We start from the raw sequence: 57,671 nt of genomic DNA on the forward strand, positions 1-57,671 counted from the left end.
TGTGTGTCGAGGGGCAATGTTAATTATGTCAAGTTGCAAAGAAAACTAAGCTAAGTCGCGAGGGGAGTTGTTTTTGTCGGCAACCCGCGCACCTGCATGACGTTGCGATGCGCGATCACCGGACCATCAAAACAATACGGCAATGAAGCTTCCTCTCACCTTCAATATTTCGCATAGAGGATGCCGAGGATCGTCGCTTCGTCGTTGAAAACCTCCAACGAATCGGTGAGCGCGGTGAGGGGGCCGGCGTTGTTGACGAACAGTGCGTACGCCAGCTGCCGGCCGCTCTTCGAGTCGATATAACCCGCCATGTTGATCGCGACCATTTCCCCGCCTTCTACAGTCGCGCAGCTCTTCACGAAGATGTGTTCCTTGCCGACCACGTCCTTACCAATCGCTGCAAGGGACCCGTCAACACCAAGCATCGCGAGTGCATCGTGATACACCGGATAGACGGGCAGGCGGCTCATGTTGGTCAGAAGCGTTGCGGTCGTATGGGCGGTCGCCTCGCTGTCAGGCGTGCCGCTGCCATTGGTCGGGAAGTTGAAGCCGGCGCCGTCGAGCCCGAGCGTGCCGGTCAGGAACTTGCGCTCGGTACCGAGCGCATCGCCAACAGTACGCACGTTTTGCGCAAGCCCCTGATACATCAGGCTCAGGTTCGCGCCCGTGTTCAGGCTTACCTTCAGCACAAGCTTGGCGAATCCGGAATACGGCAACGACGTAAAGCTCGCGACTTGTGCCGTGCTCGGATAGTCCTGCGTCGGTGGTAACGCGGCTGATGGGTTCGGCTCGACCGCGGGCGCCAATACCGATACACCCGCCCGCGTCAACGCATCGATGAAAGCCGTGCGCGCGAACGACGGCGGATCTTCCACGCGCAGGATGCTCACATAAAGGCCGTTTCCCACGAGCGGCGCCACGTAGCCAAGCGGAATCGTGGCGGGGGCGGCGAGACTTTCCCTGCTCGACAGCGTGCCCTTGCAACCCGGCGTGGCGACGCAGGAAAGCGGCGCCTCGTTCAAATCGTCCCCGGAGACAAGTATGTCGGCATCGGTGTTCGCCGCAGCCGTCTGCGATGTGCCCTGCATCGTCATCGCGCTAGTGCGGGGCCGCCAGTCGAGCAATCCAGCCTGGCCCGCAGATCCACTCAGCGAGAGCGTTACGTCGACCACATTCTCGTTGATCTGGATCGGTGAAATCAGCACAAGACCGTTAGGAACACGAAATGCATCGAACAGACGATCATCGATGATCACCTCGCCACTCACCGACGTAATGCCCGACGCCCTCACCTGCTGCGCCAGATCGTTCATGGCGGTCAGCGGATCTTCGGGGATGAGGATCGCACCGCTGAAACCACGCGCATCGTTGTGATCGAAGTCGGTGTAGTCGATGGTGCCATCGGCCTTCTGCCGTCCGCCAAACGTGAGATCTCCCGACGCCTTGAGGATCAGGTCGCCCATGAGCTTGCCGGACGAATCGACCGTTCCGTTGCGATACACCGGCGTGACAAACCGGTGATCCGCGCCGATGACGTTGAGCGCAGTGGCCACCGAATACAGCTTGCGTACCGATGCAGTCAGCACAAGCTTGTCAGGTTGCAGCGACTGGAGCACTTCGCCCGTGCTCGCGTCCATCACGACCAGCGACCACTGCGATTTCGCGCTCGTATAGCGCGGCTTGTCCATGACCTGTGCGATCGGGTCAGTCGTGCTGTCGCCGCCGCTCCCGCAACTCGCGACAAGCACGCAGGAAGCGATCACCGCAAAGACAACCGGAAACGATGTGCGAAGCCGCAGCGTCATTGCAGCTTCCAGAGTAGCGCCGCTATCTCGCCTTCGTCCTGGAAGGCGTTCAGGACGGTTGGAAAGCCTTCGAACACGGCATTGTTCATCGTCAGGAAGAAGGCGATCCGGCGGCCACTCTTCGCGTCGATGTAACCGGCGAGCGCTTGTGCCTTGAGAAACGGCGTTTGCGGTGCGGTCGTGCTAAGGCCGACATAGGTGCCCGTCTTCGCGTACACGCGGCCTTTCGCGCCGGCCAGGGTAGGGTCGGACTCAAAATCCGTGACCGTGGTTAGCGATCCATCGACGCCGAGCGAAGGCATCGTGTCGACGTAGGTTGCATAGTCGGGCATCAGGCGCATGCCGCGCAGCATCGCTATCACAGCCGTAGCGGTCGCCGTGGTATCGCCGCCGCCGCTGCCGTCCTCGAAGTGATATTGGTCCGGCGTTATCTTGAACGTAGACGAAAGCTCGCTCTGTTCAGTTGCGAGCGCAGTGGCCATCGTCCGCGAGCCGTTCTTGGCGAGTCCGTAGAGCAACAGCGTCACGTCGGCGCCAATGTTATAGCTGACCTTGTTCACGAACCGCAGGTCTTGCGCGTATGGCGCGGACGTGAGCGCAGCCACCTGCTGCGCGCTCGAATATGAGCCTTGCGCGGGCAGCAACGCCACCGGGTTGGCCTCGAGCGGGGCGGCAGTCACCGTCACGCCCGCACGTGCCAGCGCTTCGATAAAGACCGTGCGCGCATACGTGGACGGCCGGCTGACACGGAACGTGCGCACGAGCGGATATGCGCCGGTCAGCGGAGGCGGGACACCCGCGGGCACCGTCCCGCTGACTTCGCCCATGCAATTCGCCGCGCCTAAGCACTGGGGTACATCATCCGGCGGTTCGGGATTGAGATCGACGGCGAAATCCGATGTCGCTGCGCCCGTTGTCAGCGTGGACTGCACGGAGAATGCCGCGGACATGGGCCGATAGGTGAACGGAAGAAGCGCACCTTGCGCGCTCGGGCTGAACGAGATATCGACGACATCGTCATTGACCATCATTGGCGTGACGTTGAAGCCGGTCTCATCGCGATACTGGAACGCATCGAAAAGTCGATCGTCGATCACGACGTCGCCATTGACCGTCTTGATGCCCGCAGCAGCCACTTGAGCCGCGATGGCGTTGAATCCCGCCAGCGGGTCGGGCGCGCTCAGGAGCGCATTGCCGAGACCATCGGCTTCGTTGTGATCGAATGCGGTGAGCGCAATCGTGCCATCCGGGTTGGCGCGACCGCCCATTGTCAGGTCGCCTCTCGCCACCATGATCAGGTTGCCGTTGAGCGCGCCGTTTGCGTCAACGGTGCCCTGCTTGTACACGGGAGTGACATGCGTGTGCTGCGCGCCGAGGATGTTGAGCGCATTGCCCGTGGTAAACACCTTGCGAACCGAAGCGATGAACAGCTGCGAGCCGGAATTGAGATCGTAGATGACGTGGCCAGTATCGACGTCGACAACCTGCATCGCCCACGTCGCGCCCTTGTACGCGGGCTTCTGCATCACCTGCATGATCGCATCAGGGACCGACGTGCTGTTGTGATCCGAGCCGCCGCAGGACGCGAGCAGAAGCGCTGCCGCAACCGCTATTGGCCACCGTTTGCAGCTCGCTTCGATCAATGGTTTCATCGCCGTCTCCCGGGTTGAATGATTTTATTCGCTATGGCGCATTTGAGGAGCGGCTTCAAGTTACGGCTTGGCAAGTTCCGTGATTATCATTTGCGCGATCGTGTCAGCGGGCGCGCGGCCATCGGGCGATTCCGCGGTCGTGGTCCAGACGACCACGGTCGTCGTGGTCGCCGGGTCGTACACCATGAACGTGTTGAAGCCGCTGATCTGGCCGTTGTGTCCGTAGTACGTCCCGTACTTGACGATGCCGAGGCAATACGCCGGCGCGTTCGGGTTGCTCGCATTGACCGACGTGCAGGTGCAAAGGCGCTTTGACTGCAGGTCCGCGTTCAGGTAGCCGCCGCCGACCATCCGTTGCACGACGGCCGCGAGCTCCTTGATCGTCGAGATGCCCGATCCCGCGGTCCAGCCCCACGACGCCGATGCATTCGTGACGTCCGTCGGCTGCAACGTGCCGTTCTTCGCGGCTGCCTGACGTTCCGGCGACAAGGCCGAGGTGGTCGCCGTCTCCACATTCGTGCCCCACAGATAACCGTGCGCGAACGGCGCGGGCATCGCCGTATTGTCTTCCGGCGGCATATAGGTCGCAGCCAGCCCAAGCGGCGCGAAGAGTCGCGCCTTGATTGCATCAGCGGCGCTCATGCCGGTGAGCTGCTCGATGATCAGTCCCAGCAAAATGTAGTTCGTGTTCGAATAATCCAGGGACGTGTCGGGCGGGAATACCTCGGGGTGGCTGTATGCAATGGCCAAGAGCTCGTCTGTCGTCCACAGCAACGCCGGCTGCGAATCGAGCGTCTGGTTGAAACCGAGGTCGCGGCTGTAGTTGTAGAGGCCGCTTCGCATCGCGAGCAATTGCTGAATCGTGATGGTTGTACCGTTCGGCACGTTGGAGATGTACTTGCTGACGGGATCCGCGAGGCCCAGCTTGCCTTCCTGAACCAGTTGCAGGATGACCGTGGCAGTCCATGTCTTGGTCACGCTGCCGACCCGAAAATTCGCGTTTGTCGGAATCGTGGCGCTGGTGCCCCGCTCTGCAACGCCGAAGGATTCAAGCCAGTCGCCCTTGGGCGACTGCACATAGACAACGGCGCCCGGCGCCTGCATGTCGCTCATCAACTGGATGACTTGCGGCCTGGCGGCGCTGACGAACGCCGGCTCGGGTGAATCATCGCCGCCGCAACCCGGCAACAGCATAGACAGGATCAGGGTAAACGCATAGACATAGCCCTTGGACGCGAAGTGCGTCCGAGGAACCGGGCGGACGATCATCATTGCTTCGTTTTCCTTATTGGTTGTGACGCAATGCTTTTGAAGATCGCCGCTCGATGCCGATAATAGACCGGAGCCGATCCTGGTTTAATTAGACGATTCTGTTGTTCTAATTGATTACTTTTCAGAAATAATAAGTCATACTTTGTAAGAATGCAGACATGTTTTTTCCCTCAAGGGGCGGTTCGTCAAAAGATGGACAAGTTGCGTTGCCGCATTTACGTATGACAACGCGCCGTCGAGAGGCCTTTGTATGAGCACTGCCCCGTTGTACGTAATTCTTTATCTTGCAAGGACCGCGCAACTCTGGGAATCGTTCGCTCATGCTGCTAGCAAGATCTGATTGGTTTGCAAGGACACCTTCGGTCGCACTGGCGTGCGGCTTGCTGGCCAGTTGCGGCGGCAGTTCCACGCAAGCGTGTGGCGCGGATCAGGTTCACTTGGAAAGCGGCTGCACAAACACCTCGCAAGTCGCCGATTCTGTCCGTCGAGTTGTACAAGACACAATGCAACAACTGGATCTACGCGCGGCGGTCGTTGGCGTCAGCCTGGGCGATCATGTCGTGCTCACGCAGGCCTGGGGCGAATCGACTCCCGACGTGCCAGCCACCATCGACATGCACTGGCGTATCGGCGCTATCGCGATTTCATACATGTCGACGGTTGCGCTGCAACTCGAGGACGAAGGGAAGTTAAGCCTAGACGATCCCTTGTCGAAATATCTGCCTGATATTCGTGACGCGAGCAAGGTTACGCTACGAATGTTGATTGGATCGACTTCGGGGTTTCCGGAATACGTCGATACCATTCCGCTCGAACAGAACGTCTATCGTCAGTGGCAAGAAAGCGAATTGCTCGCTGACGCGTTCGCCAAACCGTCGGTTTGCGATCCAGGAACCTGTTTCGCGTATTCGCACGTCAATTTCGTGCTCTTTGGCCAGGTGCTCGAGAAAGTCACGGGAATGCCGCTCGGCACCCTTATTAGCCAACGAATTTTGCGTCCGTTGCAACTAACCCAAACCTTCAGCAACGACGATGCGTTTATGCCTTTGCCGATATTGAATGCGTATTCAGACGAATTGGGCAGTTACCAGAATTCGACCGCCTGGAATCCCTCTTGGACGCTCGCACATGGCGCAATCATGTCTTCGACGATCCCCGACATTCTCAAAAGCACACAGGCAATCGGCAGTGGTGAGCTGATTTCAGGGCGCGCGCGAGCAGAAATGATCGCGCAGAATCCCGTGACGTCACGCGGCAAAGCGTATGGGGGGCTGGGTATTGTCGTCGTCAATGGCTGGCTATTGCAAAATCCGTCGTTCTTCGGCTATTCAGGTGTATCGGCGTATCTTGAGAAAAACGGTATTTCGATCGCGGTAACGGCAACTAAAAACGCCGACTCGCCGGACGTGTCTGCGGCATCGCGATTTTTCGAGAATATTGCTCTGGAGATTGCGCCTTCGGATCCCGTGACTATCACGGCACGCTGACAGGAAGGGCGGGCGAACGTTGACTCCAGGTAAACTAATACGGCATCCTACAGATGTGACGTGCAGATGCAGGTGACGCCGTATCGTTCGCATCAACCGGAACGCAAAACATGATCGTCGTGTTCGCGACCGCGGCGACTGCGCCCGATGGCACGCCGCCCGCTGATCAGATAGCCAAAATTTTGGCAGACAGTTTGATCGCTGAAAACTAACCAACAAAACGGAGCCTACCGTGGTCCAGTTCGATCGCAAGAACGTTGAGGCAGTGAGCCCTGCGCGCAGGCAATTTCTCGGCTACGGCAGCGCTGGATTATTGGCGGCATTTCTGCCTGGTTGTGGTGGGCACGACGACCATTCGCAGTCGTATCAGCAGACCATAGCAATGGGCCAGCAGATGATGCAGGCGGCCGTCAGCAACCCCAGCCGCCCGGTCGCTGCGATCTCGGTCGCAATGGTAAAAGGCAGCACGATTGTCTGGCAGCAGGCATTTGGAATGGCATCGGTCCCCGGACAAGTCAGCGCAACACCTCAGACGCGCTTCAACATTGGCTCGGTAAGCAAACTTTTCCCTGCGCTCGCTGCGTCAATACTTGTAGATCGAGGATTGATCGCGCTTGATACACCGATCGTTGAATATCTGCCAACGTTCACCATGCTCTCGCCCGAGTACGCGCAAATTACCACACGCCATTTGCTCTCGCATGCATCGGGCTTACCCGGCACAAACGGTCGCAACTTATTCACTTTTCAGCCTATTGCAGGCTACGCTGCTGACACGCAAGCCGAACTGGCCAACTCGCATCTAAAGCATCTGCCTGGCGAGCTAGCCGTTTATTGCAACGATGGTTTCACTATGGTTGAGCAGCTTGTGCTCGCAGTGACTGGACAGAGCTTCGTGGACTTCGTGACATCGGCGATTCTCGTTCCGCTAAAGATGGCAAATTCAAGTTACCTGACCAGCGTTCCTACCGGCGGATCGTTCTCGCTGCCGGTGGCCAACGGTACGCAATACCAAGAGTTTGTCAACGCCTATGCGACTGGTGGGCTAAGTTCGACACCCGTTGACATGATGAATCTGGCGCAGATGATATACAACGGTGGAGTGTTTCAGGGGCAACGCATTGTCTCCGCCGCCAGCGTCGCGGAGATGGGTTCCGATCAGACAAAAAACTTGACGATCAATCCATCGCCCGAATGGCGATGGGGTCTCGGCTGGGATTCGGTTGTACAACCAGCGCTGAACGCAGCTGGTGTGCTTGGCTGGGAGAAGGACGGTGGCACAGCTTTTTACACGACCGAATTCTTCGTGGTGCCCCAATCGCAATTCGCGTTGATGGTAACCGGCAATTCTGGCTACGACGCGCGTACGATCGCCGAAACTTTGGTAATGTCGGCGTTAAAAGAGGACGGCACAATTGCCTCCTTGCCACCAAAGATCAGTAGTCAGGCACCACCAGTTGTTGCCGCGGCTAACCTATCGACCAGTGCCGGCGTTTATGGAAATTCTGATTCGCCCTATCAAGTGATTGCTGGTTCGAACGGTAGCTTTGAGCTCAGCCAATGGGACGCAGATACACGCGGTTGGCAAACCATAGGTACTTATCAATCTCGGAGTGACGGTTGGTGGTGGAGCGACGCCGACACAGCGTCTTATCGTTTTACGGTTGTGGCAGGCAAAGACAGCGAAGCCAATCCATACAACTATCGATACCTTATGAAGCGGGTGGTGCCGGGCGCAGGCTATGCCTACTTGACACTCCCAGTCGGTCAACAATTCGCGCCCGCCGCGTCTCTTTCGAACAGCTGGCAGCAGCGCGTCGGAAGCCAGTGGACGTTAACGAACGATTCGCCATCGGCTGTGCCGATTGCCATTCTCGGCAATCCTCCTGCGTTCTTCACCACGCTGTCGGAATTACCCGGCTACATCTTGTATGGTAATGAAGACCTCCGCTACCAGCTATTTACGCTGGTCAGCGACACATTGGGCGGAATGTCAGTGAAGATACCGGGCAACTTTGGACGCGATCTCTATGAAATCCGATTCTCTACAACCACGGCTACGACGCTAACGGTGGGGAGCTCCATATACGCGCGCATCTAAGTGCGCGGACCGGGCAAGAACGCACGTAAGTGGCAACGGTTGTTATCTGCCCGAGCGGGTCAAGTATCGGGACCCCAGACGCCCGCACGCGCCTGAACTTGCGCTGCGACTTGCGGGAACAGAAGCAAGTCGCGGTGATTCGGGCTCTCCCCGTGCTGAACGGAACTTGACGCACCATCGCTTTCATACCCCTTTATTGCAGCTTTGATAGTCGAAGCTGTCACGCGCGTGGTCGTCATTATCGTAGAGGGTTTGAGGAGCCCTCCAAGCCCGCGTCTCCCCCTTCACGCTCGATGCGTCCAGAGTAAACACCTACGCCGTTCTATTGACCCGGTACATACTCATCAGTATTATTTGTCGATACATACCGATGAGTATGATGACGTCGAAAAAACGCTGCATCGCTGTTATGTTCTGACTGTTGCCAAGCGCTCAAGGAGAGCACGTCCTGCCATGGATCGCATCCCGTTGACTTCTCTTGCTGCGAAAAAGCATCTCCCGCTCGCCGCGCTCATACAGATCGAAAGCTTGCAGAAGCAATATCGAACGCGTCACGGCGAGCCGGTCCAGGCGCTCGGGCCGATCGATCTGACTATCGATACCGGGGAGTTCATTACTGTCGTGGGCCCTTCGGGTTGCGGAAAATCGACTTTACTCAAGCTATTGGCGGGATTGATCACCCGCTCATCAGGCACGATCCGCGTCAACGGTACGGCCATTGACGGCCCGCAGCGAGACATTGGTGTCGTATTCCAGAGCCCCGTGCTGCTGCCGTGGAAGACCACGTTCGAGAACGTCATGCTGCCCGCGACGGTCCTCAAACTGGATCGCACTCAGCTCAGTGCGCGTGCGCATGAACTCCTCAATACGGTCGGACTAGCCGATTTCGCGCAGCGATACCCGAACGAGCTATCGGGAGGAATGCAGCAGCGCGTGGCTATCGCCCGCGCGCTCGTCCACGATCCCGCCGTATTGCTGATGGACGAGCCATTCGGCGCGCTCGACGCCATGACCCGTGAAACCATGAACGTCGAAATCCGCCGCATCTGGCGGGCGTCGGGAAAAACCATCCTGTTCGTGACGCACTCGATTCCCGAAGCGGTGTTTCTCGGCAGCCGCGTGCTCGTAATGTCGAGCCGGCCCGGCCGCATTGCCGACATGATCGACGTCGATCTGGGCGTCGAACGAGATCTCGATGTCATGACCACGGAGCGCTTTGGTATCTACACGCGCCGTATCCGTCAACATTTCCAGGCCAAGGGGTTTATCGAATGAGTTCCGAACTTGCCATGACGCAGCCGGCGCCAGCGCCTCGCCATCCGGTCCTGACCGCCTTCAGGGAACATCCGGAATGGCTCTGCGTGCCGGGACTTTTTGTACTGGTGGTGGCGGTGTGGGAAATCGGCTTTGCGATGGCGGCGGTGCCGTTGTACATCGCGCCCGCGCCGTCCGATATCTACCATGCGCTGCTGAATGGTTTTCGCAGCGGTCTTTTTATCAGCAACGGCCTGACGACGCTCGCCGAGGCGTTGCTCGGATTCCTGATCGCCACGGTTGCGGGCATTGCTCTCGGCGCGCTCATCGCACAGTCGCGATTCATCGAAAAAACGATCTATCCCTATCTGATCGCCATCCAGACAACACCGAAGGTCGCCGTCGCGCCGCTCTTTATCATCTGGTTCGGATTCGGCATGACGTCGAAGGTCATCATGGCCGCTGTCGTGGCGTTCTTTCCCATTCTCGTGAATGTGATCGTGGGCCTTCGTTCGACCGATTCGTCGCGCGTCGAACTCATGCGTTCCCTGCGCGCCAGCCGCTGGCAGATCTTCACGATGGTACGTTTGCCGAGCGCGGCGCCAATGATCTTCGCGGGCTTGCATATCGCAGTGATCTTCAGCGTGCTCGGAGCGATCGTCGGTGAATTCGTGGGCTCGCGAAAGGGTCTCGGCAATCTCATCATGCAGTTGAACAACAACCTTGATACAGCGGGCGTCTTCGCCGCGCTCGTGGTGCTGTCCGCCATGGGTATCGTGCTGCACATGCTCATGCACGCGCTGCAAAAACGCCTGCTTTTCTGGGCGGAAGAACAGCAGATCACACAAGTTTGAGCGTTGCGCCCAGAACCGGTCACCTCTCCAGATATCGTCATGACCTTTACTCTCCAACCGCTCGCGTCGGCAATCGGCGTGCAAGTCATCGGGCTCGATCTGCGCGAGCCTTTGTCCGACGAATGCATTGAAGCACTGCGCCACGCGTGGCACGAGCACACCATCCTCCTGTTTCGCGGGCAAACGCTCGATCATCATCAGCACATCGCATTCAGCCGCCGTTTCGGTGCGCTGGACGACCACGCCTCCATCCCGAAGTTCCGGCACCCGGAGCACCCGGAAGTGCTGCTCGTGACCAACTACGAATCAGGCGGCAAACGGCTCGCGGTGGGCCGCCAGTGGCACTCGGATCTATCGACGACCACCCGGCCAGCGAAAGGCTCGCTGCTCTACTGCTCGGTGTTGCCTCCTGTCGGCGGGGACACGATGTTCTGCAACATGTACCGTGCCTGGGAAACACTGTCGCCAGGCATGCAATCGATGCTGGATGGACGGCTGGCGCTCCACGACATGGCGGTCGCACGGGAGACGCAGGCCAACCGCAGCGCCGATGAGCTTGCTGATATCCGGCGCCGCAATCCGCCCGTTTTTCAGCCGGTCGCACGCGTGCATGACGAATCCGGGCGCAAGGCCCTCTACGTCAGCGAAATGACAACGGTCGGCTTCGAGGACATGACGCGCGCCGAAAGCCGCCAGTTGCTGGAATACCTCCACGAGCACAGCACGCAGCCGGAAAACGTCTACCGGCATCGATGGCAAGTGGGGGACCTGATGATGTGGGATAACCGCAGCGCCATGCATATCGCGCTCGCGGATTACGACCAGACGCAACCGCGCATGATGTTTCGCACCACCCTGCTTGGCAACGCGAGCGGCCGCATTGCGGACGATGCGGCAATCGCACTTGCGCGCTGAGCCGTATCGGCCGGCCGAATGTCGCTAGATCCCGCGCAGTTGCTGAACTGGCGTATCGAGGACGTGGTCCAGCACTACGACGAACGAGACGCAATGTTCTACGCGCTGTCGCTGGGCATCGGCGAGCAAGCCGCTGATCGCTCGCACCTGCGTTTCGTGTACGAATCCGGCCTTGAGGTACTCCCCTCGTTCGCATGCGTTCTCGCCGATCCCGGGCCCTGGCTCGCGGACCCGCGCCTCGGCCTTAATTGGGCCAACATGCTGCACGCGGAACAACGGCTCACGCTGCATCGTTCGCTGGCGGGGGCTGCACTCGTTCGTAGCCGCAGCCGGTTGATGTTGGTGGAGGATCGGGGGCAACAACGTGGCGCGCGTGTCCTGACCCGGCGCGAGTTGAGCGAAGCGGATAGCGGCGCGCCGGTGGCCACGCTCGAGATGACGTCCATCCTTCGGGGATGGCGGGTTCATGGCCGGCCCCTTTCCCGGTTCCCGCGCTACCGTATCCACCCCCACGCAAGCATCGGTGACGGTGGAACATCGCGTCCCGTCGCAAGCCGCCCTTTTGTTCAGGCTCAACGGCGACATGAATCCACTCCATGCCGACCCAGGTGCAGCCATGTCGGCGGGTTATCCTCAGCCGATCCTGCATGGCATGGCGACATTCGGTATAGCGTGTTTTGCCGTGCTGCTGGCTGCCGGGTTACCGTCTGCGGCACTGCGCACGGTCGAAGCGCGCTTCACTGCACCGGTCTATCCGGGCGAGACATTACGTGTCGAGCTGGACGAGCGCGCCGAAACCTTCGACATGCGCGGCGGAGCGCGGCGTCAAGGTGTTGTCGCGAGGACGTGCGTCCTTCAACTGCGAAATCGCGCCGACATTCAATAGCGGCCGCCACAAACGTGCAGGACATCGCCGCTGATGTAGGACGCGCGCTCGGAGCAGAGAAACGCGACGGCGTCGGCGACATCGGTGGGCTGCCCGATACGCGGCACCGGCGTGGTCTTCTCGGCAGCTTCGCGCACCTTGTCATAGTGCGGCAGCGCCCGCACGGCCTGCGTATCGATAATGCCCGGCGCCACCGCGTTCACCGTCACGCCGAAGCGGGCGTTTTCGAGCGACATCGCGCGCGTGAATCCGATCAGTCCGGCTTTTGCCGCCGAGTAGTTCGCCTGCCCCGCATTGCCAAGATGCGCGCGCGACGACATATTGACGATCCGCCCCCAGCGTTGCGGGTCCGCGGTCATGTGCGGCAGCACCGCGCGCGTGCACAGGAAAGCGCCCTTCAGGATGACATCGACTACGCTGTCCCAGTCGCTCATGGCCATCTTCGTGATGCGGATGTCGCGCGTGAAGCCCGCATTGTTCACGAGCAGATGCACGCTGCCCCATGCCTTCGTGACCACCTCCGTCATGGCGCTGACAGACGCTTCATCGCTGACATCGACGCGATGCGACATGGCTTCGCCACCGCTTTCCATGATCCGGTTTGCCTGCATGCGGGCGGCATCGCCATCCAGGTCCACCACGGCCACGCGAACGCCTTCCGCCGCGAGCCGGTCGCAAATCGCCGCGCCAATGCCGCGCGCGCCACCCGTGACGATCGCCACCTTGCCTGCTATCCCCAGATCCATGTTGTATCCCTTGTTTTAGCCACGCGCGCGCCGCGTCAATTCGCGGCCAATGATCAATTGCTGGATCTGGGTCGTGCCTTCGTAGATGCGGAACAGTCGTACATCGCGATAAAAACGCTCGACGGCGCTGTCGCGCATGTAACCCGCACCGCCATGAATCTGCACCGCACGGTCCGCAATGCGCCCGACCATTTCCGAGCTGAATAGCTTGCAACAGGAGGCTTCAAGCGAGACACGCTCGCCGGCGTCGTGCCGGCTCGCGACATCGCGCAACATGCATTCGGCGGCATAGAGATCCGCCTGGCTGTCGGCGAGCATGGCCTGAACGAGCTGGAAGTCACCGATCGGCTGGCCGAACTGCTTGCGCTCGACTGCGTAGCGTGTCGCTTCGTGCAGGATGCGCCGGGCCTGCCCTACGCACACGGCAGACACGTTGATACGCCCACGGTCGAGTGATTTCATCGCGGTGACGAAACCGCGTCCAGGCTCGCCTCCGATGATCGCGCTCGCCGGCACGCGCGCGTCGTCGAAGTAGACATCGGCGGACCATGCGCCTGCCTGCCCCATTTTCTTGTCGTGCTCACCGACCGTGACACCAGGCGTATCCGCGGGCACGAGAAACGCGCTGATGTGCGCGTTCTTCGGCAAGCGCTCGGCATGCGTACGCGCCATCACGAGAAACAATCCGGCAATGGGCGCATTCGTGATGTAGCGCTTGCTGCCGCTGATCACATAGTGGTCACCGTCAAGCGTTGCGCGAGTTCGAAGAGCGGCGCTGTCGGAACCGGAATCGGGCTCGGTCAGGCAGAAGCTCGTGATCACCTCGCCGCTCGCGATCTTCGGCAACCAGTGGTCCTTCTGCGCCTCGGTGCCATGCATCAGGATGCCTTGCGAACCGAGTCCCAGGTTGATCCCGACGATCGACCGGAAGGCCGCCGACGCCCACGTCAATTCGACGATGATCTGGGTTTCTTCCGCTGCGCCCAGTCCCAGGCCGCCGTAATGTTCCGGCGTGCTGAGTCCGAACAACCCCATGCGGCGAAAATCGTCGATGATCGCGTCCGGCACGCGGTCGTCATCGGCGACTTGCGACTCGAGCGGCACGAGTTTGTCGTGCACGTAGCGGCGCACGGAATCTTTTAGCTGACCGAGCAATTCGGCATCGATCGTCATCTACGCGCCCTCCAGTCCGACGATTGCGACCGCACTCACGTTCTGGTTCGGCATGCCGCCCAGGTTGTGCGAGAGGCCGAAGACCGGCCGCTTGCCGACTTGCCGCTTGCCCGCGCGTCCCAGCAGTTGCAAATAGTTTTCGTAAATCATCCGCAGCCCCGACGCACCGATAGGATGACCAAAGCACTTCAAGCCGCCATCGATCTGACACGGGATGTCGCCATCTGCGTCGAAGCGGCCGTCGAGAACATCGCGCCAGCCTTGTCCCGGCTCGCTCACGTGCAAGTCCTCCATCGTTACAAGCTCGGTGATGGAGAAACAATCGTGGACTTCCATCAGGCTCAATTGCTCGGCAGGATGAGTGATGCCCGCTTCGTCGTAAGCGCGCTTGGCGGCGATTCGCGTGGTATGGAAATAACTGCCGTCCCAGCCCGAACCCTGCAACTCCCATCCATTCGATACCGCCAGTTGCAGCGCCTTCACTGTCACGAGTTCACCGCCTTTGCCGAGCGCGCGAGCAATGTCAGGCGTGGTGACGATCGCGCAGGCGGCACCATCGGACACGCCACAGCAATCGTAGAGACCCAGCGGTTCGGCGATCATCGGCGCGTTGATCACGGTGTCCATGTCCACGGCCTTACGCAGGTGCGCCTTCGGATTGCTCACGCCGTTCGCATGGCTTTTCACGGAGACGTGCGCCATCGCGCGTTTGAGATCCTCCGGCGACACGCCATGCCGCGCGCGGTAGGCGCCTGCCAGTTGTGCAAAATTGCCGGGCGCGGAACCGACGACACCAATCATGTCGAAAGTCGTGCCCCGCGAGCGCACGGGCAGGCCGCCGTAACCCGTGTCCTTGAGCTTCTCCACGCCGAGCGCAAGCGCAATATCTGCCGCGCCCGACGCCACCGCATACACCGCGCCACGAAACGCTTCCGTGCCTGATGCGCAATAGTTCTCGACCTTCGTGACCGCAATGTCGTGGAGCCGCAGCGCCATGGCGAGCGGGATGCCAGACGGCCCGATGTTCATCGCGTCGAATCCGACCGACAGCCACGCTGCGTCGATCTGCGCGGTCTCGACGCCGGCATCGGCGAGCGCCTCGGTGTAAGCCTCGACCATGAGCGCGTCGGCGTCGTCGTTCCAGCGCTCGCCGAAGCGCGCGCATCCCATGCCGAGAATGGCTACTTTGTCGCGAATACCCTTGGGCATGTGAGTTCCTTATACGGCTGGCGCCGCTTTCCAGAAATACTTGGTGAAGTCGCGCTGCTGGTCGACCGACTTGATACGGAAGGTCATGCGCATTGGACGCCCGACTTCGATTTGATCACTGTCGGCATCGGTGAATTCGGCGAGCATGCGGCCACCGCCATCGAACTCGACCATGCCGTAGCATCCCGGCGGATCGGGCGTAAAAGCGAGTCGGTCGGCAGTGAAAGTCAACACGCGCGCCGGCCGCTCGGCAAGCGGATACGGCTCGAGCTTGCGTGCCGCGCGCGAGGCCACGGAAAAGCCGGTCGCCGGATATTGCACGTCGCCGGTCTCGGTATCGATACCGCCAACAAGACCCAGCACGGTCGCCCGGTTCCGGTAAAGCGCCGTGAGCGGCTGCTTTTGCTCAAGCTCCGCGCGCATGCCGGTATCGAGGCGGATGCCACCGGTGAAGAACAAGTACTTCAGATAGTTCGATTCCGCTTTCTTGCGCGAGAGCCAACCGGCCACTCCACGCGGATGCACATGATGCGCGAGCGCGAGCGTGGTCTCGATGATCAGGACATCGGCCCCCTGCCCGAAACACGTGACGAGAATGCGCTCGCCCGGCTTGGCGTTTTGCAAGGCCATGGCGAGCATCACGAGCGGCTGCGCGCAGCCTGCATGACCCAGCGACTCGCCGAGTCCATCAACAATCGCGGCGGGCGGAATGCCGGCATCGCGTGCAAGCGTTTCGGCCACGCCGCGCACTGGAATGGGCACGATCAAATGGTCGATTGCATCTCCCGCGAGACCCGCTTTATCGAGCGCCCCGCGAATCGCCCGGCCGATGATCTTGCCGTAGCCTTCGTCGCGGACCCATCGCGCTTCCCAGCCGTAGTCGAACTGCGCGGCTTTGCCGCGAAAGTGATCGACGAAATCCACCGATAGCGAATGGCTGGCCAGGAGGGTAGCGATCGGTTCGCCCTCGCCAATGACGAACGCCGCCGACGCGTCGCCATTGATCAGTTCGGCTTCGGAACCCGGCCGCGCATTCGCGCGTTCCGCCGCGATGCACAAGGTCGAGCCGTCACTCGCAGACGCCGCACGCAAGCTCTGGATCAGCGCGCCCGTTCCAGCCTTCTGGCTGCCCACGACGTCCTGCGTGAAAATCGTATCCGCGAGATTGAGGGCTTCCTTCACAACGCCTGCGTTCTGCCGGTCCGCGAACGGCAAACTCGTCGATGCCAACAACACCGAACCGATACCATCGCGTGCCATGGTCGACAGCGAATCGCGCGCGGCTTCCACCGCCAACGTGATGGCGTCCTCGTCCCAATTCGCCATCGCCCGTTCGCCGCGCGCGTGGGCTTTAAGTCCCGGCGTAAACCACGCGTGCGCCTGGACGATCGCCGCACGCTGCAGGCGCAGGCGCGGCACATACGCTCCGTACGACAGTATCCCGATCATTGAAGAGGTCTCCTCGCCCGGCTCGCCGTGGCCGCGTCAGGGTGGTAAAGGAACTGGCCGTTGCCCAGAACCAGCGCATCGCGCTCGGCGGTGCGTGCGACAAACGACGCAGCGCCGTCGTCGTCGAACCACACATGCGTGACGATCGTCTCGCCCGGATACACCGGCGTGGAAAAACGGCAGTCCATGCGCCTGAAGCGCGCGTGATCGCCTTCGCAGACGGACTCGATCAACGCGCGCGCCGCGACCCCATAGGTGCACAAGCCATGCAGGATCGGCCGCGCGAATCCCACCGATGCGGCAAGCCGTGGATCAATGTGCAAAGGATTGCGATCGCCGCTCAGTTGATAGAGCAGCGCTTGATCGCCGCGCGTGGGAAGCGTCACGATCGCGTCGGGCGCACGTGCGGGCACGCTGTGCGGTGCGCAAACGGGCGCATCTCCCGCGCTGCCACGTGCGCCATCGCCACGCAGGAACGTGCCACGCCTTTCAGTCGCGAGCAGCGTGCCGGCACGTCCTTCGTAGAGATCGCGCCGCGAGTAAAGAATGGCTCCCTTCTCCGCGCCTTTATCGACAACACGCTCCACCTTCAGCACGCTCATGAGTTCGCCGGCTACGGGCAACGGTGCGAAAACTTCCAGCGACTGCTCGGCATGCAGCACTTTCTGCCAGGTCACGCCGTACTGCGGCTCTTTCATCCAGAAGCCGGGCCACGCCATTACCGCGGCCATGGTCGGCAATACCTGGAGGTCCTGGTCGAAGACATACCGCAGCGTGGCGTCGCGGGTCGCTGAATCCATTCCGATACCCAGGCCAAGCGCATACATGATCACATCGCGTGCATCGTGTACGGCAACTGTCTCGCGTGGCGGCATGTCGATCAAGCGCTGCGGGTCGAATGCGGAACTCATGCAGGGTCCCACGAGAAGACATCGGAGGAACGCTGCAGCGGCTGCAGGGTCGGCCTGAAAGCGGGCAGCAGGTCCGAGGCCAGGGTATCGACGGTCCAGCCCTCAGCGCGCTGCATGGAGCGCACCGGGCGCGGCAACGAGAACAGGAAAATCTCGTTTTTCCGCGCGCAGAAGACCTGGCCCGTAACCTCGCGCGCGTGAGCCGAGCAAAGGAACGCAGCAAGCGGCGCGACCTTGTCGGCGGACATGGTCTTGAAGCGCTCGACGCGCGCGCGATCGGCCTCGGTCTCCGCGGGAATGGACGCCGTCATGCGGCTCCAGGCAAAAGGCGCAATGCAGTTCGAGCGCACGCCGAAGCGCTGCATGTCGAGCGCAATCGAAGTCGACAGACCCACGATCCCCATCTTCGCCGCCGCATAGTTCGCTTGTCCCAGATTGCCGACCAGCCCTGATGTCGACGTGAAGTGCACGAACGCGCCGCTGCCCTGCTCCTTGAAATGCGACGCTGCCGCTTTCGACACGTGGAAGTAGCCGTTGAGATGGACATCGATCACGTCGTGCCATTCGGCATGGCTCATCTTGTGGAACATGCGATCCCGCAAGATTCCCGCGTTGTTCACTACTGCGTCGATGCGCCCGAAGTGGTGCAGCGCATCGTCGACGATCGAGGCGGCCTCATCGCCATTTGCGATGTTCGCCGTATTGAGCACCGCGCGCCCGCCCGCCTGGATGATCTCCGCCACCACGTCTGCACCAGGATTGGACTCGCTGTCGTCCGACGGGCCGCCGTAGTCATTCACGACAACCGCCGCGCCTTCCTTCGCGCACAGCAAGGCTATCTCGCGTCCGATACCCCGTCCCGCTCCCGTGACCGCCACCACTTGATCTTCAAGATTCACGTCTTCCTCACTTGTCGCCCGCTCTACTCGTCGTCCCATGCTTTTTCCGGCATGGGCAAACCCGCCAGATCGTCCGCAGTCAACGGATCGGTAACGGTCTGCCCTTGCGCTTCGATCACCACCATCAGTTGCCGCGCGTGTTGCGCCGAGTGCCAGGTCGTGCGTTCGAGCACTTCGTGCAGGCTCTGTGCACCCCAATACGTCGGCTGGATCGTGGTGAAATCTGCATCGCGATTGCTCGTCCACCACGCGTCGAGACGTGTTTTCACGCTCTGTCCATAGGCGATGACGTCCTCGCCCGGCAACACTTCATGCGTGCCACGCATGGTCATTTCGTAACTCAACTCGCACGCTTCGTCGCGTGCTTCGAGGAACGCTTCGACCACGCGAAAGACGTGATGCGCCAGCCCGCGCGACGGCGCCCAGCTGTTGCGAAAAGGGCCGTCAAGAACGGCATCGGGGAGTTGCCGGACAAATCCGATCGCCTTCTTGAGCACAATCTTCACGCGCTCAACCAGTACGTCGGCCGGGAGGCGGACATCGTCTGGAAGATCGAGATCGAGAAACGTCTTGATATCGGCGAGCGACTGGCAATACACATAGCGCTCACCGATCGCAAGCACGGGAATGCTGCGCGCCCCCAACCGATGCAACTCATCCATGGCAGCCGGATCAGCCACCACATTCACTGATTCGAACGCGATGCCATGACGCTTCAGGAATTCCTTGGTGCGCAGACAACTCGAACAACCAGGCGCCCAAAACACGCGAAGTACCGCTTGCGATGGCGCACGGGCAACGGCAAGTTCACTTTCCACGGTTCGTCTCCTCATGCCTGCTTACGGGGTTTCCCTGCAGGAATTCCTGTTGACCAGGAACATACTCATCAGTATTATTTGATGACCGAGAATACTACACAGTATTTTTCCAGGTCAACCGATTTGAACCACGCAGGGTCTTCCCGAATGAACATTTCAGCAGGCGCGGCGGTCGCGGTGAACGAACAATCCGCGCACACGCCACTGGTGGCGCCGGTGCTTCCAGCCAAGCAATCCTCCGAGAAAAAGATGGCGGGCGGTGTCGTTTGGGAACCGGAGTTGACGGAAGCGGAAGGACATTGGCATGCGCTCGCGGCGCAGTTGAGCGCGGCCCATTTCGAACCCCTCGCTGCGGCTATCGACCGGGACCAGCGCTACCCGGAAGAAAGCGTGCTGCAACTGCGTGAAAGCGGCATAGCGACCATGCTGTTGCCGCTCGCGCACGGCGGCGGCGGCGCGAGCCTTGTGGGCTACTGCGCGGTGGTCGAGGAGATCGCACAAAGTTGCGCATCGACGAGTGGAATCGTCGCGACCCTTCAGCTTGGCGCGGCGCCACTCCTTCTCATGCGCGACGAGTCGCTCAAGGCGCAGCTCTTGCGCGGTCTGGTGGAACGCGGGGAAGCGGTGTCTTTCGCGTTGAGCGAGCGCGGCGCGGGCTCCGATCCTGCATCAATGACCACGCTCGCCTACCGCGAAAACGACGGCTGGCGCATTCGCGGCCAGAAGTGCTGGATCGGCGGCGGCGGCGCCGCGCATTGGTATGTCGTCTTCGCGCAAACGGCGCCGGGTACAGGCAAGCGCGGGATCGCGGCATTCCTGGTGTCGGCAAAGGAAGCTGGTGTCGACGACACCCGTTTGGAAGATAAGATGGGCATGCGTGGCACGCGCACCAGCACGATCGAACTGGACACCTGGGTCGCGCAGGGCCACATGCTCGCTGCGCCGGGCGAAGGGTTGCGCATGGCGTTTGGATCGCTCGATGTCGGGAGGGTCGGCGTGGCCGCGCAGGCATGCGGCATGGCGCTCGCCGCCTATCGTCTTGCGGTCGGTTACGCGGTCCAGCGGCGCACCTTCGGCGAACTGCTCATCGACCATCAGGCGCTCGGCTTTAAACTGGCGGACCTCGCCTCGCGGCTTTCTGCGGCACGGCTCATGACCTACGAAGCCGCGCGCGTCTACGACGCAGGCAAGGACGTGTCCGTGCTCGCGGCGCAGGCCAAGCTGATTGCAAGCGAGACCAGCCAGTACGTGATCGACGCGGCATTGCAGATCTTCGGCGGCGCAGGCTACGTCAAGCCCAATCCGATCGAGCGGCTGTATCGCGATCAGCGGGTCACGCAAATCTATGAAGGGACTTCCGAGATCCAGCGCCTGCTGATAGCACGCGCGATCCGGGCCCAAGCAACAGGAGATGCTGTATGACAATCGATGTAGAAGTTCCCCCGCCGCGCACCCGCGCGCCCCGCCCGCAGAAATCGCCGAAGGCCGCGACCGGCGGCAGGAAAGCCGCCATCGACGACGACGCCAGCAGCGCGGCGCAGATTCTGCGCGCTGCCGCGAGCGCGTTCATGGTGAAGGGGTATGCCGCAACGAGCATCGACGATGTCGCGGACGTGCTCGGCTGCACGAAGGGCCGCATCTACTATTCGTTCAAAAGCAAGACCGACCTCTTCTTCGAAGTTCATCGCGAAGCCATGCAGATGATCATGACGGAGACGGGAAAGGCCGCTGAAAATGTCGCCGATCCGATTCAGCGGATCGCGGCCATGTCGCGTGCACACGTGCTTGTCATCATGAAAAACATCGAATTCCAATGCGTGGTCGTGCAGGGTCTCGACATGCACATGCATGGCCAGATCACGCCGCAACAACGCAAGAGCTTGCGCGAACTGCTCGCCATGCGTGACCGTTACGAAGCGATGTTCGTTGAGGCGATCGAAGAGGCGATGCGCCGCGAGACATTGCCCAATCAGGATGCACATGTCGTGGTCAAGGCACTGCTCGGCGCGCTCAACTGGACGACGATCTGGTACCGGCCGCGGCGCGGCGAGACCGCCGCGGGGCGCAGTGCGACGGCCGATGGCGTAGTCGGTTTCTGCGTGCGCGGTCTTGGAGCGCCGTATGCAGCCTGACACCGGCGCTGATTGTCATGACGCCCCGCTCGACGCCTGCGAGACATGGTCCCGTGAGCAGATCGCCGCGTATCAGCTGGACCGTCTTCGCACACAACTCGACTATGTAGGACGTCATAGCGATTACTATCGCCGGGTTTTTGCCCAAACCGGCTGGTCGGCATCGCAATTGAAGAGCCTCGACGATTTGCGGGCATTGCCGTTCACGCGCAAGACCGACTATGTGGAAACCGTCACGCGCGTGCCGCCATATGGCGAATTTCGCGCGGTCGATCCCGCCGACGTGCGCCGTATCCATTTTTCATCGGGCACTAGTGGCACGCCGTCACCGCAGTACTGGTCCGACGACGATCTCGACCGTTGGGCAGGCCTCTACGCTCGCTATGCGCACGCGCAGGGCGTGCGGCGCGGCGATGTCTATCAGTGCCTCTTCGGCTATGCGTGGTTCGTCGGGGGCCTGGGCGCCACGGCTGGTTATCAGCGCCTGGGCGCCACCTGCATTCCGGGCGGTAGTCAGGACTCTGAACGACAGATCCGTTCCATCTTCGAATTCGGCGTGAGCGTGCTCACCAGCACCCCTTCGTTCATCGCGCACCTGGCGCAGACTGCGCGTTCAATGGGACTCGATCCGCGTGAGTCCAAAGTGCGCCGGATCATGCTGGGGGGCGAAACCGGTGCGAGCGTGCCGGCAACGCGTGCACGCCTTGAAGCTGACTGGAACGCACAGTGTTTCGATGCCTACGGCAGTCTGGAATTCCAGACCATCGGGCAGGATTGTCATGCGCAGGCGGGGCCGCATCTCGCCGAAGACTTCCTGTATGCCGAGGTGGTGGACAGCAACACCGCCGAGCACGTGCCCGACGGCACGCCGGGCGTCCTGGTCCTAACGCATCTCGACAAGCAGGCGGGTCCGCTCGTGCGCTGGTGGACTGGCGATATCGTCGTGAGGGACAGCACGCTCTGCACGTGCGGGCGCAGGCATGCGCGGCTCGCCGGCGGCGTCCAGGGGCGCGCGGACGATATGCTCGTGGTGCGCGGGGTAAACGTGTTTCCTTCATCGGTGGAGCAGATCGTGCACGGTTTCGAAGAACTCGGCAGCGAGTATCAGATCGTGCTCGACCCTTCCGTGCGCGATGCAAACAGCGGTTTCCTCACCGGCATCCGCCTGCGCGTCGAAGCACTTGGCACAGCGGCATCGCCTGATATCGCCGAGCGCCTCGCTCACGAGATCCGCACCCGCTTACAAGTCCGTGCGCTTGTCGATGTTGTGCCGCACGGCACCCTGCCTCGCAGCACACATAAATCGAAGCGCGTGGTGCGCGAAGGGCTCGACGGATGAAACAGCCCGGGCCCGCGGATCTGCGTCAGTCGCGCATGGAGAGACACGCATGAATCCCGTTGCAGACACTGCGCCGCTCGTGCTGGTTGAAGAGCTGGGCTCGACCACGTTGATACGGATGAACCTGCCCGATAAACGCAACGCCCTTGTTGCGGCCTTGCGCGAAGCGCTCATCGTCGCCTTCGAGGCCGCGCAACGCAACCCTGCGTGCCGCGCAATCGTACTGGCCGGATGTGGTGCAAGTTTCTGCGCGGGAGGCGATCTCGACGGACTCGTCGATCATGATCCCCTCGCCGTGCGCTCCCGGATGGAACGCGGGCAGCGGCTGATCCGTCTTATCGCAGCGGGCGATAAACCCGTCATCGCGGCCGTGAACGGCGCGGCACACGGCGCAGGACTTTCAATAGCCGCCGCGTGTGACTTTGTGATCGCGAGCGCCGAGGCCCGCTTCGGCGCCATTTTCGGCAAGCTCGGGCTCATGGCCGATTTCGGATTGCTGTGGTCACTGCCGCGCCGCATCGGCCTGGCGCAAACGAAACGCGTGCTGTATGCCAGCCGCGTGATCGATGCGCAAGAAGCGCTGACGCTCGGCCTCGCCGACGAACTGGCCGAGTCCGACGCACTGCTGACTCACGCGCTCGCGTTAGCCGATTCATTCGCCGGGACCGCGCCGGTGGCTATCGCCATGACGAAGAGCGCGCTGGCGAAAGGCTGCATCACGCTCGACGACGCGCTGGCGCGAGAGCTCGAAGGACAAACATTGCTTTTCAGCACGTGCGATTTTGTCGAAGGACGCAGCGCATTCCGGGAACGCAGGTCACCTCGGTTCGAGGGCCGATAGACGAAGCCAAAGAAGCATCGCTGTCAACGAACAGATCAAGTAAAAAGGGAGACAAACATCATGAAAACCTCGCCACGCATCGGGTTAGCCGCAGTCCTGATCGGCGTCTGCGTATTGGCATCCGTGCATGCAACCGCCCAGGAGCCGCAGAAAATCACGATCGCGGTAGGCACGACGGTGATAGATGCATCGCAGGCCAACAATACCTCCATCCCGCTTTACACGAAGTGCTGGGAGAAAGAAGGTCTTGACGTCACCATCCAGCCGATCAACTCGACCGCGGGCATGCAGGCAGTGCTCTCCGGACAGGCGCAGTTCGTCAACATGGCGCCGGGCGCGGCGATCGTCGCGCGTTCCAAGGGCGCTCCGCTGCGCTCGGTGTATCTGAACATTCGCCATAATTTTCAGTTTCCCGTCGTGCTGGAATCCAGTCCGATCAAGAGCATCAAGGACTTCAAGGGCAAGACCATCGGCGTGATCTCCTACGGCGCGGTGCTCGTCAATATCATCAAAGGCCAGCTTTCCGAAGCGGGCATCGATCCCGACAAGGACGTGACGTTCGTCGAGACCGGCACGGGCGCGCAAGCGATCACGGCGCTGAGAACGGGCCGCGTCGACATCTGGGGAACGTGGGATTCGCAGATTGCGCTGGCCGAAGACATGGGGCTGAAGCTGCGCGTTTTCACATCGCCGTCGGCAGAAAAACTGACCTTCGGCAGTGCGTATTTTGCCCGGGACGACTACATCAACGCACATCCTGATGTAGTCGCCAAACTGTTGCGTTGCGCGGTGCAGGGAACTCAAATCACGATAGCCGACCCGCGCGGCGCGATCCGCGCACACTGGCAGGAGTTTCCCGCCAGCAAGCCAGCCGGTCTCGACGATGCTGCCGCCATGAAGCAGGCGCTCGCGCTTGTCGACATGCGGATCAAATACCTCAAGCTCAGTCCGGGCGAGCAATGGGGCGAGACACCGCCCGCATCGGCCCAGGCAATGGTCGATTTCCTGCGGGCGAACAAACAGTTGGCAGGACCGGTCGAAGCGAAAGATGTCTACACGAACCAGTTTATCCCCGCCGCGAACCAGTTCGACCCGAAAGCCATCGGTCAGGCGGTTGCGACTTTGCCAAAATCCTGAGGTGCATCTGATGAACCGATTGGACGAACAACATCCGGGGGCGCGTCTGCGAGCCATGCTGGCGCGCCGGGAGGCCGTCGCGGTCCCAGGCTGTCATGACGCGCTCGGCGCCATGCTGATCGAAGCGGCCGGCTTCGAGGCCGTCTACATGTCGGGCTATTGCGTGGCGGCAAGCCGTGGCAAGCCGGATATCGGCCTGATCAGCGGCACCGAGATGATTGCCCAGGCGGCACAGATTGTCGCAGCGGTCGGCTTGCCCGTGCTGGTCGATGCCGATACTGGCTACGGCGACATCTCCAACATTGCTGAAACCGTGCGGAGCTTCGAGCGCGCGGGCGTCGCGGGGCTGCATCTGGAGGACCAGATGGCGCCCAAGCGCTGCGGTGCAATGGCAGGCAAGGCGTTGGTCGACGACACCGAAATGAGCGGCCGTCTGCGTGCCGCGCTACGCGCCCGGAGTTCGCCCGATTTCCTGATCATCGGGCGCACGGACGCCGTTGCGCTGCATGGCATGGACGAAGCAGTGCGCCGTCTCAAGGTCATGGCCGATGCAGGCGCGGACGCAGTGATGGTGCCGTCGCTGTCGTCGATCGACGATTGCCGCCGTGTGGCCGAAGCAGTCAAGGTGCCAGTGATTCACACGGTCGCTGAAACCATCCGTCCGCTTCATTCGCAGTCGGCCCTGGCGCAAACCCGGCTGGGGATGGCGTTGTATCCGATCACGCTGATCCAGGGCATGGTGGGCTGGCAGCGCTCGCTGCTCGAAGCACTGCGTCGTGATGGCAGCACGGCGGAGTTCGTGCCGGATATGACGCCGCTCGCTCAACTGACCGACATGCTCGGCGCATCGCGCTATGCCGCGTTCGAAGCCAGCGTGATCAAGGGCGCCTAACCCATGCCACAGACTCTCGTGCAAAAGATTCTTGGCCGCGCAAGCGGCCGCGCCCAGGTTGAACCCGGGGAAGTCATCTGGGCCGCGCCCGATTTGACCACCATGCCGGAGGTGTCCTATCCGGCCTATGTGAAGCGTCTTGCGGATATCGGTATTGACAGGCTGGTGAACCCAGAGCGCATCGTCGTAGCGATTGATCACGAAACACCCGCACACAGCGTGGCGGCAGCCGAACGCAACCGTCTCACCCGCCAGCTCGCCGTGAAGATGGCAATCGGCCATCTGTTCGATAGCGAGGGCATCACGCATCCGCTGACAGTCGAGCGTGGCCTGGTGCTACCCGGCATGTTCGTCGCGGGCGCCGATACACATACGCCGGGACTCGGCGGCGTGGGCGCGCTCGCCATGCCGTTCGGCATCGAGGTCACGATGATCATGGCGATCGGCCGCATCTGGCTCAAGGTGCCGCAGACGATCCACGTGCGTGTCCACGGCACGCTGCGTCCCGGAGTGAGCGCACGCGATATCGTGCTGCATACCATGCGTCTGATCGGTCCCGATGAAGCGAACGAATGCGTCGTTGAATACAGCGGCGAAGCCATTGCCGCGCTCGGTGTACCTGAGCGTATGACGATTTCCGGGCTGACCGTCGACATGGGTGCGGACGCGGGTCTGGTTGCCGCCGATTCGCGTACGGTCGACTACCTGCGTGCAGCGGGCGTCGCGGATCCGCAGATACTGAAGAGCGACGCGGACGCACTCTTTGCATCGGCCATTGATATCGATGCCAGCACCCTTGAGCCGCTCGTCAGCGTGCCGCCTTCTCCAACCCACGTTCGCAGCGCTGCCGCATTGAGCGGCGTCCAGATCCAGCATGCCTACATTGGCTCGTGCGCGTCGGGCAGTCTCGCTGAACTGCGGGCGGCGGCAGCGTTGCTTGCAGGCCGGCGTGTGCATCGGGACGTGCAGTTGCTCGTCATTCCTGCCACGCGGCGCGTGCATGAGCAAGCGATGACCGAAGGCGTGCTTGGCACACTCATGGCGGCAGGCGCCCAGATAGCGGGTTCGACATGCGGTCCCTGCTTCGGCGGTCTTGCCCAGCTTGCAGCGGGTGAGGTACGCATCAGCACGAGCACACGCAATGATCCGGGCCGGATGGGAAGCGCGGAGGCGCAGATCTATCTTGCCAGCGCGCTGACGGTCGCGGCCTCGGCGCTGGCCGGACACATCGCCGACCCACGCGAATATCTGCACGAGGTTCACTCATGAATACAGGCCTCGCAACCACCGGGCGCTGCTGGAAGCTGCCGGACAACGTCTCGAGCGACGCGCTGATCGCGGCCGAGCACGTTTTCGAATACGATCCGCGGATGTTGCGCAAGCACCTGCTGCACGAACTGCGGCCCGAACTCGCCGGCACGGCAGCACCGGGCGATTTACTGCTGGCCGGTCGACGATTCGCGCACGGCAGCCAGCATAGCCATCCATTCATCGCCATGAAAGAACTCGGCCTTGGGCTGCTCGCCGTCGCACTGACTCGCGCGCCGTTCAGGATTTCGGTCTACATGGGCGTGCCGTTTCTGGAGATTGGTCAGGATGTCTATGATTCCCTGGCTGATGGAGAAACCATCGCGGTGGACTTTTCAGCAGGCGTCATTCGGCAGGTGGACAAGGCTATTGAATATCGTGTCGAGCCGCTGCCACCTTTCGTGATGGACATTGTTTCCGCAGGGGGGGGACTCTCGTTCCTGAAACAGCAGATAAAGGAAGGTCAAGATCTGACCTCTCACGCGGAGATAACCAGATCGCCGGCGTAGTCTGGGGGAATCTGGTGGCTCAGCGGCGGCTGTGCCATGTGCGAATGCCCGAACAAAGTGCACAGCTCGGAAAGGCCTACGAAATGAGATGTGTGAGCCCCGGAAACACCGCGATCAACACTAGCACCAGCATCATGATAAAGACGTAGGGCAAGGTCCCCAACACGATGCGACGAAGGCCGACGTCCGGGGCCACGCTCTGAACCACGAACAGGTTGAGACCCACGGGTGGATGGATTAACGCCATCTCCATGTTGATCACCACGACCACGCCGAACCAGATCAAGTCCCAGTGATACGCGGTAACGACGGGAATCAGAATCGGCATCGTCACGACGATGATCGCAATCGTCTCCATGAAGCAGCCAAGGAAGATCAACAGCAGATTGATCGATATGAACAGTACCCAAGGACTCACATGCGCGTTGCCTACTGCGCTGGTGAATGCAGTAGCGACCTGGCTCGTGGTCATCACATAGCCGAACACAATGGCCGACGCAATCACTGCAAGAATCATCACGCTGCTCTGCGCCGTGTCCAGCAGGATCTTGCGAAAGCGCGGCCAATTCAATTCGCGGTACACGAGTCCGGCCAGCAAAAGACTGGCGACGATGCCGAGCGATGCCGCTTCCTGCGGCGTCGCCAGGCCCTTATAGAGCGAACCCAGAATAATCACGATCAGCAGCGCAAACGGCCCAATGTCTTTCAACGCGACTACCCGTTCCATGACTGTCGCGCGCCTGCGTGGGGGGATATCCGTGGTAATGCCCTTTGCGCGCCTGCGCAACGCCAGATAGATCTGATAGGCCGCAAAGCTGGCCGCCATGATGCCGCCTGGCACGAGCGTCGCCATGAACAGTTTGCCGATGGACTGTTCCGCGATCACGCTGTACACGATTAACGGAATGCTTGGCGGAAGCAAGATGCCGAGCGTGCCCCCCGCCGCGACCGCGCCGCACGCTTCCTTAACCGGGATATCGCGGCGTCGCATCTCGGCGATTGCAAAGCCACCGATCGCGGCCGCTGTCGCCACACTCGATCCCGATACGGCAGCCATCACACCGCATGCAATTGTCGTCGCGACAGCCAGACCGCCCGGCACGCCATCGAGTATGGTCGCGAGTGCGCCGTACAGACGAGCGCCCATGCCGGATGCCGAAACAATGGCGCCCATGAACATGAACATGGGTACCGATGTCAATGTGAAGGTCGCGACCGAACTCCAGTAGGTGCTCGAGATCAGGTTGAGCGCGTCCCACCCGCCGCCGGTAATGAACAGCGACACGAGCGCGACGAACAGGAGCGAGAACGCAATCGGCACGCCGAGTGACAGCACGGCAAGCAGGCCGCCGAACATTCCTGCACCGATCAGCATTTGCATGGGCGTTTTCCTTTGTCGGCGATTAATGCCGGACGATGACGTGCGTCTCGTCGTCCGGCATTTCGTTGCCGATATTCAGCACCGCGAGCAGCATCTTGCCGAGACGTACAACCTGCACGAACGCCAGTAAAGCGCTGCCTATCAGCAAGCATGAATAGGGAATCCAGAGCGGTATCGAAAACATGCCCCAGGATTTTTCGCCGCTTTGCCACGCGTCGAGCCAGAAGTTGTAGCCGAGCCAGAACAGCGTGAGCGCCACAGCGGTCACGATCGCGCACGAGATCATCGTCAGCACCCGTGCCGTGCGCGGGCCGACATGCTGGCCGATTACATCCACCTTCAGATGCCTTCCCTGCCACGCAAGCGTTGCCGTGCCCACGAAAGTCATGTACGCCATCAAATAGGTGGTGACTTCCGTGACCCATACGTCGGAGAGCTTCAGCACTTCGCGCGCGAGCACGCCGTACGATACGACCGCCACCGTGAGCAGCACCGCGCAGCCTACTGACAGCGCAATGGCGTGGCACATGGCATCGAGGAAGCGCGTGACGGGGCGTTTTTTAGCAGGCATTGCGACCTCGTCGCTCACTTGTAGAACGCGAGGCTCTTGTCGAGCAACGCACCCCCGCCCGGCACTTCGGCGCGGAACTTGGGAAAGCTGACTTGCTGGAACAGCGTCTGCCATTGCTTCCACTCGTCGCCGGTCATATTGTGAATCGCGGCGCCGTGATCGGCGAAGAGCTTGGTCACGCGACGGTCATCGGCCTTTGCCGATTCAAACGCGTCCTGCTCGAGACTTTTGCCTACATCGACCATGATCTTTTGCTGCTCGGGCGTCAGTTTGTTCCAGGTCTTCATGCTGATCGCGATAGGCTCGATCGTGTAGTAGACGCTGAAGTTTTCGGGCGAGTTGTAGAACTTTGAGACTTCGTAGATGCGATATGAGCCGAACGTGCCCGACGACGTCCACATCTCGTCGAGCAACCCCAGTTGCATAGCGCTATACGATTCCGAAGACGCCATCGACACCGTGCTCGCGCCCGCCTTTTGCAACGCGGCTTCCATCATCTTGCCGGCCGCGCGAACCTTGGTGCCGGCGACATCGCCCGGTACATTGATTGCCTTGCCTTTTGACGCTACGCCTCCGGATATCTGAATCCAGCAGAGCGTCTTGAACCCAAACGTCTCCGCTTTCGCTTCGACATCCTTCCAGGCGTCCGAGTTGCGAAAGCGGAAGACGTCGTCGGGCGTCTTCCAGAGTCCAGGTAACAGTGTCAGGTTCATCTCCGGAATAGCGCCCGCCGAATAGATATACGGATAGATCGATAAATCAACGGTTCCGTTGCGCAACGCGGTATGCGTCGCGAGCGACTTGACGAGCGACTCCGCCGGGAATATGTCGATATGGATCTTGCCGCCCGACAGCTTCTCCACTTCAGCTGCAAATTTCTTGCCCGTCAGGACCACATAATCGTTTGGATCGTCTGGCCACTGATGTGCCATTTTCAAGTGCACGGAGTCATCGGCTCGAACGGCTTGCGCGAGCGGCAATACCAAGCCAGCGACCGCCGCCGACAGCGCGAGTAATCGAAGCAGTTTCACAGTCGTCTCCTATGCGGGCCTCTTGATCGGCCCTTGTGGTTTTCATTACGTGCGCGGGGGACGAGAAATATCCCGGATTGCTCAAATTTGCGAAGCTTCGATGAGCGCCTTCGTACGCAGCAGCATGGCGCCCATCTCGTCAATGCGCTTGTCCATGCGATACATCGGACCGGCGATGGCAATGCCTAGCACTTCTCTTTGAACGACGACAGGCGCGGCAACCGCGAGCACGTCGCTCACACTCTCGCCGCGCGTGACGAAGAATCCGCGCTCGCGACCGTCCCTGAGGTTATTGATCAACTTCGTGGCGCTGGTGAGCGTGGACGATGTCACAGCTGCAAGCGCTTGCGTTTTTAACCATGCGCGCAGGGTTGCATCGTCGAGAGAACTTAACAGCGCCTTGCCGATGGAGGTGGAATGCAGCGGCTTGATGCTGCCCGCGCTTGCGCTATAACGAATCGTTTGCGGCCCTTCGAGAACCGAAAGATAGACAATCTCGTCATGCTGCCGCTTGCCGACAATCACCGTTTCCTGAGTCTCCTCGCGCAATACTTCCAGGTGCGCTTCGAGCCGCTCCAGATAAGGATCGTGCCGCCCGATGCGTTCGGCCATATCGGCTAAGCGACGCGTCGGATAAAGATCCTTGCGACGGCTCGTCAGGTAGAGATAGCCTCGCTGCACGAGTGTCGCGACAATACCGTGACAGGTACTGACGGGCAGCCCTGCGACCTCAGCGAGCTCGCTCAGCGTGAGCGGCCGCTCGGAAACCGCAAATGCTTCGAAGATACTCAGCGCGCGGTCAGTAGGTTTCATTCGCTTTCGATATCTCGAAGAAATTTTCGACAGAACGAATTCAGTATAAGAAAAAGTCGGTTTGCGCACCAGCGGTGTGAAGCCGGGGATTACCCGAATTTAAACGCTGCATGACCTCGTTCGCGGGATTTCCCATCCTTGACACGCGAATCGACGATTCTTATATTTGAATCGCCTGTTTCGAAAAATTTTTCGAAATAACGAAAAGCTTGAAACTCGAAACTCTTGTGGATGGTCGTGCGCCTGGCGGTAACGCGACCTGCGCTCTTGCATCCGCTCAAAAAGGAAGGGGTTCACATGCAAGTCAGGAAAATTGCTGGCGCTATCGGCGCCGAGATTTTGGAAGTCGATCTCACGGCGGGCATGAGCGGTTCCGATATCGATGGAATTCGTCAGGCCCTGCTCGACCATCTGGTCGTCTTTCTGCGCGATCAGCCACTGACATCGCAACAGTTTCTCGACTTCGCGAGCGCCATGGGAGAGCCGATCGATTATCCGTTCGTGAACGGCGTCGATGGTTATCCGAAAATTATCGAAGTGAAAAAGCTGGAGCACGAGACCGTCAACTTCGGTGGCGTCTGGCACTCCGATACCACGTACCTTGAGATCCCGCCAATGGGTTCGATGCTGCTCTCTCGCGAAGTGCCGCCATATGGGGGGGATACACTTTTTGCGAATCAGCAACTCGCATACGACGCCTTATCGGACACAATGAAAACGCTTTTGGCCGGACTCAAGGGAATCAGTTCGTCAGCGAAAGCTGATGTCTCCCGTACACGAGAAGACCGGATTCGAAGCGATGGTAAAGCAAGCAAGGTCGAGAATTATGTCGCGGAGCATCCGATCGTGCGGACGCATCCGGAGAGCGGGCGCAAGAGCCTTTACGTGAACGTTGCGCACACGATCGGCATTGCGGGGATGACGACAGACGAGAGCACACCATTACTCGAGTTTCTCTTCAAGCATCAGGTCAAGCCGGAATTCACCTGCCGCTTTACCTGGACACCGAATGCTATTGCGTTCTGGGACAACCGGGCCGCACAGCACAATCCTGTCAACGACTATCACGGTTTCCGGCGTGTCATGCATCGCATCACGCTCAAAGGAGACCGGCCTCGCTGACGAAGTTGGCATTGCCATCAGAACTCTTCGCCGGCGGTCAGTCTTTCTTATGACCACGGGCCGCTTAGCGTGGGCGCCGCTTATCAGGTCATCAACGATATCGGTGGCCTGACGCCGGCGCCACGGCTTACGGCAGCACGTATTTCGGCATCACGATCCCGGATAGTTCGCAGAAGGTATTACCGCGGGCGCGACCTACACGCTTGGCAATGCCAAGCTCTACGGCTCCTACATCTATAGCCACGTGTATCCGGCTGACTACCGGAACGATTCGTTCTCCGTTGCAGCAAGCTACTTCATCACGCCCTCGCTGCAATTGATGATGCCGGTTTATATCGACTTCCTGCGTCACGCGAATACAAGCGGAACGCGGATCACGACCGGCCCGACGCTTGACTACTTGCTCAGCAAGCGGACCGACGTTTATGTGGGTGTGGACTACAACCACCTGACCGGCGCATGGACCACGCTGGCGGGTAATGCAGGCTCGAACCAGCCCTTCAATGGCTATAACTCGCTGTTCGAAGCAACGATCGGCCTGCGCCACAGGTTCTGATCGACGCAGCGGCTGGTCATGAATGCGCGCGCCTCTCGCTGCGCGCAGTGGGATCGCAGTGGCGATCATAAGGTACGCCTATTGATCCAGATCGAATCGATCTTGTTCGAGCTGAAGACCTGGCCGTAGAGTGGAGCACGTCCGATGTACCGTTCCATCACCGCTCAATGTACCGCTTAACAAGGGGTTTTCGCCATGCATGCACTCGTGATTCACGCGCCGCTGGATTTGCGCATTGAAGATGTCCCGACGCCCGAACCGGAAGCGCATCAACTGCTGATTCGCGTTCGCGCCGGCGGCATCTGCGGCTCTGATTTTCACTACTTCAATCACGGCGGCTTCGGCACGGTTCGCATCAAGGAACCGATGGTGCTCGGGCATGAGGTATCCGGCGTGGTCTCGCGCGTCGGTGCCGATGTCACCGACATGCCCGTCGGAACGCGCGTGTCGATCAGTCCCAGCCGACCTTGCGGACACTGCGAATACTGCCAGCAAGGTCTGCAGAACCACTGTCTCGACATGCGCTACTACGGCAGTGCATGCGTACGCCGCACGTTCAGGGTGCATTTCGCCAGAAGATCGTGATTGATCGGTCGCAGGCTCATGTTGTGTCGGATGCATTGAACGATGCTGAAGTCGCCATGGCCGAGCCTCTGTCGGTTGCGCTTCACGCGGTACGCAGGGCGGGACCGTTGCTCGGCAAGCGTGTGCTGGTCGCGGGATGCGGTCCGATTGGCGCATTGATCGTCGCGGCAGCGCGACGTGCCGGCGCCGCGCATATCGTCGCAACTGACGTGAATGAGTTTCCTCTGAAAATCGCGTTCGAGGTCGGTGCCGACCACGCGTTCAACATCTTGCAGGCGCCGGATGCGCTCCTGCCGTTCGCTGCGGGCAAGGGCACGTTCGACGTGCTGATCGAGGCCAGCGGCAATGCATCCGCATTGCGTAGCGCATTCGACCCGCTGCGGCCGCGCGGCATCATCGTGCAGGTGGGTCTCGGGGGCGACGTGCCGCTGCCGATGAATTTGATTGTGGCCAAGGAATTTGATTTGCGCGGCGCATTCCGGTTTCATGAGGAATTTGCTATTGCGGTTGAACTGCTCAACAAGCGGTTGATCGACACCAAGCCGCTGATATCCGATATCTTCTCTTACCGCGATTCGCTCAAGGCTTTTGAAACGGCGAACGACCGGTCAAAAGCGATGAAAGTCATCGTGGATTTTGCCTGACCCACGAGGCTGGAAGTACCGAGAACTGCGATAGTTCGAGTCCTGCCAGCGCGGGCGGATCGATTCGATGAACTCGTCCGTCAGTAAATCAAGCGCGGGCGCTGGTTAATGAGCAGGGAGTTCTGCGACCAGATTCATCAACGGTTTGCAGGGACCGTGATATCCCTCGCTTACGAGATGTCGGTTACGCGCAGCAGCGTATCCGCCATTCGCGGCTGACCCAAGCCCTGGTGCCCCTGCATGTCATTGACAAGGGCATTCCGACCGCCGGCCTGCTGGCACACGTGCTTGTTTCGAAACATGGTGATCACCTTCCGTTGTACAGACAAGAACGCATCGTCGCGCGCGCCGGTCTGGCGACCGTTCCGATCGACAAACCGCTCTGTGCTGCGCATGGGAGAGACGTGTTGCTTGCGCGTCAGCTGCTTTTTATTCTAAGGCAGTGTTTTTTCAGGCTTGCTCCATTTACTCCGCGCCGTCAGCATCGGTAGTGGCTCAGCCGCCAGCGCGAGCGTCGCAGCTATCATGGCGGCTACCTAGAGGCCTGAGTCTGGATCGTCTTCATCGACAGCGTTCTGATTACTGGCATGCTTTTCCAGTCGAGCTCGGGAACGTGGACTGCTTTCAAGCCCTGTGCAGATCTGACGAGGAGCTGGCTACACTGCCGGCTAAGATCCGCCCGCAACACTGACTTACCGGTGTGACTGACCGTAAGGAAACGCGGCTGAAGTAGCGAATCAGGACCTAGCCGAGTCCGGGCCCTCAGCGCTCACGGCACACATCGCACTGAACGCGGACGACATCGAGCGCGTGCTGAGCGAACAGGGCAGACGCGCGATTGCGTGCGAGGAGTGGCTGCCGTTGGACCTCGGCCGTCGGGCCCGACTCGGTGTCCACGACCGACGTGCTGCGAATCCTGTTCCAGCCGCCAGACAACTATCGACAGGTCGCGATGCGATACGCGCTGCTGTGCGAGTTGATCCAGATCCGGTCTCACCGGGTGGCTTCAAACCTCACGGGGTGGCTTGGAAGCGATCGCGCTGCTGCTCTGGATCTAGCGATACGAGATTGCGCACGTCGCGCCGTCGATGCACGGCCACTGAGATGAGCAGACACAAATGGTGTCACAGCAGTACCGTATGACGCCTGAATGGAGATCGCAGGGTGATCAGCTTGGCGAATGGAATGGATTGACCACCGTCAACCGGTCATAGATCACCTGGCCATGCTGCATGTCTTCGCTATACAGAACCTCGCAATTTTCAATCAGCGCGAACGCGATGATGCACGAATCGTAGAACCGAAAGCCGTAGTGCTCGGCGACCCGGCGCGCTTCCTTATGCACTTCAAGTGTCAGTGGTACGATTTCGCAGAATTCCTCAACATCGCTTAACAGCGAGTTGATCTCGGGCCACGGAAGGTCCATTTTACGGCGCATGACGAGTGTGACCTCGTTCATTACCTGTGTGCTGATTACGGGCTGCGGATTGCTGCTCACAATTAGCGATTCGGCCCGTTCAGCCTTTGTCTGATCGCCAGAAAACAGATACGCGATCACGTTACTATCGACGGCGAACCGCGTCGGTGCGTCAACGGTCATTCAGCGTTTCCTCTCTCGCTGAGCGATTCCCGATCAAACTTGAAGTCGGCAGGCAGGCGCCCGCGATACTTCCGCAGACGCTCGATCCGTTCATCGACGGTGGGCTTTTTGCTCACGGAGAACGCACCAAATTTGTCGGCGTAGATTTCGATGTCGTCACCTTCCTGCAGTCCGAGCGCCTCTACGACGCTAGCGGGCAGTCGGACGGCAAGGCTGTTGCCCCATTTTGCGACTTGCATAATTACCCCTTTGGATACACATTTTCCATATTGTATATCTTTCTGGGTAATATTAAAATTCAGCGCACCCGACGATCGATCGGCGCTTCCGGATGCCGCCATCGCTGCCGAAACCTAGGCGAAATGAATCAGCGCTCCGGCCACGTCCGAGACGCGAGCTAAAGAAAGCTGCTCGCGCGGTCAGATAATCCGCTGTAGCTGGCCGTCAGCCACTTCGCGAAGCGTTAACCAAGTTGTGGCGTGCGACGGATCTTGAGTGCGCGATGCACATTGTGCGAATATAAATAAAAGGATGTTTGTACTATAACCTTATGTCAAATGAATACGTTATGAATTGACCAAGCGTACGGTCGAACACCGCGCGCACGGTCGCATTGTTCGTCTGTATCAGCCGCTCATAACACCGCATCGCTTTGGCAAAATTTGCCAAAGCGTGCTAGAGTTGTTTTATGACGACTATGAACATTTCCCTACCGAATTCGCTGAAGGTCTACGTCGACGAACAGGTTGGCGAGGGCGGGTACGGCACGAGTAGCGAATACGTCCGCGAACTGATCCGAAAAGACCAAGATCGCAAGCGTCTGCGCGCAATAATCCTGCAGGGCGCAACGTCCGGCCTCGCCGCCCCTGTTGACGCCGACTACTTCGAATCGCTGCGCGCTCGCGTACGTACTTCTCGCAAATGAGGGCTAAGCCCGTCATACCGACAAGGCTAGCCAGGCAGGACGTCGAGGACGAGGTGACGCACTACCTCGTAGACGAAGGCTCGGAGCGGGCTGCGCTCGGATTCATCGCGGAGATCGAGCAGGCTTACGAGCGTCTCTCCAAGCACCCGAACATCGGGTCTCCCCGTTACGCGTACGAGCTGGGTATCCCAGACCTGCGGTCGTGGCCACTGGATCGGTATCCGCACCTAATCTTCTATATTGAGCGCGATGCTCATGTGGAAGTCTGGCGCGTGCTCAACGGCAAGCGTGATATTCCGGCTTGGCTGGAGAGCAACGACGATGAGACTCATTGACAGCCTCTGCACGACACCAGGTCCGTGAGGAGCATTCACGCACTTCCCCCTTTTGCCGCCCCATCGTGCACGGACATTGCATCTAACCAGCAGCCCTCCCCGCCATGCGCAGACTGACACCTCGCACCTTGGAGGCACCATATGTCCGAATTTGTGCAGCGGCCCACTGCACAAATTGATAACCCGCTCGCCTTAATACGCATAGGAATGCGAACTAAATTTCGATCATTCCTTTTATGTCAAATATTTTAGGTTTCCTAAATTAACAGCGATGGAGTTGGAACAATTATGTCAGCCTAGTGTCCTGAGTTAGAGATTCGAAGACAAAATCGTTCGATGCTTGCCATGATGTCGTCAGCGGATTTTGTCCAGATGAAGGGCTGTGGCTTAGCGTTGTAGATGTCGAGATAGTGGCGAATCGCGTCTTCCAACTGGCGTGTTGAACGATGGGTTCCGCGCCGGATTTGTTTTTCAGTCAGCGTGGCGAACCAGCGCTCCACCTGGTTAAGCCAAGAAGCGGATGTTGGAGTGAAATGGATATGGAAGCGTGGATGACGAGCAAACCAGGCGCGCACGGTCGGTGTCTTGTGAGTCCATAGTTGTCCATCACCAGATGCACGTCCAATTGAGGGGGAACGTTGGCTTCGATCGTACGCAGGAACTTCAGGAACTCAGTGCCGCGATGGCGTCGATGCAATTGGCCGATGACTTCTCCAGTAGCGATATCCAGGGCCGCGAACAGCGTCGTCGTGCCATGACGTTCGTAATCGTGCGTACGCCGCTCGGCTATGCCGGGGGCCAACGGCAGAATTGGTCGAGTGCGGTCCAGTGCTTGAATCTGGCTCTTCTCGTCCACACACAACACCATGGCCTTGGTCGGCGGATCGAGATATAAACCGACGATGTCACGCGTCTTGGCAACGAACTGCGGATCGGTCGACAGCTTGAAGGTTTCCTGACGATGAGGCTGCAGACCAAACGCGCGCCAGATCCGACTCACCGCCGTCTGCGACAGACCACTTTCGCGCGCCATGGTGCGCGTGCTCCAATGTGTCGCTTTGGTCGGTTGTTCTTCCAGCGTCTTGGCAATAAGTGCATCGACCCGAGCATCATCAATGGTGCGTGGCGCGCCTGGCCGGGGTGCGTCGAGCAATCCATCGAGTCGCTGCTTGAGAAAGCGCGCACGCCATTTCGTTACCGTTTGCGGCGTGACACCAAGCGTGTCGGCTACGACTTTGTTGCTGATGCCGCTGGCGCAGTTCAAAACGATGCGCGAGCGCAGGGCGAGCGCCTGAGCTGTCTTGCGCCGACGCGACCAGGCCTGCAACTGCTCACGTTCCGATTCACTCAACACCAACTCCGCTTTCGGTCGACCTCTCATCGCGCCTCCGTCGTATCGAATCAACTATACGACGGACAACGCGGCGATCGAAAAATTCCATGAATTTATAACTCAGGACACTAGGGTGTCTGGCGTTGCGCGCGTTATAGCCATCGCGTTTGCCGAAAACCCGCGCACTTACGATCTTGGTGCGCCAACGCGATTTATTTTCGAGCAGGATTGTCGCAAACAACACATGTTTACAACGCTTTCCACCGGAGCTGCCTCATCGTCCGCAAAGGGTCAACGATCATGAAGTTTTTTGGCCAGCGCGCTTTATTAGCGTGTCGAACGGTGTGGACCGCTTGCGTTCTCCGGTCAGACGATAAATGGCATTGGCAACAGCCGGTGTCACTGCCGGGCTCGATAGCTCGCCTACGCCCCCCGGTTTGGTGAGGTCTCCCTGCACGATCTCGATATCGACGGCGGGCATGTCGCTCATTCGCGCCACCCGATACGTATCGAAGTTGCGTTGCATGACGCGGCCGTCGCGGATGTTGATCTGGTCGAAGAGCGCGTGTCCGAGGCCCCACATCAGGCCACCATAGAGTTGCTCCTCCACGCCACCGGGAGACACCGCCAGACCGCAATCCGCCACGCAAGTGAGCTTCTCTATGACGATCGCTCCATCCTTCTTCGCGACACGGGCGACGACCGCGACATAACTGCCATACGCCTGATTGGTCGCAATGCCCAGCGCCACGCCTGCGGGCAGCGGCTCATGCCATCCCGCGCGCTGCGCGGCTCGTTTCACGACCGCCGCATGGCGCGGCTCATCATGCATGTTCGCCAGCCGGAACTGCAACGGGTCGCGGTTGCCGAGGTGCGCCGCTTCATCGATGATCGACTCGACCGCGAATACATTGGAGATGTAGCTGACCGCTCGATACCAACCCGTCGGGACTCCCGTTTCATGGCGCACCCAGCCAAGGTCCAGGTGCGGCGCACGGTACGTGAACTCGCGCGCGTTAATGGCTTCGGTCGTGCTGTAGTCCATACGATCAGCGCGATCGAAATAACCCGGCTCCCATTGCTCCGGCGAAGCCGGCGAGACGGCACGCAGTTGCAACGCAGCCAGGCGGCCGTGCTCGTCAAGCGCCGCTTTCGCGCGATGGTACGTCGCTGCGTGATGAAACAGCGCGCCCATCTCGGTCTCGCGACTGTTCATCAGCTTGACCGGTTTGCCGGTCTTTATCGCGAGATACGTGGCCTCGAACAGCCAGTATTTCGATTCACGCGCACCGAAGCTACCGCCTGATACGAGCTCGTGCACCGTGACCTGATCTCCCTTGAATCCGCCGATCACTTCAGCGGCCTTCTGTGCCGTGGAAGGGACCTGGATACCGCCCCAGTAGGCTATTGCGTCCTTGCGTGCCCATACAGTGACGTTGACGGGCTCCATAGGGTTCTGGGCTTTGTACGGCATCGAATACGACGCTTCTATCACGCGCGCCGGATGCGTCCATGCAGCCTTCGCATCGCCGGATTGAATGGTCGGCACGACATGCGCCGCCGGGCTGTCGAGCCACGCGGCCTGATGGCCTGCGAGCGCGTCGCTGTCGAAGCTTTCGAAGAGGCTGTCGTCCCACTCGATCCGCAATGCCGCCTGTCCTTGATGCGCCGACCAGTAGTCATCCGCAAGAATCGCAACACCTGCCTGATTGCCGCCCAGCACGTCTGGACGCCCCGGAATCTCGATCACGCTGCGCACCCCCGGCAGTTTGAGTGCTTTGGACGAATCGACACTGCGCACGCGCGCGTCTATCACCCGCGCGCGCGTGATCACGGCGACCAGCATGCCCGGCAGATCCACGTCGATGCTGTATTGAAACGTCCCCGCGACCTTCTGCGCCGCCCCGCGCTTCTTCTGCAGCTTGCCGATGTACTTGAACTGCGCGGGGTCCTTTAGCACGACATCCTTCGGCGCAGGAACGCGTGCGGCAGCTTCAGCTAGGGATCCGTAGTTCGCCCGCCGGCCGCTCGCTGCGTGTTCCACATAACCCTTTGCAGTCGAGCACGATGCAACCTGCACATTCCACCAGTTCGCGGCTGCAGCCACAAGCATTGCTCTTGCGGTCGCGCCTGCCAGTCGAAGACGATCGTATTCAAGTGAAACGCTGGTGCTGCCGCCCGTTGAGAACACCTTCCACAGTGGATGAATGTAGACCATGTAGAACGGATTCTCGGGTGTGATCACGTCGACCGTGAACGGGTCGACGTCCAGTTCTTCCGCCACGATCGCTGCCAGCGCGGTCCGCGTTCCGGTGCCCGAGTCGTGTTTGTGAACCACGAGCTTAATCGTGTCGTCGGGCAACACGCGGACCCATGCGTTGGGCTCAAATTCGTTGGTCGCGCTCGTTGACGCAGCGGCACCCGATGCTTCGCCCGCCCGCGCGTCAGGCAAACGAAAACCGACGGCAACCCCTGTGGCGAGCAACGCCGAACCCTGCTTTAGGAAGCGTCGGCGAGAGACCTCACGAGATTCCACCGGCGCCACCGCCGGTTTGCTTGCGTCGCGCATCATGCCTCCTTCTTTGACGACAAGAGTTCGGGAGCGGCCCGTTTGATCGCCCTTCGAATGCGCGCATAAGTGCCGCAGCGGCACACGTTGCCTGACATCGCCCCGGTGATGGTTTCGTCGTTGACCTCAGGTTTACCGTTGAGGAATGCTGCCGCCGCCATCAACTGACCGGGCTGGCAATAACCGCATTGCGGCACGTCCTCTTCAATCCATGCACGCTGCAACGGATGCTCGCCGGTCTTCGACAAACCTTCTATAGTCGTAATGCGATGCCCCGCTACCGCACCCACCGGCAGCACACACGAGCGCATCGCATTACCGTCGAGGTGCACGGTGCATGCGCCGCAAAATCCACCGCCACAACCGAACTTCGTACCGGTGAGTTTCAGGCGGTCGCGCAACACCCACAACAGCGGCATGTCTTCCGGTACATTGTCGAGCGTATGCCGCTCGTCATTGACGATGATCTCGATCATGAGTGTCTCCCTTCGCTTGTCGCTTGTTGTCCAGCCGTAGTGCCGATTATTGAAAGCCGTTAAATCCCGCGCCAGCGACAATTTCTTCCAACGGCCGTCAGTCAGACTAACAGGCATGTTCAAACGCTACCCTTCCATCCAGTCGATGCAGTCCTTCCTCAGCGCGGCACGCGGCGGCAGCTTTTCGAGTGCAGCAAGGCAGCTGGACCTTACGCATAGCGCGATCAGCCAGCAAATCCGGACGCTGGAGGAATTTGTCGGGCAGCCGTTGTTCGAGCGAAAGAGCGGGCGCGTCATGCTCAATGACGCGGGCGTGCTGTTCGCCAACCTGCTTGGCGACGGCTTCGAGCAGATCGACCGCGCGCTGTCCTCTGTGCAAGAGCGGCTGGTCACACACTCTCTTACGCTCGATGTAGATCCAGAGTTGTCACAACGCTGGCTTAGCTCGCGCCTTCCCGCATTGATCGAGGCGTTGGACGGACGTGCGCTGACTGTGCTGTCCACGCCTCGCCACGAGCGCACAGCGTTCGAACGCGTCGATTTAGCGTTGCGATACGGCTACGGCGAATGGGAGGGCTGTGAAAACAGGCTGGTGTGCAGTGACCGGCTGACGGTGATGGCCTCACCAGCCCTGGTGAAAAAATTCGGCTTGAGTTTGCCGCTCGCGCCCGAAGCGGTGCTCGATTTGCCGCTGCTCGGTTACACGAAGCGATCATGGATTCCCTGGCTCGAAGCGGCCGGCCTGGCGGCGCTCGAACCGTCGAACGCGCTCGCCGTGTTCGACAACGCGGCGAGCCTGATTGAAGCCATGACAGCCGGCGTAGGCGCCGGCCTTGCACGGGGTTTGCTCGCGACGGATGCGCTACGTGCGGGGCACCTCGTGGCGCTGACCGAGGTCGCCATTCCAACCCACTACAACTTGTACGCGGTGTGGCCGCAAGGCAAACGCGAGAGAGTGGCGGACGTTGTGGAGACACTTAAGGCGCTGGTGGCGCAGAGCCTTGAGTGAAAGGTGCTTCAGCGCACTGGCGAACGGTCTCGAGAAACAGCCGTAGCACCGGCGACGTGTCGCCGGTCCGGAAGCGCGCATAGAGCGACACCTCCGGCGGTTGTCCGCTCAACGGCTTGAAGACGACACCGCCGGTCGTCAACTGCTGCGACGAGGACGGCACAAGTGCCACGCCAAGCCCTTGCCTTACGAGGCACAACAACGTCTGCACTTCGACCACCTCCTGCTCGATCTTCGGCGTAAACCCGGCTTCAATGCAACGGTCCCGTAAGAACCTCGCAAGCTTCGAGTGCGTCAGGCCAAACGACACGAAGCGCTCCGCGTGCAACTCCTTCAACGCGATCTCCTGTCTCTGTGCAAACCGGTGTCCCGGCGGCAGCACGGCCATGGCACATTCCCTGACGACCACCTCGCTCTGGATCTCGGGGTCGTCATGGGTCATACGAAAGAAACATACGTCCAGGCGGTGCTCCTTCAGCGCTTGTATCTGCGCGGCGGGCGTCATTTCGTGCAGCGTCCAGCGTACGGCGGGATAACGCTCGTCGAAAGCGCGCAGCGCAAGCGGAATGGCGTCGACCATGGCCGAACTGATGATGCCTATCTCGAGGTTCCCTACCTCCCCTCGCCCCGCGCACCGGGCCAGATCGATCGCCCGTTCGAACTGCGCGAACACCAGGGGCACTTGTTCCTTCAGTGTTTTCCCTGCCTCCGTGAGATCGACACGATGTTGCGAGCGCGTGAAAAGAGCCGTGCCCAGCTCTTCTTCAAGCAGCTTGATCTGCTGGCTCAAAGGGGGCTGGGAAATGTGCAGGCGCGCGGCTGCGCGGCCGAAATGCAACTCGTCGGCAAGCACCGCGAAGTAACGCAACAGCCGGATGTCCATATCGCCTACGTATCAAGAGTCACGTTAAAAAATATTGTACAGAGCGCTTTTGTTTGAAGAGACTACGAATCAAGCAGCAGTGCACATCAGTGTGACACTCGATGCCGGCGAGGGGAAAGCGCTAAAAAATAGTGCTTTGACAAGGGCCGCAATGCACATCCGCAGATGCGCCTGCCAGCGATCCGGCAACTGGTTAATGCCAGTTCCTCTGTTATGGGAGATCGAGTACATGATCATCGACACAAGCTGTTACCCGACCAACCTGGTCGACCTCGCCTGGCGCCACGACGGCGAACCGTTCACGGGCGAACGCCTCCTCAAGACGCTCGACGGGCCGTACATCATCAACGGCAAACCGCGCCGCATCGACAAGGCTTTTATCCAGCCGCCCCAGGGCAACACCATCTATACGTGGACCGACGGCGAGCGCTCAGGCCGCGAGTCGATCGACGACTACATGGCCTACACCGTCGAGCTGACACAACGTTACCCCGACCGCCTGATCGGTTGCTTTGTCTACAACCCGCGCTGCGGTCCGGAGAACGGGGCCAAGGCGATTGAGTTCTACGCGAAGGAACACGGTTTCAAGATGGTTCAGTTGCAGGCCAACATGCACGCTTACCGGCCGGACCGCGCACTCGACTGGTTGAGACCTGCACTGCGCAAATGCGCGGAGCTGGGGCTCATCGTCAAGCTTCATACCGGCGATGGTCCATACAGCATTCCGACCGAGTGGTATCCGCTGATCCGGGAATTTCCATCGGTGAATTTCATCATGGCGCACTTCGGCGTGCAGACCGGTGGCGTGTATTGCTTCGAGCCGTTCCAGATGGCCATGGATACCCCCAACGTCTATTGCGAATCGAGCTGGTGCCTGCAATCGCGCATTGTCGAATTTGCGAAGGTGCTGCCCACGCACAAGATCCTGTACGGCTCCGACACGCCGCCGAACGAACCGGGCATGTGGCTGCGCCTGCTCGAAGTCCTGTGCCACGAGCCGCCGCAAGGTCTGAATCTCGATGAGGACACGCTCGAGGATTATCTCGGCAACAACCTCGCGCGAATGATCGGCCTCGAACCGAGTCCGCCGCCGCGCAGTGTGGAGCAAGCACACGATTATCTGAACCAGTTTGCCGGAGTCCGCGCATGATCATCGATACCCATCTGCACCCGACCAATCTCGTCGACGAAGCCTGGCGCCATACCGGCGAGCCGTTCACCGGCGAGCGCCTGCTCAAGATGATGGACGGCCCGTACATGATCAACGGCAAACCCCGCCGTATCGACATGGGGTTCATCCAGCCGCCGCCCGGCAACACGGGTTATCGCGACGGTAACCGGCGTGGCCGCGAAGGCATTCGCGACTACATGGCGTATATCGCCGAACTGACGCAGAAATACCCCGACAGGTTTATCGGCAACTTCACCTACAACCCGCGCTGGGGCCCGGAAAACGGCGCGGCCGAACTCGAGTTCCATGTGAAGGAGTACGGCTTCAAGATGCTGAAGCTACACGCCAACATGCATGGCTACCGGCCCGACCGGGCGCTTGACTGGTTGCGTCCAGCCATGAAGAAATGCGCGGAACTGGGCGTGGTCGTGTTGATTCATACCGGCGACGGACCGTACACCATCCCGACGCAGTTCTATCCGATCATCCGCGAATTTCCGATGGTGAATTTCATCATCGGCCACTTCGGGATTCAGACCGGCGGCAACTATTCATTCGAATCCTTCTGGATGGCGATGGACACGCCGAACGTGTATTGCGAGTCGGGCTGGTGTTATCAGTCGCGCATTGTTGAGTTCGCGAAAGAGTTGCCGCGCAACAAGATCGTGTTCGGCACGGACTCGCCACCGAACGAGCCGGGCATGTGGTTGCGTGAACTGGAGATGCTGTGCTCGCCGGCGCCGCAAGGCATGGATCTGGACGAAGACGGACTCGAAGACTACATGGGTAACAACATCGCGAGGCTGGTCGGCATCGAGCCGAGCAAACCGCCGAAAGATCTGGCCGAGGCTGAGAAGCGCCTCAAGGCGAGCTATGTGTAGTTGATGAAAGACCGCGGGCGCCGTATCCGTATCCGAGTCCGCGCCCGCGGTCGTCTCACCTCGTTTATCCACACGCCGGAGCCCATCATGGCCGATGCACGCTTGCACGAACTCGCGGGGACGCAGGACTTTCACGCGTTCGTGTCTACCTATCGCGACCTCTTTCCCGATGACATGCTGACGATCAGGCACCCGTTGTCCGCCGATCAGGATGTGACTGCGCTGGTCGCGGAACTGGCGGCGCGAGGCCGGCATGAGATGCTGGTCTGCGAGCAGGTCGATGGTCTGGACACACCGCTCGTCACTAACGTCTTTGCATCCCGCAGTCGCATTGCGCGGCTGTTCGGTGTCGAACCGCCGCACTTGTTTGAAGCCTATCAAAGCCGTGCGAATGCGCCGCTTGCGCCGCGTTTCGTAGCGAACGGTCCAGTTCTCGATCAGGTCACCGAAGGCGATGCAGTCAACCTCGATCACCTGCCAATGATCCGGCATTTCGATACCGACCGCGGCCCGTACATTACCAACGCGGTGATCGTCGCCGAAGATCCGGTGACGGGCATCGCCAACCTCAGCTACCACCGTTCCATGCGCCACGAGCGCAATGCACTCGCCACCAGCCTGCACTCACGCGGCCACCTCTGGCGGATGCTGCAAAGCGCGCAGCAACGCGGCGACGTGCTTCGCGTTGCAATGGTGATCGGTGCTCATCCACTGTTCATGCTGGCCGCCTCCGCGCGGGTACCGTTCGGGACGGATGAGCGTTCGATAGCCGGTGGCCTGTTCAATGCGCCGCTCGAACTCGTGCGCACGCCGCGTTACGGCATCGGTGTACCGGCCGCTGCGGAGTTCGTGCTCGAAGGCACGATCGATCCGGCCGAGCACGCCGAAGAAGGTCCGTTCGGGGAGTTCTCCGGTTATTCGTCGGACCGCTCGACCAACAATGTGCTTCGCGTCGACACCATGATGCGCCGTCGCGATGCATGGCTCGTCGACGTGGTCGGCGGTCCGTATGCCGAGCACCTGACGCTCGCGCGTTTGCCGCGCGAGGCGGAAATGAGCGAGAAGTTGAAGGCGCGTTTTCCCTCCGTGACAGCACTTCATTACCCGAACTCCGGCACGCACTTCCATTGCTATGTCGCACTGAACCAGTCACGCGACGGTGAAGCGCGCCAGATCATGCTCGCATTGCTCGGCTGGGACCCTTATCTGAAGAGCGTCATCGCGGTGGACAGCGACATCGACATCAGCGACGACTCGCAAGTGTTATGGGCGCTCGCCACGCATTTCCAGCCGCATCGCGACCTGTTCGTGATCGACGGCTTGCCGGGCAGTCCGCTCGATCCTTCGTCGTCGGCTTCGGGCACGACTTCGCGCATGGGCATTGATGCGACTCGCGGGTCCACGTTCGATGGCATTCGCGCACGCATCGGCGAACGTGCGATCGAGCATGCGCGTTCATTGCTTGCTGGTCTCGAGCGCCGAGTGCCGGCATGACGATCGATAAAAACCGCCGCATGGTGGTCGGCATCAGCGGTGCATCGGGATTCATCTACGGCGTGCGCTTGCTTGAACTGCTGCGAGGACTGGATGTGGAAACGCACCTGATCATCTCGCGGGCGGCCCTTCTTACGATGACGCACGAGACCCATTACAAACTCGCCGACGTCAGCGCGCTCGCTGCCACGACACATCGGTGCGACGACCTCGCAGCCGGCATCGCAAGCGGCTCATTCCGCACGATGGGGATGATTGTCGCGCCCTGCTCGATGAAGACACTCGCCGAAATTGCTAACGGCATGTCGCTCGGGCTGATTTCAAGGGCAGCCGACGTAACGCTGAAAGAACGCCGGCCGCTTGTCCTGCTCGCGCGCGAGACACCGCTCACGCTGGCGCATCTGCGTAACATGACCGCCGTGACCGAGATGGGCGCCATCGTGGCGCCGCCCGTTCTCGCGTTCTATACCCGGCCGCAATCGCTCGAACAAGTGATAGATCACACGCTCGGCCGTGTGCTCGACTTGTTCGGACTCGAGACAGGCACCGTTACGCGGTGGCGGGAAACCGTCGAAGAACCGCTTACTGCGTGAAGTTCGCATGAAGCTGGGCCACGCATCAGCAGTCAGTATGACCACCAGGAGACGATCGATGAACATCATCCACATGACCCATCATGAAGCCGAGAAAATTCCAGTCACCATTTTGGCCGGCTTCCTTGGCGCGGGCAAAACAACGCTGCTGAACTACATCCTGCGCGAAAACCACGGCCGCAAGATTGCCGTGATCGAAAACGAGTTCGGCGAAATAGGTATCGACGGCGGTCTCGTGCTTGAATCGACCGAAGAAATCTACGAGATGACGAACGGCTGTGTCTGCTGTGTCGGCGCGGTGCGCGAGGATCTGGTGCGCATCGTCCGCACACTGATCGACAGGCCCGAGCGGCTCGATCACATCATTGTGGAGACGAGCGGTCTTGCCGATCCGTATCCGGTCGCGCAAACCTTCTTCCTCAACGATCCAATCGCTAAACAGGTCACACTCGACGCAGTCGTGACGATGGTTGACGCGAAGCATATAGCGGCACATCTGGACGACATCCTCCTCGACGGTTCTGACAATCAGGCAGTAGACCAGATCGTATGCGCGGATCGCATTGTGATCAACAAGGTAGACCTCGTGAGCGAGCACGAAGTGGCCACCCTGACCACACGGATTCGCGCATTGAACGCCACCGCCGACATTGTCCCGTCGAGCTACGCACTGATCGACCTGGGAAAGATCCTTGGCGTCGGCGCCTCCGAGTTCTCACAGCAGCTGGTCGAAACGGGCGGACTTTCCGGGCATGAGCATGAGGATCACGATCACCACGAACACGCAAATGAGCACGAACGCGAACACGAACACGAACACGACGCCAGTGTCTCGTCGGTAGGTATCGAGGTATCCGCCGAGGTCGACCTCGACGCATTGCAGGACTGGCTCGCCCAACTACGCGTATCGGATGCGAGCAAGCTTTTTCGCATGAAGGGCATTCTTGCCGTGCAAGGGCAACCCTGCCGCTACGTGCTGCAAGGCGTGCACAACGTGATCGAGCTGCGCGCGGCGCAGGCTTGGGGTTGCGAGCCTCGGACTAGCCGCATTGTTTTTATCGGCCGCGATCTCGATCGTGCCGAGCTGACCGACCGCTTCCATGCCTGTCTCGGCGCACCTATAACGGCCTGACGGGTTGAACAGCCGGCCCGCGGATGAATCGTGGCGCGACTGCTGCCAAAACGACGCGTGCAAACGCGCACTTGTGCCGCGGACCGCGGGCTGGTCAATAACGAAATTCAGGAGACATTCGATGAACACCGCCCCACACCCTGTCGATCAGCGCCTGCCGAAGCGCCAGGTAATTACGCTCGGACTGCAGCACATGCTGGTTGCTTATATCGGCGCGATTGCCGTGCCGCTCATCGTCGCGTCGGCGCTCAAGATGTCGTCCGCCGACACGACCATCCTGATCAGCACCGCGCTTTTTTGCTCGGGTATCTCGACCCTGCTTCAGACCATTGGCTTCTGGAAATTCGGCGTGCGCTTGCCGATCCTGCAAGGCGTTGCGTTCAGCAGTGTCGGACCGGTGATCGCCATTGGCTCGAATCCGAATGTCGGCTTCGCGGGCGTGTGCGGCGCCGTGATCGGGGCGGGTTTGTTCACGCTGTTCGCCTCCCCCCTGATCGGCCGGCTGCGACGCTTCTTTCCTCCAGTTGTGACCGGTTGCATCGTGACAGTGATCGGCTTGCAGTTGTTTCCGGTGGCTTACGAGTGGGCAGCGGGCGGACGGCAGAACCCCCAATTCGGCGCATCGCCATTCCTGCTGGTCGCGCTGTTCGTCGCCCTCGTGATACTCGCGGTCAATCGCTTCGGCTCGCCGTTCCTGCGCAACCTGTCAGTGTTGATCGGGCTCATTGCCGGCGGGATTGTCGCGTGTCTGCTCGGAATGGGGAATTACAGCGGTGTCAGGAGCGCGCCGTGGTTCACCATCCCTTATCCGTTCCACTTCGGCACACCGGTATTCGCCGTCGTGCCGGTACTGACCATGATCGTTGTCATGGTGGTGCAGATGGTCGAGTCAATGGGACTCTTCATCGCGATCGGCGGGATTGTCGACAAGCAGGTCACCGAGGAAGACGTCGTGCGCGGCCTGCGCGCTAACGGGCTTGCCAGCGCCATTGCAGGCATGTTCGCGGCGTTTCCGTTTATCGCGTTCATGGAGAACGTCGGGCTCGTGATCCTCACGGGCGTGCGAAGCCGCTGGGTGGTTGCCACCAGCGGAGCGCTGATGTGCATCGTGGCCCTGGTGCCGAAGATTGGCGCGGTCGTCGCAGCAACGCCTGCCGCCGCGCTCGGCGGAGCGGGGATCGCCATGTTCGGCGTGGTCGTGGCAGCGGGCGTGCAGACGCTCTCGAAGGTCGACTTCGAAAGCAATCGATACAACGTGCTGATCGTGGGCTTCACGATCGCGACAGCGCTGATTCCCGTAATGGCACCCGAGGTATTCAAGCAGATGCCCGAGTGGACCCAGCCGTTCCTGCATAGCGGCGTCGTGCTCGCCTGTCTCGTCTCCGTGGCGCTCAATGCAGTGCTTAACGGCGCGCACGACGAGGTCGTGGCCGAGACACATCAACTGGTCCGGGAATAAGTCAAATCGAATCGTGCGGCGGCCGTCTATGCGCCGCTGCAGGAAATGCGTTGCAAGGAGAAACAAACGTGAGCACCCAAAGCGAAGCCCTGTTGATCAAGAATCCGATTGCTGTCATGAGCGGCCTGCGCGGCGAACGCGCCCGGCTCGGTCAAGTCGACGTGCGCGTCCGCGCGGGACGGATCGAGGAAATCGGTCCGCAACTCGTGGCGAGAGAAAATGAAAGAGCCATCGACGCCAGTTCCTGCGTCGTCTATCCGGGGTGGGTCAACACGCATCATCACCTGTTCCAGAACTTGCTGAAGGCGGTCCCCGCCGGTATAAACGCCGATCTTCAGGAATGGCTGGCTGCGGTGCCGTACCCTCGGCTCGCGCGCTTTACACCGGACCTCGCTCGCATCGCCGCCCGGCTGGGGCTGGCGGAACTCCTGCTTTCGGGTGTGACCACCTGCGCCGATCATCATTATCTTTACCACGCAAAAGGCACGACAGAAACCGGCGACCTTCTGTTCGAGGAAGCGGCTGCATTCGGCATGCGTTTCGTGCTGTGCCGCGGTGGAGCACTTCAGGCGGCGGGGGACCATCCGGGGTTTGCGAACAGCGTGTTGCAGCCTGAGTCACTTGACCAGATGCTCGGCGACATCGAGCGCCTGAAGTCCCGCTATCACGATGCCCGCCCCGACTCCATGCGCCGGGTCGTGGTCGCGCCCACCACGCCGACCTTTTCGTTGCCGCCCGCACTGTTGTCGGAAATCGCACGCGCAGCGCGCAGCATGGGCTTGCGTCTGCATACGCATCTGTCCGAGACGCGTCGCTACGTCGACTTCTGCCGGGAGAAATTCGACATGCTGCCCGTTGAGTTTGTCGCCGAGCATGAATGGCTTGGCCCAGATGTATGGTTCGCCCATTTGGTTCATCTGGAACCCGGCGAGATCGCCATGCTCGCGGAAACGAGGTCCGGTTGCTCGCATTGCCCGGTCAGCAATGCGCGGCTTGGCAGCGGTATTGCGCTCGCGCCGCAGATGGCGGCAGCAGGCGTGCCCATGTCACTGGGCGTGGACGGCGTGGCCTCGAACGAGTCGGGGAGCATGACCAACGAAGTGCATTTTGCGTGGCTGTTGCATCGCGCGTCGCAGGGGGCTTCTGCTACAACCGTCGAAGAAACGATTCATTGGGGGACTGCTGGCGGCGCAAGCGTCCTCGGTCTTGACGCGGTAGGCACGCTCGAAGTCGGCAATGCGGCCGACTTGGTGCTGTACGATGTCGACGCACTGCGTTTCAATGGTTTCCACGATATGGCGATCGCACCGGTTGCGGCGGGCGAACCAACAACCGTTCGATACAGCGTCGTGGGCGGCCGTGTTGTCGTCGACGACGGTGAGATCCCCGGTATGGATCTCGGAGAGCTTCGGCGGGACGCACGGAAAGCGGTGCAGCTCTTGCTTGTCTGAACCGGGTATTGACTCGGCACGTGGTGCGAGCGTTCGAAATGCAGTCGACCTCGCTCACGTTCGCGTCGCCCGTCGGTCTTCGGTCGCAACCACCGACGTGATTTAGCTCGGCAATTGAGAGGAGTAAGCGTCGAAGGCGGCTGCCAATAAATCTCAACCAAAGGAAGATGCTTTCTGCAGGTTTCGAGCGGCAGACAATGCGAGGTTTACGTCCAAAGGTTCGTCGACGTCTGTTTTCCATTCGAGATCCCAATGACAAAGAATCGCACTTTGCTTGGCATGTTGACCCCGTCGTCCAACACATGGCTCGAACCGCTGACAAGCGCGATGCTTGCAAGCTTGCCGGATGTTACGGCTCACTTCGCGCGCTTCCCCGTCTCAGAGATTTCGCTTAGCGATCAATCCCTCGGACAGTTCGACGAGTCGGCGATCACTCATGCTGCGCAGATGCTAGCTGACGCGAGAGTCGACGTCATTGCGTGGAACGGTACATCCGCAGGATGGCTCGGCTTTGAAACCGACGAGCGCCTGTGTCGTCGGATTACCGAGATTACTGGTATTCCAGCAACCACATCGGTGCTGGCACTCAACGAGATCTTGAGGAAGACCAATGTACGCGAACTCGGTCTGGTGACGCCGTATGTCGATAGCGTACAAAAGAAAATCATCGACAACTATCATCGTACCGGCGTGACCTTTCTGAATGAGCGGCATCTGAATCTGCAGGTAAACTTCTCCTTTGCCGAAGTCCCGGTCGACACGATTCGCACAATGGTCCGCGAAGTCGCGACGTCGCGGCCCGGCGCGATTTCAATATTCTGCACCAACCTGAACGCCGTTCGCATCGTATCCGAACTTGAACAGGAAATCGGGATTCCTGTCTACGACACGATCGCGACCGCCGTGTGGAAGTCCTTGCAGCTCGCCGGCTATGACACGTCCCGCTTGGCAAGCTGGGGGCGTTTGTTCAGCGAAGTTGTTTAAGGGCGGTTAACCCCACCAACACGCCTGATGAATTTTCTGAAAAGGATCCACCTACCTGCGCACCGTCAATATCCTTTCTCACATGGGCAGGTTGCCCGCTTTAGATCAACGAGCAATGCTGAATCTGTCGTGACCCGTCGTTCTTCAAAGCGTCAAATTGGCGCCGCTGTACCGCCTCCCTTACGGACAACATAATCGGAGTTAAATTGGCCGCTTGGCGAGGAATCGCTGCATGCGCGGACTGGTGGAACAGGCTGCAGCGCCGTTCGTTCTGAAATGGTTGATATGCGCGGTGAACTCGCCGGGTTCTGTCGCAATAAGGATGGAGGGGCAAGCAAAGGCGATATGATATGCAGTGCTTATTTGGCCAACGAGTAAAGCTGCTCGGCAGCAGTTTGGCCAGAGCCTGTCATCTGGCCCTTCTTAATCATATGCATGAGTTCGATGCCGCCCAGCAGAATGCGTGCACACCGGAATGTCTTGAAGCCGAGCATGGAGCGAGTGCGCCGTTTGATTGCCCGGTGATCCTGTTCGATAATGTTATTCAAATACTTGTTCTGGCGGATCTTGATCGGCGTGCCGCGCTGGGCGTTCAGCGCTTCAAGCGCGGCCAGGTTTGAGCCACTTTTATCGATCGTTATCGTCTCAGGTTCGCCGTTCTGATCAATCGATTTCTCAAAGTAACGCTGTGCTGCAGCCTTGTCGCGATGGGCTCGTAGCAGGAAATCAACCGTGTGACCCGCCTTGTCTACTGCTCGATACAGATACTTCCACGCTCCCTTGACCTTGATGTACGTCTCATCAACGCGCCAGCTCTTGCCCACCGGGCGCTTGCGGCGACCGAACGCTTTTCCAAGCACTGGCAGCAATTTGATTGCCCAACGATGCACCGTCGAATGGTCGACCTCGATGCCTCGCTCACCCATCATCTCTTCCAGGTTTCGTACACTCAGTCCGTAGGCAACATACCAGCGCACACACATCAGCATCACATCAAACGGATAATGAAAGCGTTTAAACACGTGCGATTAGGCTGGCGTCAGGCTCTGTTTCATCGGGGCAAAGACTTCGTTTTGGCGCCGAACATAATACCGCACCGCCTTATTGCGACAGAACCAGGCGTGATGCAGGGCGCGAGGACGCCTTCGCCGCGCTCGTTCTCGATGAACGCCTCCGCTTTCGGCTCGACCGCGGACGGAGCAACGGGCAGCATTTTATCGGGCTGCAAGGAGGGATGCGATATGCGTCCGACGTGCCATAGCTGCATGAACATCAACCCGCCCGCCTCGTGCACGGTGTCCGCCACGAGCCGCCAGCCCTGGACCTGCTCGCGGCTATGAATCCCAGGCGTCCATGCGTAGCCCTGCCCTTGCATCGACACCTGCGTCGCCTCGCTGATGATGAGCGCGGCCGCTGCGCGCTGCGCGTAATAGCAGGCGTTGAGCTGGGACGGTATGTTGCCTGGCTGGCTCGCGCGCGAACGCGTCAGCGGCGCCATTACGACACGATGACGCAGGTTGTACGATCCCACCTTTACGGGTTCGAACAGCTTGCGCGGTGGAATTTGCTCGTCGTGCTGCCCGGCCTCCCCCGGCGCTATGTCCGTATCAGGCATAACGTTGCTCCTTGCTTTTTAACTGCGCTCGACAAGTACTGCCAGGGACGCTTCGAAGCGTCGATGTTACAACCTCGACAGCATCCCGCTCCTGGCCCAGTGTAGCCATGAGCCCGTACGCGATTCTTTCCGGTTTCTGCCCAGATGTGTCGCGATCCTGCGCTCACCGGTCCATCGCTTCATCGGGGGCCGTGTCAGCCAGATCCGAACCCCTTCCCGCCCAGCCAGAAGTTCCTGCCGGACGGCAAGACCCAGGACCTCGGTGAGTTCATCAATATCGACATGACGCAGGTGCCCGCCAAGTCCAAGCAGTCAGTAAGAAAGGCAAGCATCGTTAGTTATCCTCGCGACGCCTGTTCCTTCGCATCAGATACGTATCCATGATCCAGCCGTTTGCCCGGCGCGCTTCCGCTCGAATCCGTTCGATATCCCCGGCTACGTCCTTGAGTTTTCCCGACACCAGAATTTCATCCGGTGTGCCGATATAAGCCCCCCAGTAAATGTCGATGTCCTGATCCACGAAATGCTTGTAAGCGTTTTCGGCGTCCAGCATCACCACGACGCTGTCGACGTTGTCCGGAAAACCTTCGGCTATCCGCCTCCCGGTTGTGATCCCGATCGCCCCTCCAATGCTATTCAACGGTATCTTGTGCTGTGCTGCCAATGCCTGGATGCTGCTTATCCCCGGTATCACTTCGTACTCGAGATCGTGACCGCCCTTCCCGATGATCGACTCCATGATCCGGATCGTGCTGTCGTAAAGCGCAGGGTCGCCCCATGTGAGAAACGCGCCGCATTCTCCATCGGACATCGCGTCAGAGATCAATTGTTCGAAGACGGCCGCTTTGTCATCGTTAAGCGTCTCGACGCTCGCCTGATAATTCACAACGTCCCGTGCCCGCTCAGGACTGGTTGCTTCGGCGAAACGGTAGTCATTGCCCCTGATGAAACGACGGCAAATTTCCTTGCGCAACGCGATCAGCTTTTCTTTGGCAACGCCCTTGTCCATCACGAAGAAAACATCGACTTCGTTAAGCGCGTTGACTGCCTGCATCGTCACATAGTCGGGGTTGCCGGCGCCAATACCAATGATCAGGATTCGCTTCATAAACATGTCTCGATCAAGTGATGATGATAAGTAGTCGGAACGATCAAAACATTCAGAACGTGTATGCGGCCTTGCCGAATGCGGTCCGCCCCAACGTGTTGTAGCCGTATGCCGTCACGTACTGACGATTAAAAAGGTTGGACAAACTGGCTGACACGGTGAGATGCGAATTGACCTTGTACGCCGCACGCAGGCCAACGGTTGTGTACGACGGCAGGTAGGTTGCGTTGAACTGGTCGTCGTAGGTCGACCCGCCGTAAAGCAAGGATACGCCGGTGCTAAGCGCATGCAGATGGAACTCATCCCACGTGTGATCGACGTTCAGACTGACGGTCTGGCGCGGACGACGGTTAAGCCACGTCTGGTCGGTAACGTCCTGCGGATTCAAAATTCCAATCGCGAGACTGACAGGCGTCGAGTTGCCAAGCGTGCCCTTGTACGACAGGTCGATGCCCTGAATATGCGCGCGCCCTACGTTGACCGGGAGAAAAGTCACCGAGTCGTAAGTGATGAGGTCATGCACGCGAGTGTCATATACAGCGACGGTAAAGGTACCGAACGAAGTGGCGGCATCAAGCGCCGCCTCGACCGTGTCGCTGCGCTCAGGCAGCAGGTTCGGGTTCCCGAATCCCGGGTAGTACAGGTCATTGAAAGTCGGAAGCCGGAATGCGTTGCCATACGAAACGCGCGCCGTATAAATAGGGGTGATCGCATAAGCCAGAGCGACATTGCCGGTATTGACCGACCGTCCCTGAATGATCTCGTGGCGCCCGGCCAGGAACAAGGAAAACGCACCGAGCGTCATCGATTGATGGAGTGAAAACGCCGAATCGTTGCGTGTCGGCAGGCCCGTGGGAATATCAACTGGCAGGAAAGCTTGTTCACGGGTGAAGTCGTACGCGAGCTTGGTCTCGCCGGATACCGGCAGACTGAAGAGCGTGACTCCGCGTTCCTGATGGGTCAGCGAAGTCGACGTGCTGAGGCGCGTCGAGTCGATCTCATCGGTCGGAACGTCCGGGTCGTTCGCGTAGATGAACTGACGGTCCGTGGCGTAACCGACAGACTGGTCAAACTGCGTGTACGGCGTAATGTCCAGATGAAATGCAGCGCCAGTCGTCAGTTGATGATCAAGCTGACGGTTGTCGCCGCCAGCATTGTCGTAGGACAGATCGGACCGGTGATACAGCGCGAATGTGGAGATCGACCAGTCGCCGCGCGCATAGCCGAGACGCGCATCCACGTCCTGAGCATGGTACGGATTGCGGCCATCCTCATGACCGTAAGCGCCAGGCTGAGTTGCATCGATTCCCGCAGTATTGTAGTCGTGCAGGCCCAGCGAATAAGTCAGTCCGGACAGTGCCGAGAGCGGTCCCGTGGACGGAATACTGCCTGAGGTGCGGATCTGCGTATCGAATGTTTTGTTCGACCCGCCGCCTGTTGAAATCGTGGTCTGGTTGGGCTGGTTGGCTGCGTGGTTCGTGAAGAGTTGCACGACGCCACCCACTGCATCCGCGCCAAATGAAGCGGCCGCCGGCCCTGAAATCACTTCGACACGATCAAAGGCCGAGGTCGGCAGATCGGCCCACGCCGCTTGTCCCGTAGTCGACGAACCAACGCGGATACCATCGATGAATACCGCAACCTGACTGCCCGATGAACCGCGGATGCTGACGGAGGAAAGCGAGCCGGGGCCGCCGTTTTGTGAAATGGTCACGCCCGGCAGTGTTGCGAGGGCTTGCGTGATGCTCGGGTCACTGGGCGACAGGCGGTCGAGATCCGCGCGGGTGAGGACCTGTGTCGATGCATAGCGCTGATCGAACGATTGCGGCAAATGCTGCGTGTCACCAGTGACGACAATGTTGGGCAATGTGGCAGCGGACGGAAGCTGCTCCGGTTGCGGCAACGAGGAGTCGTCCGCTGCCTGTGCAACCTGCCATGCCGAAACCGTCAGCGCAGAGGTGAGGATGAAATAACGGAACTTCATACGGCGAAAACCTTGTTATGGGGAAGACTGTAGGCATGCTGCGAGCGCAAATGCAGCATGCCGGTTCTGGATGCCGGCACGACAAGACCCATGGTCTTTAGGGGGTCACTGCCCGGCCGCGGACGCCACGAGCCGATGCTATAAGTCTGCTTCGACTGGGATCATCCGATGAGCATGTACAGCGGTCAGGCATATTTCTCGAAGGAACCGATGGGGTTTGATCGCGAGGCCAATACCAGTTCATGCCTGAGCCGTTGACCTTGCCAGACGCGGCAAGCGGGCAACAGGTTCATCGACGCGAGGGTGACTCGCCGACGCATACCAAGCTGGGGAATCGAGGCAATGCCGCCTCGGCTGGATGCCCGGATGGCGGGCAG

At 60.0% G+C, this 57,671-nt stretch carries 50 protein-coding genes and 5 pseudogenes (1 of these 55 running past the window's edge); 30 read left to right on the top strand and 25 right to left on the bottom strand.

The genetic code is table 11. The features are described from left to right. Positions 1-161: 161 nt before the first annotated feature. From ACSQ83_RS17665 to ACSQ83_RS17675, 3 genes are read right to left on the bottom strand one after another with little or no spacing between them, the layout of a single operon-like run. A complete protein-coding gene (locus ACSQ83_RS17665; RefSeq protein ID WP_436229025.1) occupies positions 162-1,805 on the bottom strand; it encodes a D-alanyl-D-alanine carboxypeptidase in 1,644 nt (547 codons plus the stop codon). Further along, entirely contained in the window at positions 1,802-3,457 is a 1,656-nt protein-coding gene (gene dacB / locus ACSQ83_RS17670; RefSeq protein WP_436229026.1) for a D-alanyl-D-alanine carboxypeptidase/D-alanyl-D-alanine endopeptidase, read from the bottom strand. The genes ACSQ83_RS17665 and dacB overlap by 4 nt, the downstream gene beginning before the upstream one ends. Before the next feature lie 60 nt (positions 3,458-3,517). After that, positions 3,518-4,729, bottom strand: a complete 1,212-nt coding sequence (locus ACSQ83_RS17675; RefSeq protein WP_436229027.1) for a serine hydrolase domain-containing protein — start codon at positions 4,727-4,729, stop codon at positions 3,518-3,520. A gap of 320 nt (positions 4,730-5,049) precedes the next feature. Between ACSQ83_RS17675 and ACSQ83_RS17680 the strand changes: the two genes are divergently transcribed. The 7 genes and pseudogenes from ACSQ83_RS17680 (at position 5,050) to ACSQ83_RS17710 (ending at position 12,226) form a co-directional block, all read left to right on the top strand. Then, positions 5,050-6,216: a serine hydrolase domain-containing protein gene (locus tag ACSQ83_RS17680; RefSeq protein ID WP_436229028.1), complete on the top strand. Its 1,167-nt coding sequence runs from the start codon at positions 5,050-5,052 to the stop codon at positions 6,214-6,216. A 232-nt stretch (positions 6,217-6,448) separates the two neighbouring features. Then, a complete protein-coding gene (locus tag ACSQ83_RS17685; protein WP_436229029.1) occupies positions 6,449-8,317 on the top strand; it encodes a serine hydrolase domain-containing protein in 1,869 nt (622 codons plus the stop codon). 453 nt (positions 8,318-8,770) lie between these two features. Further along, the gene (locus ACSQ83_RS17690) at positions 8,771-9,592 is read left to right on the top strand and encodes an ABC transporter ATP-binding protein (protein WP_414954100.1); all 822 of its coding nucleotides are present in this window, start codon (positions 8,771-8,773) and stop codon (positions 9,590-9,592) included. Then, a complete protein-coding gene (locus ACSQ83_RS17695; RefSeq protein WP_436229030.1) occupies positions 9,589-10,425 on the top strand; it encodes an ABC transporter permease in 837 nt (278 codons plus the stop codon). Before ACSQ83_RS17690 ends, ACSQ83_RS17695 begins: the two co-directional genes overlap by 4 nt. A gap of 39 nt (positions 10,426-10,464) precedes the next feature. Next, positions 10,465-11,340 carry a TauD/TfdA dioxygenase family protein gene (locus ACSQ83_RS17700; protein ID WP_414954098.1) on the top strand — a complete coding sequence of 292 codons (876 nt, stop codon included), beginning with the start codon at positions 10,465-10,467 and terminating at the stop codon, positions 11,338-11,340. A gap of 93 nt (positions 11,341-11,433) precedes the next feature. Further along, a pseudogene (locus tag ACSQ83_RS17705) lies at positions 11,434-11,736 on the top strand (3-alpha,7-alpha,12-alpha-trihydroxy-5-beta-cholest-24-enoyl-CoA hydratase); the annotation flags it as partial. A 70-nt stretch (positions 11,737-11,806) separates the two neighbouring features. Further along, positions 11,807-12,226 carry a MaoC/PaaZ C-terminal domain-containing protein gene (locus tag ACSQ83_RS17710; protein WP_436229031.1) on the top strand — a complete coding sequence of 140 codons (420 nt, stop codon included), beginning with the start codon at positions 11,807-11,809 and terminating at the stop codon, positions 12,224-12,226. Here ACSQ83_RS17710 and fabG read toward each other — a convergent pair. From fabG to ACSQ83_RS17745, 7 genes are read right to left on the bottom strand one after another with little or no spacing between them, the layout of a single operon-like run. Further along, a complete protein-coding gene (fabG, locus tag ACSQ83_RS17715) occupies positions 12,220-12,972 on the bottom strand; it encodes a 3-oxoacyl-ACP reductase FabG (RefSeq protein ID WP_436229032.1) in 753 nt (250 codons plus the stop codon). The two genes, ACSQ83_RS17710 and fabG, sit on opposite strands and share 7 nt — an antisense overlap. A gap of 15 nt (positions 12,973-12,987) precedes the next feature. After that, positions 12,988-14,145 carry an acyl-CoA dehydrogenase family protein gene (locus ACSQ83_RS17720; RefSeq protein WP_436229033.1) on the bottom strand — a complete coding sequence of 386 codons (1,158 nt, stop codon included), beginning with the start codon at positions 14,143-14,145 and terminating at the stop codon, positions 12,988-12,990. Further along, complete coding sequence (locus ACSQ83_RS17725) at positions 14,146-15,354, bottom strand: acetyl-CoA acetyltransferase (RefSeq protein ID WP_436229034.1); 1,209 nt, start codon at positions 15,352-15,354, stop codon at positions 14,146-14,148. A 9-nt stretch (positions 15,355-15,363) separates the two neighbouring features. Beyond that, on the bottom strand, positions 15,364-16,803 hold the full coding sequence (locus ACSQ83_RS17730; RefSeq protein WP_436229035.1) for an OB-fold domain-containing protein: 1,440 nt from the start codon (positions 16,801-16,803) through the stop codon (positions 15,364-15,366). Then, positions 16,800-17,714, bottom strand: a complete 915-nt coding sequence (locus ACSQ83_RS17735) for a MaoC/PaaZ C-terminal domain-containing protein (RefSeq protein ID WP_436229036.1) — start codon at positions 17,712-17,714, stop codon at positions 16,800-16,802. Before ACSQ83_RS17735 ends, ACSQ83_RS17730 begins: the two co-directional genes overlap by 4 nt. After that, entirely contained in the window at positions 17,711-18,652 is a 942-nt protein-coding gene (locus ACSQ83_RS17740; RefSeq protein ID WP_436229037.1) for an SDR family NAD(P)-dependent oxidoreductase, read from the bottom strand. Before ACSQ83_RS17740 ends, ACSQ83_RS17735 begins: the two co-directional genes overlap by 4 nt. Further along, entirely contained in the window at positions 18,637-19,431 is a 795-nt protein-coding gene (locus ACSQ83_RS17745; protein WP_436229038.1) for a glutaredoxin domain-containing protein, read from the bottom strand. Before ACSQ83_RS17745 ends, ACSQ83_RS17740 begins: the two co-directional genes overlap by 16 nt. A gap of 249 nt (positions 19,432-19,680) precedes the next feature. Here ACSQ83_RS17745 and ACSQ83_RS17750 point away from each other — a divergent pair, with 249 nt between their 5' ends. The 8 genes from ACSQ83_RS17750 to ACSQ83_RS17785 are packed head-to-tail and all read left to right on the top strand — an operon-like array spanning position 19,681 to position 27,589. Then, on the top strand, positions 19,681-20,853 hold the full coding sequence (locus ACSQ83_RS17750; RefSeq protein WP_436229123.1) for an acyl-CoA dehydrogenase family protein: 1,173 nt from the start codon (positions 19,681-19,683) through the stop codon (positions 20,851-20,853). Next, the gene (locus ACSQ83_RS17755) at positions 20,850-21,563 is read left to right on the top strand and encodes a TetR family transcriptional regulator (protein WP_414954089.1); all 714 of its coding nucleotides are present in this window, start codon (positions 20,850-20,852) and stop codon (positions 21,561-21,563) included. Before ACSQ83_RS17750 ends, ACSQ83_RS17755 begins: the two co-directional genes overlap by 4 nt. Then, complete coding sequence (locus ACSQ83_RS17760; RefSeq protein WP_436229039.1) at positions 21,553-22,902, top strand: phenylacetate--CoA ligase family protein; 1,350 nt, start codon at positions 21,553-21,555, stop codon at positions 22,900-22,902. The genes ACSQ83_RS17755 and ACSQ83_RS17760 overlap by 11 nt, the downstream gene beginning before the upstream one ends. Before the next feature lie 49 nt (positions 22,903-22,951). After that, positions 22,952-23,743, top strand: a complete 792-nt coding sequence (locus tag ACSQ83_RS17765; RefSeq protein ID WP_436229040.1) for an enoyl-CoA hydratase/isomerase family protein — start codon at positions 22,952-22,954, stop codon at positions 23,741-23,743. 60 nt (positions 23,744-23,803) lie between these two features. Then, positions 23,804-24,880: an ABC transporter substrate-binding protein gene (locus ACSQ83_RS17770; protein WP_414954086.1), complete on the top strand. Its 1,077-nt coding sequence runs from the start codon at positions 23,804-23,806 to the stop codon at positions 24,878-24,880. A gap of 10 nt (positions 24,881-24,890) precedes the next feature. After that, positions 24,891-25,772 (top strand): isocitrate lyase/PEP mutase family protein, encoded by an 882-nt coding sequence (locus ACSQ83_RS17775; RefSeq protein ID WP_436229041.1) that lies wholly within the window; start codon positions 24,891-24,893, stop codon positions 25,770-25,772. A 3-nt stretch (positions 25,773-25,775) separates the two neighbouring features. Further along, complete coding sequence (locus ACSQ83_RS17780) at positions 25,776-27,041, top strand: 3-isopropylmalate dehydratase large subunit (protein WP_436229042.1); 1,266 nt, start codon at positions 25,776-25,778, stop codon at positions 27,039-27,041. Next, a complete protein-coding gene (locus ACSQ83_RS17785) occupies positions 27,038-27,589 on the top strand; it encodes a 3-isopropylmalate dehydratase (protein ID WP_436229043.1) in 552 nt (183 codons plus the stop codon). The genes ACSQ83_RS17780 and ACSQ83_RS17785 overlap by 4 nt, the downstream gene beginning before the upstream one ends. 76 nt (positions 27,590-27,665) lie before the next feature. On the opposite strand, the gene ACSQ83_RS17790 is transcribed toward ACSQ83_RS17785, so the two are convergent. The 4 genes from ACSQ83_RS17790 to ACSQ83_RS17805 all read right to left on the bottom strand — a co-directional run bounded on the left by ACSQ83_RS17790 (position 27,666) and on the right by ACSQ83_RS17805 (position 31,385). Beyond that, complete coding sequence (locus ACSQ83_RS17790) at positions 27,666-28,970, bottom strand: TRAP transporter large permease (protein WP_436229044.1); 1,305 nt, start codon at positions 28,968-28,970, stop codon at positions 27,666-27,668. A gap of 22 nt (positions 28,971-28,992) precedes the next feature. Beyond that, entirely contained in the window at positions 28,993-29,541 is a 549-nt protein-coding gene (locus ACSQ83_RS17795) for a TRAP transporter small permease (protein ID WP_436229045.1), read from the bottom strand. A gap of 14 nt (positions 29,542-29,555) precedes the next feature. Continuing rightward, positions 29,556-30,572 (bottom strand): TRAP transporter substrate-binding protein DctP, encoded by a 1,017-nt coding sequence (dctP, locus tag ACSQ83_RS17800; protein WP_414954080.1) that lies wholly within the window; start codon positions 30,570-30,572, stop codon positions 29,556-29,558. 81 nt (positions 30,573-30,653) lie between these two features. Continuing rightward, on the bottom strand, positions 30,654-31,385 hold the full coding sequence (locus ACSQ83_RS17805; RefSeq protein WP_436229046.1) for an IclR family transcriptional regulator: 732 nt from the start codon (positions 31,383-31,385) through the stop codon (positions 30,654-30,656). Between the two features lie 297 nt (positions 31,386-31,682). Here ACSQ83_RS17805 and ACSQ83_RS17810 point away from each other — a divergent pair, with 297 nt between their 5' ends. The 4 genes and pseudogenes from ACSQ83_RS17810 to ACSQ83_RS17825 form a co-directional block, all read left to right on the top strand. After that, a complete protein-coding gene (locus tag ACSQ83_RS17810; RefSeq protein WP_436229047.1) occupies positions 31,683-32,507 on the top strand; it encodes a TauD/TfdA dioxygenase family protein in 825 nt (274 codons plus the stop codon). A 232-nt stretch (positions 32,508-32,739) separates the two neighbouring features. Next, on the top strand, positions 32,740-33,063 hold the full coding sequence (locus ACSQ83_RS17815) for a hypothetical protein (protein ID WP_436229124.1): 324 nt from the start codon (positions 32,740-32,742) through the stop codon (positions 33,061-33,063). A 195-nt stretch (positions 33,064-33,258) separates the two neighbouring features. Beyond that, positions 33,259-34,292, top strand: a pseudogene (locus ACSQ83_RS17820) (L-idonate 5-dehydrogenase). 215 nt (positions 34,293-34,507) lie between these two features. Further along, positions 34,508-34,651, top strand: a pseudogene (locus ACSQ83_RS17825) (IS66 family transposase); the annotation flags it as partial. 809 nt (positions 34,652-35,460) lie between these two features. On the opposite strand, the gene ACSQ83_RS17830 reads toward ACSQ83_RS17825, so the two are convergent. Both ACSQ83_RS17830 and ACSQ83_RS17835 read right to left on the bottom strand, forming a co-directional pair. After that, positions 35,461-35,892, bottom strand: coding sequence for a PIN domain-containing protein (locus ACSQ83_RS17830; RefSeq protein ID WP_414954077.1), 432 nt, complete (start codon positions 35,890-35,892; stop codon positions 35,461-35,463). After that, positions 35,889-36,131 carry an AbrB/MazE/SpoVT family DNA-binding domain-containing protein gene (locus ACSQ83_RS17835; RefSeq protein ID WP_414954117.1) on the bottom strand — a complete coding sequence of 81 codons (243 nt, stop codon included), beginning with the start codon at positions 36,129-36,131 and terminating at the stop codon, positions 35,889-35,891. The genes ACSQ83_RS17830 and ACSQ83_RS17835 overlap by 4 nt, the downstream gene beginning before the upstream one ends. 449 nt (positions 36,132-36,580) lie before the next feature. On the opposite strand from ACSQ83_RS17835, the gene ACSQ83_RS17840 reads away from it, so the two are divergent. Both ACSQ83_RS17840 and ACSQ83_RS17845 read left to right on the top strand, forming a co-directional pair. Continuing rightward, a complete protein-coding gene (locus tag ACSQ83_RS17840) occupies positions 36,581-36,817 on the top strand; it encodes a type II toxin-antitoxin system ParD family antitoxin (protein ID WP_436229048.1) in 237 nt (78 codons plus the stop codon). Beyond that, positions 36,814-37,152 (top strand): type II toxin-antitoxin system RelE/ParE family toxin, encoded by a 339-nt coding sequence (locus ACSQ83_RS17845; protein ID WP_436229049.1) that lies wholly within the window; start codon positions 36,814-36,816, stop codon positions 37,150-37,152. The genes ACSQ83_RS17840 and ACSQ83_RS17845 overlap by 4 nt, the downstream gene beginning before the upstream one ends. Before the next feature lie 296 nt (positions 37,153-37,448). Here ACSQ83_RS17845 and ACSQ83_RS17850 read toward each other — a convergent pair. The 3 genes and pseudogenes from ACSQ83_RS17850 to ACSQ83_RS17860 form a co-directional block, all read right to left on the bottom strand. Continuing rightward, positions 37,449-38,533: pseudogene (locus ACSQ83_RS17850) on the bottom strand (IS630 family transposase). A 250-nt stretch (positions 38,534-38,783) separates the two neighbouring features. After that, on the bottom strand, positions 38,784-41,057 hold the full coding sequence (locus ACSQ83_RS17855) for a molybdopterin cofactor-binding domain-containing protein (protein WP_436229050.1): 2,274 nt from the start codon (positions 41,055-41,057) through the stop codon (positions 38,784-38,786). Beyond that, complete coding sequence (locus ACSQ83_RS17860; protein WP_436229051.1) at positions 41,054-41,530, bottom strand: (2Fe-2S)-binding protein; 477 nt, start codon at positions 41,528-41,530, stop codon at positions 41,054-41,056. The genes ACSQ83_RS17855 and ACSQ83_RS17860 overlap by 4 nt, the downstream gene beginning before the upstream one ends. 115 nt (positions 41,531-41,645) lie before the next feature. Here ACSQ83_RS17860 and ACSQ83_RS17865 point away from each other — a divergent pair, with 115 nt between their 5' ends. Then, positions 41,646-42,539, top strand: coding sequence for a LysR family transcriptional regulator (locus tag ACSQ83_RS17865; protein ID WP_436229052.1), 894 nt, complete (start codon positions 41,646-41,648; stop codon positions 42,537-42,539). Here ACSQ83_RS17865 and ACSQ83_RS17870 read toward each other — a convergent pair. Continuing rightward, positions 42,508-43,422 carry a LysR substrate-binding domain-containing protein gene (locus ACSQ83_RS17870; protein ID WP_436229053.1) on the bottom strand — a complete coding sequence of 305 codons (915 nt, stop codon included), beginning with the start codon at positions 43,420-43,422 and terminating at the stop codon, positions 42,508-42,510. The genes ACSQ83_RS17865 and ACSQ83_RS17870 overlap by 32 nt on opposite strands. Positions 43,423-43,651: 229 nt before the next feature. Here ACSQ83_RS17870 and ACSQ83_RS17875 point away from each other — a divergent pair, with 229 nt between their 5' ends. The 8 genes from ACSQ83_RS17875 (at position 43,652) to ACSQ83_RS17910 (ending at position 52,587) form a co-directional block, all read left to right on the top strand. Continuing rightward, positions 43,652-44,572, top strand: a complete 921-nt coding sequence (locus ACSQ83_RS17875; RefSeq protein ID WP_436229125.1) for an amidohydrolase family protein — start codon at positions 43,652-43,654, stop codon at positions 44,570-44,572. Beyond that, complete coding sequence (locus ACSQ83_RS17880; protein WP_062173372.1) at positions 44,569-45,474, top strand: amidohydrolase family protein; 906 nt, start codon at positions 44,569-44,571, stop codon at positions 45,472-45,474. Before ACSQ83_RS17875 ends, ACSQ83_RS17880 begins: the two co-directional genes overlap by 4 nt. A gap of 87 nt (positions 45,475-45,561) precedes the next feature. Next, positions 45,562-46,968, top strand: coding sequence for a UbiD family decarboxylase (locus ACSQ83_RS17885; protein WP_436229054.1), 1,407 nt, complete (start codon positions 45,562-45,564; stop codon positions 46,966-46,968). Beyond that, positions 46,965-47,561: a UbiX family flavin prenyltransferase gene (locus tag ACSQ83_RS17890; protein ID WP_436229055.1), complete on the top strand. Its 597-nt coding sequence runs from the start codon at positions 46,965-46,967 to the stop codon at positions 47,559-47,561. The genes ACSQ83_RS17885 and ACSQ83_RS17890 overlap by 4 nt, the downstream gene beginning before the upstream one ends. A gap of 58 nt (positions 47,562-47,619) precedes the next feature. Further along, positions 47,620-48,693 carry a CobW family GTP-binding protein gene (locus ACSQ83_RS17895; protein ID WP_436229056.1) on the top strand — a complete coding sequence of 358 codons (1,074 nt, stop codon included), beginning with the start codon at positions 47,620-47,622 and terminating at the stop codon, positions 48,691-48,693. Between the two features lie 121 nt (positions 48,694-48,814). Next, positions 48,815-50,152, top strand: coding sequence for a nucleobase:cation symporter-2 family protein (locus ACSQ83_RS17900; protein WP_436229057.1), 1,338 nt, complete (start codon positions 48,815-48,817; stop codon positions 50,150-50,152). A gap of 68 nt (positions 50,153-50,220) precedes the next feature. Further along, on the top strand, positions 50,221-51,603 hold the full coding sequence (locus tag ACSQ83_RS17905; RefSeq protein ID WP_436229058.1) for an amidohydrolase family protein: 1,383 nt from the start codon (positions 50,221-50,223) through the stop codon (positions 51,601-51,603). A gap of 252 nt (positions 51,604-51,855) precedes the next feature. Further along, positions 51,856-52,587, top strand: coding sequence for a maleate cis-trans isomerase family protein (locus ACSQ83_RS17910; protein ID WP_436229059.1), 732 nt, complete (start codon positions 51,856-51,858; stop codon positions 52,585-52,587). A 359-nt stretch (positions 52,588-52,946) separates the two neighbouring features. Here ACSQ83_RS17910 and ACSQ83_RS17915 read toward each other — a convergent pair whose 3' ends face one another. The 5 genes and pseudogenes from ACSQ83_RS17915 to ACSQ83_RS17935 form a co-directional block, all read right to left on the bottom strand. Further along, on the bottom strand, positions 52,947-53,609 hold the full coding sequence (locus tag ACSQ83_RS17915) for an IS6 family transposase (RefSeq protein WP_436229060.1): 663 nt from the start codon (positions 53,607-53,609) through the stop codon (positions 52,947-52,949). A gap of 157 nt (positions 53,610-53,766) precedes the next feature. Continuing rightward, positions 53,767-54,202 (bottom strand): annotated as a pseudogene (locus tag ACSQ83_RS17920) (alkene reductase); the annotation flags it as partial. A gap of 334 nt (positions 54,203-54,536) precedes the next feature. Further along, on the bottom strand, positions 54,537-55,310 hold the full coding sequence (gene cobF, locus ACSQ83_RS17925; protein WP_436229061.1) for a precorrin-6A synthase (deacetylating): 774 nt from the start codon (positions 55,308-55,310) through the stop codon (positions 54,537-54,539). Between the two features lie 52 nt (positions 55,311-55,362). Continuing rightward, positions 55,363-57,294: a TonB-dependent receptor domain-containing protein gene (locus ACSQ83_RS17930; protein WP_436229062.1), complete on the bottom strand. Its 1,932-nt coding sequence runs from the start codon at positions 57,292-57,294 to the stop codon at positions 55,363-55,365. Positions 57,295-57,534: 240 nt separating this feature from the next. Next, positions 57,535-57,671 carry the 3' portion of a hypothetical protein gene (locus tag ACSQ83_RS17935; protein WP_436229063.1) on the bottom strand. 10 nt of this gene lie beyond the right edge of the window, so 137 of the gene's 147 nt are visible here — the last part of the coding sequence; its start codon lies beyond the right edge, outside the window; its stop codon occupies positions 57,535-57,537.

This window comes from Caballeronia sp. LjRoot29, from assembly GCF_964252755.1.
Classification (GTDB): Bacteria; Pseudomonadota; Gammaproteobacteria; order Burkholderiales; family Burkholderiaceae; genus Caballeronia.

Bases quoted from the DNA above. Each gene is read 5' to 3' on its own strand.
- ACSQ83_RS17930 (WP_436229062.1), bottom strand. From the start codon at position 57,294: ATGAAGTTCCGTTATTTCATCCTCACCTCTGCGCTGACGGTTTCGGCA.
- ACSQ83_RS17665 (WP_436229025.1), bottom strand. From the start codon at position 1,805: ATGACGCTGCGGCTTCGCACATCGTTTCCGGTTGTCTTTGCGGTGATC.
- ACSQ83_RS17680 (WP_436229028.1), top strand. From the start codon at position 5,050: ATGCTGCTAGCAAGATCTGATTGGTTTGCAAGGACACCTTCGGTCGCA.
- ACSQ83_RS17730 (WP_436229035.1), bottom strand. From the start codon at position 16,803: ATGATCGGGATACTGTCGTACGGAGCGTATGTGCCGCGCCTGCGCCTG.
- ACSQ83_RS17765 (WP_436229040.1), top strand. From the start codon at position 22,952: ATGAATCCCGTTGCAGACACTGCGCCGCTCGTGCTGGTTGAAGAGCTG.
- ACSQ83_RS17775 (WP_436229041.1), top strand. From the start codon at position 24,891: ATGAACCGATTGGACGAACAACATCCGGGGGCGCGTCTGCGAGCCATG.
- ACSQ83_RS17760 (WP_436229039.1), top strand. From the start codon at position 21,553: ATGCAGCCTGACACCGGCGCTGATTGTCATGACGCCCCGCTCGACGCC.
- ACSQ83_RS17695 (WP_436229030.1), top strand. From the start codon at position 9,589: ATGAGTTCCGAACTTGCCATGACGCAGCCGGCGCCAGCGCCTCGCCAT.
- ACSQ83_RS17710 (WP_436229031.1), top strand. From the start codon at position 11,807: ATGGCCGGCCCCTTTCCCGGTTCCCGCGCTACCGTATCCACCCCCACG.
- ACSQ83_RS17690 (WP_414954100.1), top strand. From the start codon at position 8,771: ATGGATCGCATCCCGTTGACTTCTCTTGCTGCGAAAAAGCATCTCCCG.
- ACSQ83_RS17740 (WP_436229037.1), bottom strand. From the start codon at position 18,652: ATGGGACGACGAGTAGAGCGGGCGACAAGTGAGGAAGACGTGAATCTT.
- ACSQ83_RS17725 (WP_436229034.1), bottom strand. From the start codon at position 15,354: ATGCCCAAGGGTATTCGCGACAAAGTAGCCATTCTCGGCATGGGATGC.
- ACSQ83_RS17790 (WP_436229044.1), bottom strand. From the start codon at position 28,970: ATGCAAATGCTGATCGGTGCAGGAATGTTCGGCGGCCTGCTTGCCGTG.
- ACSQ83_RS17875 (WP_436229125.1), top strand. From the start codon at position 43,652: ATGATCATCGACACAAGCTGTTACCCGACCAACCTGGTCGACCTCGCC.
- ACSQ83_RS17840 (WP_436229048.1), top strand. From the start codon at position 36,581: ATGACGACTATGAACATTTCCCTACCGAATTCGCTGAAGGTCTACGTC.
- ACSQ83_RS17735 (WP_436229036.1), bottom strand. From the start codon at position 17,714: ATGAGTTCCGCATTCGACCCGCAGCGCTTGATCGACATGCCGCCACGC.
- ACSQ83_RS17855 (WP_436229050.1), bottom strand. From the start codon at position 41,057: ATGATGCGCGACGCAAGCAAACCGGCGGTGGCGCCGGTGGAATCTCGT.
- ACSQ83_RS17755 (WP_414954089.1), top strand. From the start codon at position 20,850: ATGACAATCGATGTAGAAGTTCCCCCGCCGCGCACCCGCGCGCCCCGC.
- cobF (WP_436229061.1), bottom strand. From the start codon at position 55,310: ATGAAGCGAATCCTGATCATTGGTATTGGCGCCGGCAACCCCGACTAT.
- ACSQ83_RS17890 (WP_436229055.1), top strand. From the start codon at position 46,965: ATGACGATCGATAAAAACCGCCGCATGGTGGTCGGCATCAGCGGTGCA.
- ACSQ83_RS17835 (WP_414954117.1), bottom strand. From the start codon at position 36,131: ATGCAAGTCGCAAAATGGGGCAACAGCCTTGCCGTCCGACTGCCCGCT.
- ACSQ83_RS17900 (WP_436229057.1), top strand. From the start codon at position 48,815: ATGAACACCGCCCCACACCCTGTCGATCAGCGCCTGCCGAAGCGCCAG.
- ACSQ83_RS17870 (WP_436229053.1), bottom strand. From the start codon at position 43,422: ATGGACATCCGGCTGTTGCGTTACTTCGCGGTGCTTGCCGACGAGTTG.
- ACSQ83_RS17780 (WP_436229042.1), top strand. From the start codon at position 25,776: ATGCCACAGACTCTCGTGCAAAAGATTCTTGGCCGCGCAAGCGGCCGC.
- ACSQ83_RS17795 (WP_436229045.1), bottom strand. From the start codon at position 29,541: ATGCCTGCTAAAAAACGCCCCGTCACGCGCTTCCTCGATGCCATGTGC.
- ACSQ83_RS17770 (WP_414954086.1), top strand. From the start codon at position 23,804: ATGAAAACCTCGCCACGCATCGGGTTAGCCGCAGTCCTGATCGGCGTC.
- dacB (WP_436229026.1), bottom strand. From the start codon at position 3,457: ATGAAACCATTGATCGAAGCGAGCTGCAAACGGTGGCCAATAGCGGTT.
- ACSQ83_RS17810 (WP_436229047.1), top strand. From the start codon at position 31,683: ATGCAAGTCAGGAAAATTGCTGGCGCTATCGGCGCCGAGATTTTGGAA.
- ACSQ83_RS17865 (WP_436229052.1), top strand. From the start codon at position 41,646: ATGTTCAAACGCTACCCTTCCATCCAGTCGATGCAGTCCTTCCTCAGC.
- ACSQ83_RS17910 (WP_436229059.1), top strand. From the start codon at position 51,856: ATGACAAAGAATCGCACTTTGCTTGGCATGTTGACCCCGTCGTCCAAC.
- ACSQ83_RS17845 (WP_436229049.1), top strand. From the start codon at position 36,814: ATGAGGGCTAAGCCCGTCATACCGACAAGGCTAGCCAGGCAGGACGTC.
- ACSQ83_RS17805 (WP_436229046.1), bottom strand. From the start codon at position 31,385: ATGAAACCTACTGACCGCGCGCTGAGTATCTTCGAAGCATTTGCGGTT.
- ACSQ83_RS17895 (WP_436229056.1), top strand. From the start codon at position 47,620: ATGAACATCATCCACATGACCCATCATGAAGCCGAGAAAATTCCAGTC.
- ACSQ83_RS17750 (WP_436229123.1), top strand. From the start codon at position 19,681: ATGGCGGGCGGTGTCGTTTGGGAACCGGAGTTGACGGAAGCGGAAGGA.
- ACSQ83_RS17880 (WP_062173372.1), top strand. From the start codon at position 44,569: ATGATCATCGATACCCATCTGCACCCGACCAATCTCGTCGACGAAGCC.
- ACSQ83_RS17830 (WP_414954077.1), bottom strand. From the start codon at position 35,892: ATGACCGTTGACGCACCGACGCGGTTCGCCGTCGATAGTAACGTGATC.
- ACSQ83_RS17785 (WP_436229043.1), top strand. From the start codon at position 27,038: ATGAATACAGGCCTCGCAACCACCGGGCGCTGCTGGAAGCTGCCGGAC.
- ACSQ83_RS17675 (WP_436229027.1), bottom strand. From the start codon at position 4,729: ATGATGATCGTCCGCCCGGTTCCTCGGACGCACTTCGCGTCCAAGGGC.
- ACSQ83_RS17885 (WP_436229054.1), top strand. From the start codon at position 45,562: ATGGCCGATGCACGCTTGCACGAACTCGCGGGGACGCAGGACTTTCAC.
- ACSQ83_RS17700 (WP_414954098.1), top strand. From the start codon at position 10,465: ATGACCTTTACTCTCCAACCGCTCGCGTCGGCAATCGGCGTGCAAGTC.
- ACSQ83_RS17720 (WP_436229033.1), bottom strand. From the start codon at position 14,145: ATGACGATCGATGCCGAATTGCTCGGTCAGCTAAAAGATTCCGTGCGC.
- ACSQ83_RS17860 (WP_436229051.1), bottom strand. From the start codon at position 41,530: ATGATCGAGATCATCGTCAATGACGAGCGGCATACGCTCGACAATGTA.
- fabG (WP_436229032.1), bottom strand. From the start codon at position 12,972: ATGGATCTGGGGATAGCAGGCAAGGTGGCGATCGTCACGGGTGGCGCG.